General features: G+C 66.8%; 48 protein-coding genes, 4 tRNA genes and 1 riboswitch (1 of these 53 cut by a window edge). Of the genes, 37 read left to right on the top strand and 15 right to left on the bottom strand.

All coding sequences use genetic code 11. The features are described 5' to 3' along the window. The first annotated feature begins 100 nt into the window (after positions 1-100). Positions 101-208: riboswitch (TPP riboswitch) on the top strand. A gap of 111 nt (positions 209-319) precedes the next feature. Beyond that, complete coding sequence (thiC, locus tag L0966_RS11885) at positions 320-2,203, top strand: phosphomethylpyrimidine synthase ThiC (protein WP_234052109.1); 1,884 nt, start codon at positions 320-322, stop codon at positions 2,201-2,203. Positions 2,204-2,638: 435 nt separating this feature from the next. Continuing rightward, the gene (locus L0966_RS11880) at positions 2,639-3,769 is read left to right on the top strand and encodes a GSCFA domain-containing protein (RefSeq protein ID WP_234052108.1); all 1,131 of its coding nucleotides are present in this window, start codon (positions 2,639-2,641) and stop codon (positions 3,767-3,769) included. Positions 3,770-4,217: 448 nt separating this feature from the next. Here the strand turns inward: L0966_RS11880 and L0966_RS11875 are convergent, their stop codons facing one another. Both L0966_RS11875 and L0966_RS11870 read right to left on the bottom strand, forming a co-directional pair. Next, positions 4,218-5,216, bottom strand: coding sequence for an aldo/keto reductase (locus tag L0966_RS11875; protein ID WP_234052107.1), 999 nt, complete (start codon positions 5,214-5,216; stop codon positions 4,218-4,220). Between the two features lie 20 nt (positions 5,217-5,236). Continuing rightward, on the bottom strand, positions 5,237-6,115 hold the full coding sequence (locus L0966_RS11870) for an NAD(P)-dependent oxidoreductase (RefSeq protein ID WP_234052106.1): 879 nt from the start codon (positions 6,113-6,115) through the stop codon (positions 5,237-5,239). Between the two features lie 158 nt (positions 6,116-6,273). On the opposite strand from L0966_RS11870, the gene L0966_RS11865 reads away from it, so the two are divergent. Beyond that, positions 6,274-7,209, top strand: a complete 936-nt coding sequence (locus tag L0966_RS11865) for a LysR family transcriptional regulator (protein ID WP_234052105.1) — start codon at positions 6,274-6,276, stop codon at positions 7,207-7,209. Positions 7,210-7,227: 18 nt separating this feature from the next. Here L0966_RS11865 and L0966_RS11860 read toward each other — a convergent pair whose 3' ends face one another. Next, a complete protein-coding gene (locus tag L0966_RS11860; RefSeq protein ID WP_234052104.1) occupies positions 7,228-8,589 on the bottom strand; it encodes a (Fe-S)-binding protein in 1,362 nt (453 codons plus the stop codon). Between the two features lie 59 nt (positions 8,590-8,648). Next, complete coding sequence (locus tag L0966_RS11855) at positions 8,649-9,653, bottom strand: LLM class flavin-dependent oxidoreductase (RefSeq protein WP_234052103.1); 1,005 nt, start codon at positions 9,651-9,653, stop codon at positions 8,649-8,651. A gap of 372 nt (positions 9,654-10,025) precedes the next feature. On the opposite strand from L0966_RS11855, the gene L0966_RS11850 reads away from it, so the two are divergent. Then, positions 10,026-10,877 (top strand): NADPH-dependent oxidoreductase, encoded by an 852-nt coding sequence (locus tag L0966_RS11850; protein ID WP_234052102.1) that lies wholly within the window; start codon positions 10,026-10,028, stop codon positions 10,875-10,877. 98 nt (positions 10,878-10,975) lie between these two features. Here the strand turns inward: L0966_RS11850 and L0966_RS11845 are convergent. From L0966_RS11845 to rlmB, 3 genes are all read right to left on the bottom strand, one after another. Continuing rightward, a tRNA-Thr gene (locus L0966_RS11845) sits at positions 10,976-11,051 on the bottom strand. 289 nt (positions 11,052-11,340) lie between these two features. Next, positions 11,341-13,008, bottom strand: coding sequence for an MFS transporter (locus tag L0966_RS11840; protein ID WP_234052101.1), 1,668 nt, complete (start codon positions 13,006-13,008; stop codon positions 11,341-11,343). 344 nt (positions 13,009-13,352) lie between these two features. Further along, complete coding sequence (gene rlmB, locus L0966_RS11835; RefSeq protein ID WP_234052100.1) at positions 13,353-14,201, bottom strand: 23S rRNA (guanosine(2251)-2'-O)-methyltransferase RlmB; 849 nt, start codon at positions 14,199-14,201, stop codon at positions 13,353-13,355. A gap of 289 nt (positions 14,202-14,490) precedes the next feature. Here rlmB and L0966_RS11830 point away from each other — a divergent pair. The 19 genes from L0966_RS11830 (at position 14,491) to L0966_RS11735 (ending at position 37,646) form a co-directional block, all read left to right on the top strand. Next, positions 14,491-14,575: transfer RNA gene (locus tag L0966_RS11830), tRNA-Tyr, on the top strand. Between the two features lie 251 nt (positions 14,576-14,826). After that, positions 14,827-14,900 (top strand) — tRNA-Gly (locus L0966_RS11825). A 131-nt stretch (positions 14,901-15,031) separates the two neighbouring features. Then, positions 15,032-16,222, top strand: a complete 1,191-nt coding sequence (tuf, locus tag L0966_RS11820) for an elongation factor Tu (RefSeq protein ID WP_234052099.1) — start codon at positions 15,032-15,034, stop codon at positions 16,220-16,222. A 578-nt stretch (positions 16,223-16,800) separates the two neighbouring features. Beyond that, positions 16,801-16,877 (top strand) — tRNA-Trp (locus L0966_RS11815). Positions 16,878-17,132: 255 nt separating this feature from the next. Continuing rightward, positions 17,133-17,330: a preprotein translocase subunit SecE gene (gene secE / locus L0966_RS11810; RefSeq protein WP_234052098.1), complete on the top strand. Its 198-nt coding sequence runs from the start codon at positions 17,133-17,135 to the stop codon at positions 17,328-17,330. Positions 17,331-17,348: 18 nt separating this feature from the next. Then, positions 17,349-17,879, top strand: coding sequence for a transcription termination/antitermination protein NusG (nusG, locus tag L0966_RS11805; protein ID WP_234052097.1), 531 nt, complete (start codon positions 17,349-17,351; stop codon positions 17,877-17,879). Between the two features lie 168 nt (positions 17,880-18,047). Beyond that, entirely contained in the window at positions 18,048-18,266 is a 219-nt protein-coding gene (locus L0966_RS11800; protein WP_234052096.1) for a cysteine rich repeat-containing protein, read from the top strand. Between the two features lie 266 nt (positions 18,267-18,532). Then, complete coding sequence (rplK, locus tag L0966_RS11795) at positions 18,533-18,982, top strand: 50S ribosomal protein L11 (protein ID WP_234052095.1); 450 nt, start codon at positions 18,533-18,535, stop codon at positions 18,980-18,982. Between the two features lie 5 nt (positions 18,983-18,987). Beyond that, positions 18,988-19,686, top strand: coding sequence for a 50S ribosomal protein L1 (rplA, locus tag L0966_RS11790; RefSeq protein WP_234052094.1), 699 nt, complete (start codon positions 18,988-18,990; stop codon positions 19,684-19,686). 603 nt (positions 19,687-20,289) lie between these two features. Further along, positions 20,290-20,808 (top strand): 50S ribosomal protein L10, encoded by a 519-nt coding sequence (rplJ, locus tag L0966_RS11785; protein ID WP_234052093.1) that lies wholly within the window; start codon positions 20,290-20,292, stop codon positions 20,806-20,808. A 72-nt stretch (positions 20,809-20,880) separates the two neighbouring features. Beyond that, the gene (gene rplL, locus L0966_RS11780) at positions 20,881-21,261 is read left to right on the top strand and encodes a 50S ribosomal protein L7/L12 (protein ID WP_234052092.1); all 381 of its coding nucleotides are present in this window, start codon (positions 20,881-20,883) and stop codon (positions 21,259-21,261) included. 283 nt (positions 21,262-21,544) lie between these two features. Next, positions 21,545-25,621, top strand: coding sequence for a DNA-directed RNA polymerase subunit beta (gene rpoB / locus L0966_RS11775; protein ID WP_234052091.1), 4,077 nt, complete (start codon positions 21,545-21,547; stop codon positions 25,619-25,621). A 99-nt stretch (positions 25,622-25,720) separates the two neighbouring features. Further along, on the top strand, positions 25,721-29,917 hold the full coding sequence (rpoC, locus tag L0966_RS11770; RefSeq protein ID WP_234052090.1) for a DNA-directed RNA polymerase subunit beta': 4,197 nt from the start codon (positions 25,721-25,723) through the stop codon (positions 29,915-29,917). Positions 29,918-31,127: 1,210 nt separating this feature from the next. Then, entirely contained in the window at positions 31,128-32,144 is a 1,017-nt protein-coding gene (locus L0966_RS11760) for a L,D-transpeptidase (RefSeq protein ID WP_234052089.1), read from the top strand. Further along, positions 32,144-33,034 carry a penicillin-insensitive murein endopeptidase gene (mepA, locus tag L0966_RS11755; RefSeq protein WP_234052088.1) on the top strand — a complete coding sequence of 297 codons (891 nt, stop codon included), beginning with the start codon at positions 32,144-32,146 and terminating at the stop codon, positions 33,032-33,034. The genes L0966_RS11760 and mepA overlap by 1 nt, the downstream gene beginning before the upstream one ends. Positions 33,035-33,051: 17 nt before the next feature. After that, entirely contained in the window at positions 33,052-33,960 is a 909-nt protein-coding gene (locus L0966_RS11750; RefSeq protein ID WP_234052087.1) for an alpha/beta fold hydrolase, read from the top strand. A gap of 181 nt (positions 33,961-34,141) precedes the next feature. After that, on the top strand, positions 34,142-35,191 hold the full coding sequence (locus tag L0966_RS11745; RefSeq protein WP_234052086.1) for a hypothetical protein: 1,050 nt from the start codon (positions 34,142-34,144) through the stop codon (positions 35,189-35,191). A 15-nt stretch (positions 35,192-35,206) separates the two neighbouring features. Further along, complete coding sequence (locus L0966_RS11740; protein WP_234052085.1) at positions 35,207-36,472, top strand: HAD-IIIA family hydrolase; 1,266 nt, start codon at positions 35,207-35,209, stop codon at positions 36,470-36,472. A gap of 13 nt (positions 36,473-36,485) precedes the next feature. Further along, on the top strand, positions 36,486-37,646 hold the full coding sequence (locus L0966_RS11735; RefSeq protein ID WP_234052084.1) for an AGE family epimerase/isomerase: 1,161 nt from the start codon (positions 36,486-36,488) through the stop codon (positions 37,644-37,646). A 13-nt stretch (positions 37,647-37,659) separates the two neighbouring features. On the opposite strand, the gene L0966_RS11730 is transcribed toward L0966_RS11735, so the two are convergent. Continuing rightward, complete coding sequence (locus tag L0966_RS11730; protein WP_234052083.1) at positions 37,660-39,084, bottom strand: exopolysaccharide biosynthesis polyprenyl glycosylphosphotransferase; 1,425 nt, start codon at positions 39,082-39,084, stop codon at positions 37,660-37,662. 276 nt (positions 39,085-39,360) lie between these two features. Here L0966_RS11730 and L0966_RS11725 point away from each other — a divergent pair, with 276 nt between their 5' ends. Both L0966_RS11725 and L0966_RS11720 read left to right on the top strand, forming a co-directional pair. Further along, entirely contained in the window at positions 39,361-39,603 is a 243-nt protein-coding gene (locus L0966_RS11725) for a hypothetical protein (RefSeq protein WP_234052082.1), read from the top strand. After that, positions 39,600-39,812: a type II toxin-antitoxin system HicB family antitoxin gene (locus tag L0966_RS11720; protein ID WP_234052081.1), complete on the top strand. Its 213-nt coding sequence runs from the start codon at positions 39,600-39,602 to the stop codon at positions 39,810-39,812. The genes L0966_RS11725 and L0966_RS11720 overlap by 4 nt, the downstream gene beginning before the upstream one ends. A 7-nt stretch (positions 39,813-39,819) precedes the next feature. On the opposite strand, the gene L0966_RS11715 is transcribed toward L0966_RS11720, so the two are convergent. After that, complete coding sequence (locus L0966_RS11715; protein WP_234052080.1) at positions 39,820-40,164, bottom strand: hypothetical protein; 345 nt, start codon at positions 40,162-40,164, stop codon at positions 39,820-39,822. Between the two features lie 90 nt (positions 40,165-40,254). Here L0966_RS11715 and L0966_RS11710 point away from each other — a divergent pair, with 90 nt between their 5' ends. Genes L0966_RS11710 through L0966_RS11695 form a run of 4 tightly spaced genes read left to right on the top strand, consistent with a single transcriptional unit; the run spans position 40,255 to position 42,746 of the window. Further along, the gene (locus tag L0966_RS11710; RefSeq protein ID WP_234052079.1) at positions 40,255-41,274 is read left to right on the top strand and encodes a low specificity L-threonine aldolase; all 1,020 of its coding nucleotides are present in this window, start codon (positions 40,255-40,257) and stop codon (positions 41,272-41,274) included. After that, a complete protein-coding gene (locus tag L0966_RS11705; RefSeq protein ID WP_234052078.1) occupies positions 41,274-41,789 on the top strand; it encodes a hypothetical protein in 516 nt (171 codons plus the stop codon). The genes L0966_RS11710 and L0966_RS11705 overlap by 1 nt, the downstream gene beginning before the upstream one ends. After that, complete coding sequence (locus tag L0966_RS11700; protein WP_234052077.1) at positions 41,786-42,244, top strand: co-chaperone YbbN; 459 nt, start codon at positions 41,786-41,788, stop codon at positions 42,242-42,244. Before L0966_RS11705 ends, L0966_RS11700 begins: the two co-directional genes overlap by 4 nt. 34 nt (positions 42,245-42,278) lie before the next feature. After that, complete coding sequence (locus L0966_RS11695) at positions 42,279-42,746, top strand: SRPBCC domain-containing protein (protein WP_234052076.1); 468 nt, start codon at positions 42,279-42,281, stop codon at positions 42,744-42,746. Positions 42,747-42,809: 63 nt separating this feature from the next. Here the strand turns inward: L0966_RS11695 and L0966_RS11690 are convergent, their stop codons facing one another. From L0966_RS11690 to L0966_RS11680, 3 genes are all read right to left on the bottom strand, one after another. After that, entirely contained in the window at positions 42,810-44,021 is a 1,212-nt protein-coding gene (locus L0966_RS11690; RefSeq protein WP_234052075.1) for an ABC transporter substrate-binding protein, read from the bottom strand. 124 nt (positions 44,022-44,145) lie between these two features. Further along, positions 44,146-44,952, bottom strand: coding sequence for an SDR family NAD(P)-dependent oxidoreductase (locus L0966_RS11685; RefSeq protein ID WP_234052074.1), 807 nt, complete (start codon positions 44,950-44,952; stop codon positions 44,146-44,148). A gap of 64 nt (positions 44,953-45,016) precedes the next feature. Then, positions 45,017-46,564 carry a class I adenylate-forming enzyme family protein gene (locus L0966_RS11680; RefSeq protein ID WP_234052073.1) on the bottom strand — a complete coding sequence of 516 codons (1,548 nt, stop codon included), beginning with the start codon at positions 46,562-46,564 and terminating at the stop codon, positions 45,017-45,019. A gap of 211 nt (positions 46,565-46,775) precedes the next feature. Between L0966_RS11680 and L0966_RS11675 the strand changes: the two genes are divergently transcribed. Continuing rightward, positions 46,776-47,333, top strand: a complete 558-nt coding sequence (locus tag L0966_RS11675) for a LuxR C-terminal-related transcriptional regulator (protein WP_234052072.1) — start codon at positions 46,776-46,778, stop codon at positions 47,331-47,333. Positions 47,334-47,479: 146 nt separating this feature from the next. Then, the gene (locus L0966_RS11670; RefSeq protein WP_234052071.1) at positions 47,480-47,932 is read left to right on the top strand and encodes a hypothetical protein; all 453 of its coding nucleotides are present in this window, start codon (positions 47,480-47,482) and stop codon (positions 47,930-47,932) included. A gap of 3 nt (positions 47,933-47,935) precedes the next feature. Here the strand turns inward: L0966_RS11670 and L0966_RS11665 are convergent, their stop codons facing one another. Next, positions 47,936-48,430: a GNAT family N-acetyltransferase gene (locus tag L0966_RS11665; RefSeq protein WP_234052070.1), complete on the bottom strand. Its 495-nt coding sequence runs from the start codon at positions 48,428-48,430 to the stop codon at positions 47,936-47,938. Between the two features lie 351 nt (positions 48,431-48,781). Here L0966_RS11665 and L0966_RS11660 point away from each other — a divergent pair, with 351 nt between their 5' ends. Continuing rightward, positions 48,782-49,753: a glutathione S-transferase family protein gene (locus tag L0966_RS11660; protein WP_234052069.1), complete on the top strand. Its 972-nt coding sequence runs from the start codon at positions 48,782-48,784 to the stop codon at positions 49,751-49,753. Between the two features lie 153 nt (positions 49,754-49,906). Next, positions 49,907-50,605 carry a VIT family protein gene (locus L0966_RS11655; protein WP_234052068.1) on the top strand — a complete coding sequence of 233 codons (699 nt, stop codon included), beginning with the start codon at positions 49,907-49,909 and terminating at the stop codon, positions 50,603-50,605. A gap of 1,046 nt (positions 50,606-51,651) precedes the next feature. On the opposite strand, the gene L0966_RS11650 is transcribed toward L0966_RS11655, so the two are convergent. Beyond that, positions 51,652-52,839, bottom strand: a complete 1,188-nt coding sequence (locus tag L0966_RS11650) for an FAD-dependent monooxygenase (RefSeq protein ID WP_234052067.1) — start codon at positions 52,837-52,839, stop codon at positions 51,652-51,654. A gap of 38 nt (positions 52,840-52,877) precedes the next feature. Next, a complete protein-coding gene (locus tag L0966_RS11645) occupies positions 52,878-53,138 on the bottom strand; it encodes a zinc-finger domain-containing protein (protein WP_234052066.1) in 261 nt (86 codons plus the stop codon). 133 nt (positions 53,139-53,271) lie between these two features. Here L0966_RS11645 and L0966_RS11640 point away from each other — a divergent pair, with 133 nt between their 5' ends. The 4 genes from L0966_RS11640 to L0966_RS11625 form a co-directional block, all read left to right on the top strand. Continuing rightward, entirely contained in the window at positions 53,272-54,498 is a 1,227-nt protein-coding gene (locus L0966_RS11640) for a hypothetical protein (RefSeq protein ID WP_234052065.1), read from the top strand. A 48-nt stretch (positions 54,499-54,546) separates the two neighbouring features. Then, a complete protein-coding gene (locus tag L0966_RS11635) occupies positions 54,547-55,299 on the top strand; it encodes an alpha/beta fold hydrolase (protein ID WP_234052064.1) in 753 nt (250 codons plus the stop codon). Between the two features lie 105 nt (positions 55,300-55,404). Next, positions 55,405-56,307, top strand: coding sequence for a serine O-acetyltransferase (cysE, locus tag L0966_RS11630; protein ID WP_234052063.1), 903 nt, complete (start codon positions 55,405-55,407; stop codon positions 56,305-56,307). Positions 56,308-56,469: 162 nt separating this feature from the next. Then, positions 56,470-56,496, top strand: the beginning of a protein-coding gene (locus L0966_RS11625; RefSeq protein ID WP_234052062.1) for a DUF3126 family protein. Its footprint extends 186 nt past the window's final position; only the first 27 of its 213 coding nucleotides appear in the window; its start codon is at positions 56,470-56,472; its stop codon lies off the right edge, out of view.

The following is a 56,496-nucleotide window of genomic DNA, read 5'->3' as shown; positions in this document are numbered from 1 at the left end:
AACCGCCTTTGCCGGTCCCTATAGCGCAAAGCCGCCGGCCTGTGTCCGCCTCTTTCCGCAAGGCGCGGATTGACAAAGGCGCGCGCGGCGCGGACAGTCTCCCCGTTCCGAGGGGGGCCCCAGAGCGGGGGCTGAGAGTGGGCGCGCGGCCCTGACCCTTGAACCTGATCCGGCTCATACCGGCGGAGGGACGGGAACCTGCTGCGCGCACACCACGCGCCGGCAGTGGCGAAAGCCGCACCCAATCTGCCCCAGGCGAGTCCGGATCCCGCGTTTCGATCAGGAATTCTGATCGCTCGTGTGCCAGAGAGGATGCGCCATGAACACAGCAGCCGATCCCAGCCAGTTGAGCACGGGCGGTCCCAAGGACGGTCCAAAAAGCGTCACCACCGGTCCCATCGTGGGCTCGCGCAAGGTCTATCTCGATGTTCCCGGCACCCCCGGCATGCGTGTGCCGGTGCGGGAGATCGCGCTTTCCGATCCCGCCGAGCCGCCGGTGCATGTCTATGATTCCTCGGGCCTTTATACCGAGTGCGCCCCCTCCATCGATCTTGATGCCGGTATCCATGGTCAGCGCGAGGCGTGGATTGCCAAGCGTGGCTTTGAGGCCATCGCCCCGCGGGAGGTGAAGCCCGAGGACAACGGCTTTGCGGGCGACCGGCTGGTGGCGGCCTGCCCGGCCGAGCGTACCGTGCGCCGCGCCGCGCCGGGCCAGATGGCGACGCAGTATGAGTTCGCCCGCGCCGGCATCATCACCGAGGAGATGGTATTCGCTGCCGCCCGCGAGAATCTCGGCCGCGCCGAGAAGCTGGAGCGGGCCGAGCAGGCGCTCCGCGACGGCGAGAGCTTCGGCGCGGAGATCCCGCCCTTCATCACTCCGGAATTCGTGCGCTCGGAGATCGCGCGCGGGCGCGCCATCATCCCCGCCAACATCAACCACACCGAGTTGGAGCCGATGATTATCGGCCGCAACTTCCTGGTGAAGATCAACGCCAATATCGGCAATTCCGCCGTCACCTCCTCCGCCGCCGAGGAAGTGGAGAAGATGGTGTGGTCGATCCGCTGGGGCGCGGACACGGTGATGGACCTCTCCACCGGCCGCAACATCCACAACATCCGCTCCTGGATCGTGCGCAACTCGCCGGTTCCGATCGGCACGGTTCCGATCTATCAGGCGCTGGAGAAGGTGGGCGGCGACCCGCTGAAGCTGGATTGGGAGGTGTTCAAGGATACCCTCATCGAGCAGGCCGAGCAGGGCATCGACTATTTCACCATCCATGCGGGCGTGCGCCTGGCTTATGTGCCGCTCACCGCGCGCCGCACCACCGGCATCGTCAGCCGCGGCGGCTCCATCATGGCGCGCTGGTGCCTGGCGGAGCATCGCGAATCGTTCCTCTACGAGCGGTTCGACGAGATCTGCGACATCATGCGGGCCTATGATGTCTCCTTCTCCTTGGGCGACGGCCTGCGCCCCGGCTCCATCGCGGATGCCAATGACGCTGCCCAGTTCGCCGAGCTGGAGACCCTTGGCGAGCTCGCCAAGATCGCCTGGGACAAGGGTTGCCAGGTGATGATCGAGGGCCCGGGCCATGTGCCCATGCACAAGATCAAGGCCAATATGGACAAGCAGCTCAAGGCCTGCGGCGAAGCGCCGTTCTACACCTTGGGCCCGCTCACCACCGACATCGCGCCGGGCTATGACCACATCACCTCCGGCATCGGCGCGGCCATGATCGGCTGGTTCGGCTGTGCCATGCTCTGCTATGTCACGCCCAAGGAGCATCTGGGCCTGCCGGACCGGGACGACGTGAAGACCGGCGTCATCACCTACAAGATTGCCGCCCACGCCGCCGACCTCGCCAAGGGCCACCCCGCCGCGCAGATCCGCGACGACGCGGTGAGCCGGGCGCGGTTCGATTTCCGCTGGCAGGACCAGTTCCACCTGGGCCTCGATCCGGACACGGCGCAGAAATTCCACGACGAGACCCTGCCCAAGGACGCGCACAAGGTGGCGCATTTCTGCTCCATGTGCGGGCCGAAATTCTGCTCCATGAAGATCACCCAGGAGCTGCGCGCCGAGGCCAAGCTGATGGAAGGCGCCGACCCGGCGCTGACCGCCGAGGCCGCCGCCGAGGGCATGCGGCAGAAGTCGCAGGAGTTCATGGCCGAGGGCGGCAAGCTCTATGTGAGTGCCGCCGAATAGGCGGCCCGCACGCCCGATTCTTCGAAGCCCGGCCGGTGTCCGCTCCGGCCGGGCTTTGTTTTTGCGGCTTCCGTGCTAATTTTGCCGTGCATCGCCCGCTCGCGCCACACCCGAGGCCAGTCGAAAGGCGCTGCCACCAACAAGTCAAGGCGGCGATCCCGCCGGCTGGGCAGGATGTCGTCCGCGCGGAGCAAGAGAGGGGACGCCGATAGGATTTCCGCCCCAGAGAATGGGGTTGAATTCGAATTGGGCTTTCGGCTAAGCCCGAAGGGTGAGCTTGTTCCTGGCTTTCTCAAGGCCGTGGCGGATGCTGCCATTTGCTGATCGAACTTGAAAGCGCGAACCGGAACATCGCACGCGAGATTGTGCGAGTTAGCGTTCCGAAAGCGCTACCCTTGTACAACCTGTTGGCTGTCATGATGAGGGCGGGTTGTCATGCAATTTATTCGTGGTGAATTGGCTTGGAAATCTCTGGCCGCCGCTCGATACACTCGGTGGAGTGAGAATATTGAGCGCTTCAAGGAAGCGCCAATTAGTATATTCCACAAACCTAAATTCACGATCGATGCAAAGAGTTCATTTTTTTGCATCGGCTCGTGCTTCGCGCGCAATATTGAAGAGCATTTGATTTATAGAGAGCGCGCCGTTCTCTCCAAGAAAATTGTCGCTCCCAAGAGCGAGGCGCCGGCGCGCCCCAATGGGTTTGTGAACAAATTCACGACCATGTCGATGGTGAATGAGCTGAAATGGGCTGTGTCGAAGCCTGTTATCAATAAGACCTTGTTTGAAGAGGGGCCCAATGGTTGGTCCGATTTGCAGCTTGGGCCTGGAATTCCGCCAGTTAGTCTTGAGCGCGCAATCGAGCGTCGGACATATTTGATTGAAGATTATTTTTCGCGCGTCCGGAATGCGTCCGTCGTTGTTGTCACGCTCGGGTTGAATGAGGTGTGGTGGGATAATAAGGCAAATTGCTATCTCAATTGCGCGCCGTCATTCACCTCGGTTCGTCGCGAGCGTGATCGCTACCGCTTGGTGATTACCGATGTGGCGCAGAGTGTTGCCGACCTGGAGGAAATGCGCTGGCTGATCAAGAGCATGAATCGCCATGCCCGTCTCATCGTGACCGTTTCGCCGGTCCCGATGAGCGAGACGTTTTCCGGGCAGGATGTTGCTATCGCCAATATGCGGTCAAAAAGTACATTGCGCGTCGCCGCTGAACAATTTGCGGCGTTGCACCCCGATGTGGACTATTTCCCCAGCTACGATATCGTCTCGCTCGCGCCGCGAAATCTGGCGTATGGGGTCGACTGCCTTCATGTTTCCAACGCGGTTGTTGGCGAAATCATGAGGCTTTTTCTTTCCCTGTATGTTGGAATCGATACGGCTCCGCCCGCCTTTACCGAGCTGGGCTATCTGGCTGCAAATCCCGACGTCGACGAGGCGGTTCGGCGCGGCGAATACGAATCCGGCTTCGAGCATTGGCGGCGCTATGGGAAGGCTGAGGGGCGGCCATTGATGCCGGCTGAGGGGCCGACCGAGCTGATGATTGCTGCCGGTGCCGTATAGGGCGCGGCCCTCGTGCGCGATCAGCGGGGCGGAGCTTTCTGGAACCGCCATTCAGGACCGACGTAAGTTCCGCTGATCGCGAAAACCCGCTCCTGCCGATGTGGTGGGCGCGGCAAGGGGTGTCCTGCTGCGTTTTCTCGCGAAGTTCAGCGAAGCGTCGGGATATCAAGAGCCGGCACCGCGCAGAGGAGCTTGCGCAACCTCTTTTCCGGGCCTCTTGCTGAGGGCGGCCTGGAATGTTGCGGCCGGCGTTCGGCCGCCATGGGTGGGAAACATGGCCGTGGGGCAGGCCTTGGGTGTTTCTCCTCGTCCTGCCCCCCTCTTGAGCGCGGCAGCCCCGCCGCTGAGGCCCCCGACAAGCCTTAGAAGTTGCCTTTGTGCGTCGCCAAAGGCTCATAAGTCCTGTCGACGGGCGCGCTGCGAAGCCCGCTGGCTGTTGTCCTGGACGTCACGCCACCTCGGCCGGCCGCTTGCTGGGCGGGGCCATGAAGGCGGGGGAGACGGGGTCGATGACCGTGCGGGCCAGGATGGCGTCGATCTCCGCCTTGGTGTCGGCGTCGATGTGGAAGCCCGCCACCTCGCCCACCGGATCGAGCTGGCCGGGATGGCGCGCACCCCACAAGGCGATGGTCGGCCCCTGGTCCAGCACCCAGCGCACCGCCAGAGCCAGCACCGATTTGCCATAGCGCGTCTTGGCGAGCGCCTTCAGCTCCTCCACCGCCTGGAGATAGTGGGGGAAGCGGGGCGCGTTGAACTTGGGGTCTACCTTGCGCAGGTCGTCGCCCTCGAAGGTGGTGGTGGGGGTCATGCGGCCGGAGAGCAGGCCCCGGCACAGGGCGCCATAGCTCAGCACCGTGAGCCCCGTGCGCGCCGCATAGGGCAGCACGTCCGCCTCGATCTCCCGCTCGAACAGATTGTAGGGCGGCTGCACCGCGTCGAGGGGCGCGACGGCGCGGAAGGCGTCCATCTGTGCGGGCGAATAATTGGAGACGCCGACGGCGCGGATCTTCCCTTCGCGCTTCAGCTCCGCCAGCGTCCGCGCGGTCTCCTCGAACGGGGTTTCGAGGTCGGGCCAGTGGACCTGATAGAGGTCGATGGCATCGGTTTTCAGCCGGCGCAGAGAGTCCTCGATCTCCTGGCGCAGGCGGGCCGGGCGGCTGTCGCGGAACACCTTGCCGTCCTTCCAGGCGAGGCCCACCTTGGTGGCGATCTGCACCTTCTCGCGCAGCCCGCCCGCCAGGGCCTTGCCTACGATCTCCTCGGAATGGCCGAAGCCGTAGACGGGGGCGGTGTCGATCAGCGTGATGCCCCGCTCCACGGCGGTGCGGATGGTGGCGATGGCGTCCTTCTCGTCCGATCCGCCCCACATCCAGCCGCCAATGGCCCAGGTGCCGAGGCCGATGCGGGACGTCTTGATGCCGGACGTGCCGATTTCGATCTGTTCCATGGGATGTTCCTTATGGACGGTCAGGCCTGCCCGGAATCGCGGGCGGCGAGGTGGCCGATGGCGGACCAGTCCTGGTCCGCGCCGCCCTGGGCGAGGAGGGTGATGAAGCGGTCGCGCAACAGGCTGGCCAGCGGCAGGGGCACTTCCAGCGCCTCGGCGGCGGACAAAGCGAGCTTCACGTCCTTGAGGCCGAGCGGGGCGGCAAAACCCACCGGATGGTCGCCGGGCTCAGCCAGCATGCGGCCGTAATTCTTGTAAACCGGCGCGCCGAACAAAGTGGAGGTGAGCAGCTCCAGATATTGCGTCTTGTCGATGCCGGCCTTGCCCACCAGAGCAAAGGCTTCGCCCAAGGATTCGATGACGCAGGCGATGAGGAAATTGCCGGAAAGCTTCACCAGGTTGGCGCGGGAAGGCGTCTGCGACACCTCGAAGGTGCGCTGGCCCACCGCCTCGAACAGCGGCCGGGCATGGGCGATGGCCGCCGCTTCACCGGCCGCGACCACGAACAGATTGCCCGCCGCCGCCACATCCGGCCGCCCGAACACGGGGGCGGACACATAAAGCTGGCCAGCGTCCGCGTGGGCGGCGGCGAGGCGCTCCGACAGCTCGACGGAAATGGTGCTGGCGGACACGTGCAGCGCGCCCTTGGGCAGGCTGGCAATGATGCCGCCGGCGCCGAACGCCACCTCTTCCACCGCCGCGTCGTTCGACAGCATGGTGATGACGGCCTCGCCGCCGCAGGCCTGCGCCACGCTTTCCGCGCGCAGGGCGCCTTCCGCCACCAAAGCGTCTGCGCGGGCAGGGGTGCGGTTATAGACAGTGACGGCGTGTTCGGCCTTCAGCAGGTTCCGCGCCATGCCGGAACCCATATGGCCCAATCCGATGAACCCGACTTTCATGGAAATCTCCTCTTTGGGAGAAGAATCCGGCGGCGCCAGAGTCGCCCTCCGGATCGAATGCTTGCGCACCATGGGCCGGGGCTATTAATCTTTCAAATGGAATATCGAGATGGCATTTATCTCGATGTTGAATGAATGGCCGGGGCGGGTGGCGCATCATGGAATTGCGGCAGCTTCAGCATTTCATTGCCGTAGCGGAAGAGGGGCATTTCACCCGCGCGGCCCGGCGGGTGAACATCGTGCAATCGGCTTTGTCCAATTCGGTGCGGGCGCTGGAGGAGGAGCTGGGCGCGCAGCTCTTCGTGCGCACCACCCGCCAGGTGCGCCTGACCGCTGCCGGGCGGGTGCTTCTGGACAAGGCCCGGCCCGTGCTGGCGGCGGCGCGCGAGGCGCGCGAAGCGGTGGCCGCCGTGGCGGGGCTGGAGCGCGGGTCGCTCGCCATCGGCACGGTGCAGAGCCTGCCGGCCTTTCTCGACCTGCCGGCGCTCCTGGCGCGCTTCCACGCCTCCTTTCCCGCCATCGAGGTGCGGCTGTGCCAGGGCGGCACCGATCAGCTCCTGGAGAAGGTGCGGGCGGGAGAGCTCGACCTTGCCATGCTACCTTTGTGCCGCGCCCCGGTGGACATCGCGACCACCCTCATCGCCTGCGAGGCGCTGGTGCTGGTGTGCCCCAAGGGCCATCGCCTGACGCGCCGGCCCGAGGTGACACTGGCGGATCTGGCGGATGAGCCGTTCGTGGATTTCGAGCCGGGATGGGGCACGCGGGGGGTGGTGGATCGCGGCTTTGCGGACGCGGGCGTGGAGCGGCGGCTCGCGTTCGAGGTGAGCGATCTTGAAACCCTGCTGGCGTTGGTGGCGCGGGGGCTGGGGGTTGCTCTGGTGCCGGAGGCCATCGCGCGCACGCGGGCTCCGGCCCTGGCCGTGGTGGAGCTGGCTTCCCCGGAATTGTGCTGGGAGTTGGTGGTCGCCCATATGGGCGCCGGCCCGGCCTTCGAGAAGGACCGCCGCGCAGCCTTGGATGGCGCCGCGCGGGCCTTTCTCGATCTGCTGGTGACGCCGGATCTTGCCGAGCCGGCGGAGAGCCAGCCGGCTTGAGCGCGTCGCGTCCCGCCCTCAGCGCACCGGGGCGGCGAGGGCGTCGCGCAGCAGCAAAGCGATGTGGCGGGCCTTGCGACCGGTGCCATGCTCGATCTGGTGGCGGCAGGAAAAGCCGTTGGCGATCAAGGGCGTGTCCGCCGCCGCATCGCGCACGGAGGGCAGAAGCTTCAGCTCCGCCATCTTCATGGAGGCGTCATAGTGCTCGGCCTCCAGGCCGAAGCTGCCGGCCATGCCGCAGCAGCTCGTTTCCACGATGTCATAGGAGAAGCCGGGAAGCCAGGAGAGCACCTTGCGGGTCGCCTTCATCACCCCGAACGCCTTCTGGTGGCAGTGGCCATGCAACAGGGCCTTGGGCAGGTCGAGCTCCTTCAGCTCCAGCCGAAGACGCTTGTTCTGGTGCTCACGGGAGAGGAATTCTTCCAGCAAATAGAGCTGTTTGCCCAGATCCCCCACCTCCGGGCCGAGGCCCAGGCTGTAGAGTTCGTCTCGCAGCGAGAGCAGGCAGGAGGGTTCGAGGCCGATGATGGGCGTCTTGGCGGCGATCTCGTCCTTGAAGGCGGCGAGCACGCGCTGGGCCTCCCCGCGCGCTTTGTCCACCATGCCGGTGGTGAGATAGGTGCGCCCGCAGCACAAGGGCCGGTTCGGCTCCGGATCCGTCGGGGAGGGGCGGGCCATGCGCACCCGATAGCCGGCGGTTTCCAGCACCGTCTGGGCCGCTTCCGCGATGTCCGGATCGAAATGATGGCAGAAGGTGTCCACGAACAGGATCACCTCCCTGCGCGGCGCCGCCTCGGGCGCCAGGGTCGGGGCGGGGGAGAAGGGCTTGGCCGTGGGCTCGGGAATGGGCCGGCGGGCGGTGATGCCGAGCCACTTTTCGGCCACCCGCGCGGCGAGCCGCCAGCGATTGCGCAGGCGAATGGCGGCGCGCAGCAGGCGGCGATGGCGCCCGGTCCATTCCGGCACGCCGCCGAACAGGCGGGTGCGGGTGGGTACGCCTTTGATTTCATGACGCTGGGCGAGGTATTCCGTTTTGATGAGCGTCATGTCCACGGCGCTCGGGCATTCCTTCTTGCAGGCCTTGCATGACACGCACAGGTCCATGGCGGCGTCCAGCCGCGGGTCGGCAAAGGCCTCCGCATCGGAGCCGTCATTGAGCGCGGCCTTGAAGGCGGCCACCCGCGCCTCGGTGGAATGGGCCTTGTCGCCGGTGATGCGGTAGGAAGGGCACATCACCCCTTTGCCGGTATTCTGACAATCCCGGCTGTGCATGCACACGGCCACCGCCTTCGCATAATTCCCGCCGGTTGCGGGGATTCCGGAATAGGCGTCGCCGATGCCGTAGGTGTCGTAAGCCGACCAGTCGAGAAAGGTTTTCATGCGCAGGGCTCCTGCCCCGCGCACATGCAAGAGTTGCGCCTTCAGGTCCGGCGTGCGTCTCAGACCGGCGGCGGCGATCCCTCGTCCAGCCCCAGGCCGGCGATGATCTCGAAGGAGCGCAGGCGCAGGATGGGGTCGAAGATGTCAGAGACCACCATCACCTCGTCCACCCCGGTTTCCGCGATGAAGGTGGCGAGGCCCGAGCGCACCGTTTCGGGCGAGCCGACCACCGAGCAGGCGAGCATGCGCTGGGCCTGGGCCTTCTCCGCCGGGGTCCAATAGGTCTCGATGTCGTCGATGGGCGGCAGGCTCAGACCCCGCGCGCCGCGGAAGATATTGGCGAACGACATCTGCTGGGTGGTGGCGAGGCGGATGGCCTGTGCATCGGTTTCCGCCGCGATCACGTTGATGCCGGCCATGGCGTGGGGTTTGTCCAGCATCGCCGAGGGCTTGAAGCGGGTGCGGTAGACGTGGAGCGCCTCCATCAGCTGGGCCGGCGCGAAATGGGAGGCGAAGGCGTAAGGCAGCCCCAGTTCCGCCGCCAGATGCGCGCCGAAGGTGGAGGAGCCGAGAATCCACAAGGGCACGTCCACCCCGGCCGCCGGCACGGCCTGGAGCGTCTGGCCGGGCTGCACAGGCTGGAAATAGGCCTGGAGCTCCAGCACGTCCTGGGGGAAGCGGTCGGCGTCCGCGTGCGTGCGGCGCAGGGCACGGAAGGTGAGCTGGTCGGTGCCGGGCGCGCGCCCGAGCCCGAGATCAATGCGGCCGGGAAAGAGGCGGGCCAGGGTGCCGAACTGCTCGGCCACCACCATGGGGGAATGGTTGGGCAGCATGATGCCGCCGGCCCCGACCCGGATGCGGGAGGTGCCGGCCGCGATATGGCCGATGACCACCGCCGTGGCGGCGGAGGCGATGCCCGGCATGTTGTGATGCTCGGCCACCCAGAAGCGGCGATAGCCCCAGCGCTCGGCATGGGCGGCAAGGTCGCGGGCATTGTCGAGCGCCGCGCGGGCGTCCGCGTTTACGGTCACCCGGACGAGATCCAGGATCGAGAAAGCCGTCATGAGAAATCCCGAGTTTGGCCGTGTCCGGCCGCGCCGCCCCCTCGCGCTGGTCCTCATGTAGGGGCCGCGCGGCCATCGGCAAGGGCGGCGCAGCCATCGGCAAGGGCGGCGCAGCCATTCGCAACGGTGGCGCAGCCACGAGCAGGGGCGGCGCGGGCGCTCTTCGCCTGTATGCAGGGGCTGTACAAAGCTCCGGCGCAAGGGCACCTTGCCGGCGACGTTGCCGCTGGCAGAAGGCCTGCAACTGGTCCGCTCGGTATCGCGTCGCTCTTCCGGTGGCCGCTGCGATTCGGCCTGCATCTTGCCGCAGCGGGCCGGGTGCGGGTGGCGAGGGCCGGCCGCTCGAAGCCGCATCCGCTCAAGGAGTTCGAGATGTCCACCAGCCGATCCGAAACGCCTGCCGAGACCCTTTCGCCCGCGGACCTCCTGGCCGCCCGCTATGGCGCCGACGAGGCGCCGGCCAAGCTGATCCTGAATGACACCATCGCGGCCCTGATCTCGCACCGCACCGTGCGCGCCTATTCCGACCGGCCATTGCCGGATGGACTGGTGGAAACGCTGGTGGCGGCGGCCCAGTCGGCGCCCTCGTCCTCCAACCTCCAGACTTTCAGCGTGGTTTCCGTGCAAAATCCGGAGACCCGCGCGGCCTTGTCCGAGGTGACCGGCGGACAGAAGCATGTCATCGCGGCGCCCCTGATGCTGGTGTGGCTGGCGGACCTCTCGCGGCTGGAAACCCTCGGCCGCCGAAATGACACGCCCACCACCGGGCTCGATTTTCTTGAGAGCTATGTCGTCGCCGTCATCGATGCCGCGCTGGCGGCGCAGAATGCGGTGGTGGCGCTGGAATCCCTGGGGCTCGGCTGCGTCTATATCGGCGCGCTGCGCAACAAGCCGCAGGAGGTGGCGCGGCTGCTGGGCCTGCCGCCCAATGTGATGGGCGTATTCGGCATGTGCATCGGCTATCCCGACCCCGAGCGGCCAGCTGACGTGAAGCCGCGCCTCTCGCAGAAGCTGGTGCTCCACAAGGAGCGCTATGATGCGAGCCTGCCACAGGAGCCCATCGATCATTACGAGGCGACCATGAAGGGCTTCCAGCATGGCCAGGGCATGGCCGAGGTGGGCTGGGTGAGCACCGCGCTGGCCCGTGTGAAGGCGCCGGAATCCCTCACCGGACGCGATCAGCTGGGCACGGTGCTGAAGTCCTTGGGTTTCCCCCTGCTCTGATGGGGGTGCGGGCGGCGTCCTTCGGGCGCTGCTCGTCGCGCCCCCGCTCGTCGCGCCCCACTGGTCGCCGTCCTATGAGGGCGATGCAGGGCAGGGGATGGTGCCGCGTGTCCGAATCGAACGGACGACCTACCGCTTACAAGGCGGTTGCTCTACCTGCTGAGCTAACGCGGCCCATGGACCTTTCGTGCCGGCGCTTTGTGGCTTTGTGAGAGCCGTTGTCGCGCTGGCGGAAGGCGTTCGCCCGCAGCCCCGGTGCAGTCCGGAGGCTGTACGCCCTGGGCGAAGCTATCCCCTGAAGCGGGCCCGCGCGTCAAGCCGGCTTATACCGGCCCGTTCGCTCGCGCGCCGCGGCTGGGACCCCAAAAAAAGCGGCCCCGCGTCATGCGGGGCCGTCCCGGGAGGGGCGCGGCTGAAGAGGCCGCGCCAGAGGTTGGTGGCGAGCGCCCGTCGTAAAGGGCGCTCAATGCCAGTGATCGATGTTGCGGTCCTTCGTCTCCGGCACGAACAGAAGACCGATGACGAAGGTCATCAACGCAATCACGATCGGATACCAGAGACCAAAATAGATGTCTCCGGTGGCCGCGACCATGGCAAAAGACGTCGCAGGCAGAAGTCCGCCGAACCAGCCATTGCCGATGTGATAGGGCAGCGACATGGAGGTGTAGCGGATGCGCGCCGGGAACAATTCCACCAGCGCCGCCGCGATGGGCCCGTACACCATGGTGACGAACAGCACCAGGATGAACAAAAGCCCGATCACCGCCGCCACCTGCGGGCGGAAGATGTCGAACGGGTGGGACATCTTCACCACCTCATTGTTGGCGCCGGCCTTGGGGTAGCCGGCCTCCTGCAATGCGGCGCCGGCATTCTTGGCGAAGTCCGGCCCGAACGGCACGCTGAGCCCATCCACCTTGAGCTCGACCGGGGCACCGGGCGTGCCGGGGACGCTGCTGTATTTCACGCCCGCTTTGGCGAGGAAGTCGCGCGCCAGGTCGCAGGGCTGGTTGTAGACCCGCGTGCCCACCGGATTGAAGAGCGAGCCGCAGCCGGCCGGGTCCGCCACCACCGTCACCCGCACATTCTGCACCGCCTTCTCAAGGGGCGGGTTGGCATAGGTGGTGATGAGGTTGAACAGCGGGAAATAGCTCGCCGCCGCGATCAGGCAACCGGCCAGGATGATGGGCTTGCGCCCGATCTTGTCCGACAGCCAGCCGAAGAAGACGAAGAAGCCCGTGCCGAACACCAGCGACCAGGCGATCAGCAGGTTTGAGGTATAGCCGTCCACCTTCAGGATCGATTGCAGGAAGAACAGCGCGTAGAACTGGCCCGTGTACCAGACCACACCCTGGCCGGCGACGAGGCCGAACAGGGCGATCAGCACGACCTTCATGTTGCCCCAGTGCCCGAATGCCTCGGAAATGGGGGCCTTGGAGGTGGTGCCTTCTTCCTTCATCCGCTTGAAGGTGGGTGATTCGGAAAGCTGGAGGCGGATCCACACCGAGATACCCAACAGCAGCACCGACACCAGGAACGGCACGCGCCAGCCCCAGGTGCGGAACGCTTCCTCGCCCGTGAGCGTGCGCGTCACCAGGATGACGATCAGGGACAGGAACAGGCCAAGGGTCGCGGTGGTCTGGATCCAGGACGTGTAGAAGCCGCGCCGTCCGTGGGGTGCGTGCTCGGCCACATAAGTTGCCGCGCCGCCATATTCGCCACCGAGCGCCAGGCCCTGCAGCAGCCGCAGGCCGACCAGGATGATGGGCGCCAGAATGCCGATGGCCGCCGCATTGGGCAAAATACCCACCAGGAAGGTGGACAGGCCCATGATGAGAATGGTGATGAGGAAGGTGTATTTGCGCCCGACAAGGTCACCCAGCCGGCCGAAGACCAATGCCCCGAACGGGCGCACAAGAAAGCCCGCGGCGAAGGCCAGCAACGCGAAGATATCGCGGGTGGCTGGTGGATAGGCGGAAAAGAACTGGGCGCCGATGATGGCCGCAAGCGAGCCGTAAAGATAAAAATCGTACCATTCGAAGACTGTGCCGAGGGATGAGGCGAAGATGACCCGCTTCTCCTCCCGCGTCATGGGGCGAGGGGCTGCTGCCTCCCGCGCGGTTGTCACGCTCATGGACATGTCCTCCCACGTCGAGGCCCCTGCCGCCCTTGGGCGGTGGAGCTGAGCCAGGCTTGGTCCCTGCCATGGCGTGGGCCGCGGGGGAGGACTTGGGCGAGCCGCAGCGCGCGCGGCCATGCTCAGCGGCATGCGCCGACGTCAGGCGGTGGACAGGCGTTCCTCCTTCGGCTCGCGGGCCGCCTCTTGAAGCGGGCGGTAAGGCAGAGCTGGGCGCTCACGCGCCCGCCGGTATTGTGACGGGGATGGTGGGGTGCGACGATAGTCTATTAGTCTTAGGTGCAATGCCGCAAGGTGAGTTGCGGCGGTAGCGCAATGGCGCCTTGCACGAAAAACGCGGCTCAGCCCCGCTTCAGAGCGTGGCGGGCCACCCCCAGAGAGAGCGCGGCGGCGTTGGAGACGTTGAGGCTCTTGATGGCGCCCGGCAGGTCGATTCGCGCCAGCACATCACAGGTTTCGCGCGTGAGCTGTCGCAGCCCCTTGCCCTCGGCGCCGAGCACCAGTGCGAGCGGCGCGCGCAGGGGGGTATCCTCCAAATCGGCGGCGCCCTCGCTGTCGAGGCCCACCACCAGCATGCCGTTGTCCTTCAGCTCGTTGAGGGCGCGGGCGAGGTTCTGCACCAGGCAGATGGGCACATGCTCCAGCCCGCCGGAGGCGCTTTTGGCCAGAACGCCCGTGGCCGCCGGGCTGTGGCGCGCGGTGGTGACGATGGCGCTCACCGCGAAGGCGGCGGCGGACCGCACGATGGCGCCCACATTGTGCGGATCGGTGATCTGGTCGAGCACCAGCACGAGATCGGTCTTGGCAATGTCCTTGAGCGCGGGGGAGGGCAGGTGGTCCACCTCCGCCAGCAGGCCCTGGTGCACCGCGTCCGCGCCCACCAGCTTGTCGATGTCCGACGGGCGCACCAGCTCGGGCGTCACCGGCAGGGCGAGGCCGGCTTCCTCGATGCGGTGAACGGCATTTTCCGTCGCCAGGATCTTGCGGAAGCGACGCTGGGGATTCGCCAGCGCCTCCGCCACCGTGTGCCAGCCGTAAAGCAGCGCGACGTCATCCTCGCCCGCCCAGGCGGGAGCGCCGCCCTTGCCGGGATGGCGCGGGCGTCCGCCCGCTGCGCCGAAGCTCTTGCCGCCAAAGGGGCGCCGGGGACCGCCGGCGCGCGGCGGCTTATGGGGAGGACGATCGGACATGGTCGAGGCTTTGTCAGAGCCGACGCCCCGACGCAAGAGGGAGAAGGCCCCGCAACGTCCGCGAGACGGCCGCCAACAGCCGCGTCATCCACAGCTCGATTGTCCTGCTGCGCTTTTGCGGTTGACTTGAGCGAGGTCGCCTTACATAAACCCGGTCCTCAGCCGGCGCCCGACACGTTCGCGTCGCTGGCTGACGGTTCGGAACACCTGAGATTCGCTTGCGTATCGAATGGGGCCGGGCCGTGATGACCCGCCCGCATAGGGCGGTCACGACGACGGGCCGTCGTATGGAGGGGTGCCCGAGTGGTTAAAGGGGACGGACTGTAAATCCGTTGGCTCTGCCTACGTTGGTTCGAATCCAACCCCCTCCACCACCCGTCGTCGCGGCGGCCGGAAACGGCCGCCATCGCTCGCAAGAGCATTCAATTTCCCACACGCGCTGCTGAGTGCGCCGGGTGGGCCGACAGGCCTGCCGGGCTTGAGGCGATGTGTCGCGCGGCGCGCATCGGCCGGTGGGGCTGCGTGGTGTCCAAATGCGCTTCCTGACGGGCGCTGGGAAGTTACCCCCAGGCTTGTATGCTGTGTCTTCCGCCGCGGCGATGCGCGTGTTATGGCTCACCACGAGGCGGGTGTAGCTCAATGGTAGAGCAGCAGCCTTCCAAGCTGAATACGAGGGTTCGATTCCCTTCACCCGCTCCAATCTCCACGCGATTCGCACGCAGGGCGCCGGCCACCTGAAGCACGGGTCTTGCATCCGCGCGCGAAACCACCTATCCCACGGCGGCTTTTTTTGCGGCCCGTGCGGGCGCCCGACCGACTGAGAGAAAACGATGGCCAAAGAGAAGTTCAACCGTTCGAAGCCGCACTGCAACATCGGCACCATTGGTCACGTCGACCACGGCAAGACCTCGCTGACCGCGGCGATCACCAAGATCCTGGCCGAGACCGGCGGCGCCACCTTCACCGCCTACGACCAGATCGATAAGGCGCCGGAAGAGAAGGCGCGCGGCATCACCATCTCGACCGCTCACGTCGAGTACGAGACCCAGAACCGCCATTATGCGCACGTCGACTGCCCCGGGCACGCCGACTATGTGAAGAACATGATCACCGGCGCGGCGCAGATGGACGGCGCCATCCTGGTGGTGTCCGCTGCTGACGGCCCGATGCCCCAGACCCGTGAGCACATCCTGCTCGCCCGTCAGGTCGGCGTTCCGGCCCTGGTGGTGTTCCTCAACAAGTGCGACATGGTCGACGATCCGGAGCTGCTCGAGCTCGTCGAGATGGAAGTGCGTGAGCTTCTGTCCAAGTACGACTTCCCCGGCGACGATATCCCGATCGTCCGCGGCTCGGCCCTCGTGGCCCTTGAGAACGGCGACCCCGTGCTCGGCCGTGACGCCGTCCTGGAGCTCATGACCCAGGTCGACGCCTACATCCCGCAGCCGGAGCGTCCGGTTGACCTGCCGTTCCTGATGCCCATCGAGGACGTCTTCTCCATCTCCGGCCGCGGCACCGTGGTGACCGGTCGCGTGGAGCGCGGCATCATCAAGGTCGGCGAGGAAGTGGAAATCGTCGGCATCCGTCCGACCGTGAAGACCACGGTGACTGGCGTCGAAATGTTCCGCAAGCTGCTCGACCAGGGTCAGGCTGGTGACAACGTTGGCATCCTGCTGCGCGGCACCAAGCGTGAGGACGTGGAGCGCGGCCAGGTCGTGTGCAAGCCCGGCTCGGTGAAGCCCCACACCAAGTTCAAGGCCGAAGCCTACATCCTGACCAAGGAAGAGGGCGGCCGTCACACTCCGTTCTTCACCAATTATCGCCCGCAGTTCTACTTCCGCACCACGGACGTGACCGGCGTGTGCACGCTGCCGGAAGGCACCGAAATGGTGATGCCCGGTGACAACGTGTCGATGGACGTGGCGCTGATCGTTCCGATCGCCATGGAAGAGAAGCTGCGCTTCGCCATCCGCGAAGGCGGCCGCACCGTCGGCGCCGGCGTGGTTGCCTCCATCATCGAGTGATGATGGGGGATGGACCTTGTGTCCATCTCAAGAGTTCGGAAGGGGCGGTGCTTCGGCGCCGCCCTTTCTTTTGCGTGTGTCTTTGTGCTCCGGCTTTTGGTGCCATCCTGCTCCCCTCGTCGTCGGTGCAGGGGAAGGAGCCGTGCCCAGTCCGGCCGCCTTGCGAAGGGTGTGGCTGCAAAGGCGCGCCGGGCTATCGGGGCCCCGACGGTCGCTGCGTGCGTTTCAGGAAATTCGACCGGGTCGTGCGGGGGATCCGCGGACGACCCGTTGTGTCTTCGAGAATGCCCTGGGGACCAGCGCGAATCAGGACTGTGCGGGTCCAGGCAAGCCGTATGGTTCGCACACGGAGCCCAAGGACGGCGGCAAGCCGGAACCGTGAGCCATTCAACTTTCAACGCCGATGGGCTGGGGACGACACCATTGCAGGTGCGCGATCCCCTTTACAGATGCCCCGCATGCCTCTACACACACGCCACCGATGCGCTGGGTCGCTTCCCGGCGCGGCGGGCTTTACCCTCGGATGCCGCGCGCCCAATGCTTCAAGCAGGTCGGCTGCGCCATGCGGGGCGAGGCCTAGGAGTGTAGCTCAACTGGTTAGAGCACCGGTCTCCAAAACCGGGGGTTGGGGGTTCGAGTCCCTCCACTCCTGCCAGCTTCCGCCACCGGGCGGGGCGGCAGGGTCAAAAGCGGCGGTTCGGGATGGGGTCGGCGCGAGGGGCGCTTCAGCCCGCGCTTTGAGCATCCCATATCAACCCGGCTCGGTTCAGCGCTCGCACCCTTCCGGAAAGGGCTAAGGCGGGCTATTTGAGTTTCCGGCGGCGGCGCGCGCAATCGGGCGCGGGGCGTCCTCGAACAAGGAGAGGTGGCGGTCACCGGGAGCTTTTCCCAAAGGGCCGCCGTGTCACGCATGGCGAAGAACAGTCCTGTCGAGTTCTTTCAACAGGTCCGCGCCGAAACGGCGAAGGTCACCTGGCCGACCCGGCGCGAGACTCTGATCACCACGGCCATGGTGTTCGTGATGGTGTTCCTCGCCGCCATCTTCTTCTTCGTCGCCGATCAGGTCATCCGGTTCGGCGTGTCCACCCTGCTCACCATCGGGCACTGAGGCGGCGGGAAGGGTTCCATGGCAAAACGTTGGTACATCGTCCACGCCTATTCCAACTTCGAGAAGAAGGTGGCCGATTCGATTCGCGAGCAGGCGGAGCAGCGCGGCCTGACCGATCTGTTCGATGAGATTCTGGTGCCGACCGAGAAGGTCGTCGAAGTGCGTCGCGGCCGGAAGGTCGATGCCGAACGCAAGTTCTTCCCCGGCTACGTGCTGGTGAAGATGGACCTGACGGACGAGGCATTCCACCTCATCAAGAACACCCCGAAGGTGACCGGCTTCCTGGGCGCCGACAACAAGCCGATGCCGATTTCCGAATCGGAGGCCATGCGCATCCTGCAGCAGGTCCAGGAAGGCATCGAGCGTCCCAAACCCTCCGTGTCGTTCGAAGTGGGCGAGACGGTGAAGGTGTCCGACGGGCCGTTTGCCTCCTTCAATGGCATTGTCGAGGAAGTGGACGACACTCGCTCCCGCCTCAAGGTTGCCGTGTCGATCTTCGGCCGCGCGACCCCGGTGGAGCTGGAGTTCAATCAGGTCGAGAAGGTCTGACGGCTTTCTTCGATCCCTTTCCGACGTGGAGGAGGCGCGGGCGACCGCGCCTTTTCTTTTGCCCGCACGGTTGGGTCCATTTTCTGCATGGTGCGCGTCTCGGGCGCCCCCTAGCGTGCCTTCGGGCGGCCAGCTCCTCCGCACATGGTCGCTTCCGGAGGCTTGGATATGAAGAGGGTTGTTTTGGCGCTGGCCATCGCCGGCGGCACCATGTTCGCGTCGTCGAGCTTCGCGCAGGAACAGGTCATCCAGTACTGCAAGCCGGATATCGAGCGCCTGTGCCCCACCGTTCCGCCCGGTGAGGGGCGCCTGCTGAAATGTTTGAAAGCCCATGGCGAGCAGATTTCCGTGGGCTGCGCGAAGGCGCTGCAGAAGCTGAAGGGCTGAGGCACCCGCGCCCCGCTTTCTTGCCAGCGGCGGCGCGAAAATGCACGGGTGGGGGGCCGCAGGGCCTTCCCCCGCGGCGGCGTATCATGTAGATGACCTCAGCACTCGGCTGCCGAGTGCATCCATACGCGGGAGGCGTGCCCGGTTCGCCAGCCGGAATTCGCCCGCCGAACCGCGGTCCTCAGTCCGCACGCCCGTGATCTACCGATCGCGTCGGCGTGCATTGGCATCTTCGGCCGGCTGCCGAAATGCCGGGGAGTTTTTTGATGGCGAAGAAAATCGCAGGTTACATCAAGCTGCAGGTGCCCGCCGGCAGCGCCAATCCGGCGCCGCCCATCGGCCCCGCGCTCGGTCAGCGCGGCTTGAACATCATGGAGTTCTGCAAGGCGTTCAACGCCCAGACCGGCCAGCTCGAAAAGGGCATGCCGATCCCGGTGGTGATCACCGCCTACCAGGACCGCTCCTTCACCTTCGAGCTGAAGACCCCCCCGGTCTCCTACTTCCTGAAGAAGGCCGCCGGCCTCGACACGAAGAAGAAGCCCGGCACCGGCTCCAAGACGCCCGGCAAGGGCGGCTTCGTCGGCAAGGTCACGCGCGCCCAGATGGCCGAGATCGCCGAGAAGAAGATGAAGGATCTGAACTGCGACACCGTTGAGGCGGCCGTTCAGATGATCGAAGGCTCGGCCCGTTCCATGGGCCTTGAGGTTCAGGGGTGAGCGTCATGGCGAAGGAAGGTAAGCGCATCCGCGCCGCCCACGAGGGCATCGACCCCACCAAGCTCTACGCCCTGGATGAGGCCCTGGCCCTCCTGAAGGAGCGTGCCACCGCCAAGTTCGACGAGACCATCGAGGTCGCGATGAACCTGGGTGTGGATCCCCGCCATGCGGACCAGATGGTTCGCGGCGTCTGCAACCTGCCCAACGGCTCCGGCCGCACGGTGCGCGTTGCCGTGTTCGCCCGCGGCGCCAAGGCTGACGAAGCCAAGGCTGCCGGCGCGGACATCGTGGGCGCCGAGGATCTCCTGGAGACCATCCAGGGCGGCAAGATCGACTTCGATCGCTGCATCGCGACCCCCGATCTGATGCCGCTGGTCGGTCGTCTCGGTAAGGTGCTGGGCCCGCGCGGCCTGATGCCGAACCCGAAGGTCGGTACCGTCACCATGGACGTGAAGGGCGCCGTGGCCGCCGCCAAGGGCGGCGCCGTGGAGTTCCGCGTTGAGAAGGCGGGCATCATCCACGCCGGCGTCGGCAAGGCGTCGTTCTCGGCCGAAAAGCTCGCCGAGAACATCCGCGCCTTCGCGGACGCCGTAGTGAAGGCGAAGCCCGCGGGCGCAAAGGGCACCTATGTCCAGCGCATCGCGGTCTCCTCCACCATGGGGCCGGGCCTCAAGGTGGAGCCGGGCTCCGTCGTCAGCGCCTGATCCCAGGCTCATGCAGCTCTGCAGGACCGCGGCGGGATCCCTCGCCGCGGTCTTGTCGTTTTAAATGCACGAAGGGCGTGACAAGTCGTCCTTAACGCATTATATGAGCTCCTTCCCGATGGGTCGTTCCGCGGGGAAAGTGAGTTTCAAGCTTTCGCCCGTGACTGGGTGAAAGGGCTGGGAGGGTTCGCCCGCCCGGCCTCGTCGTCTATCCTGGTGCCAGTTCTTAGCGGAATTCGGCGGTGGGGTTGGCGGCAGTCCTGTCCGAGACTGCAGGCGCCTGAACTCCGAAAGGTGGTTTCAGGCTTAATTCTTGCGCCGCTCCAAGGGGTGGCATGGCAGAGCCCGCATAGACGGGGAAGACCGGAATTTCGGATTGGCCATCCCGTGGGGTGGCCGGTGGAGATCGGTTCGAACCAGCGCCTTGTGTGTCGTTCCCGGTGATCGTGCCGGTGAGGCTCCGAGGGGACAGGGCATGAGCGCCGCGCGCTGCGGCCGGCATGCCGTTTTTGACGGGTCCGGCCGCGACGGGCGGCAAGGCGCAACCGGCGGAGTTCTTCCCGTAAGGGGAGTGTTCCGTCACAGGCTTAAAGAGAGCCAGACGTGGATCGAGCGGAAAAACAAGAGCTCGTCACGGCGCTTTCGGAAGTGTTCAAGACCACTTCCGTCGTCGTGGTCGCCCACTATTCCGGCCTCACCGTGGCCCAGATGTCGAACCTGCGTCGACAGATGAAGGCTCAGGGTGCGACCGTGAAGGTGGCAAAGAACCGCCTCGCCAAGATCGCTCTGGAAGGCTCCGACGTCGCCCATGTGGCGCCCCTGCTGAAGGGGCCCACGCTGATCGCTTATTCGAGCGATCCGGTGGCGGCGCCGAAGGTGGCTGTCGACTTCGCCAAGGCCAACGACAAGTTCGTGATCCTTGGTGGCGCGATGGGCACCACGGCCCTCAATGCGGATGGTGTGAAGGCGCTTGCCACCATGCCGTCCCTGGATGAACTGCGCGCAAAGCTCGTCGGCCTTATCCAGGCTCCGGCGACCAAGATTGCGCAGCTCAGCACCGCGCCGGCTGCAAAGCTGGCCCGCGTGTTCGGGGCCTATGCCAAGAAAGACGAAGCTGCGTGAGGACCTGGCCGCCGACATTGGCGGCCTGATCTCGCAAATCTCGAATTCGAACCTATCTCAAGGAAGACACCCATGGCTGATCTGACCAAGCTCGTCGACGAGCTCTCCGCCCTCACCGTGCTCGAGGCTGCCGAGCTGGCCAAGCTTCTCGAGGAGAAGTGGGGCGTGTCCGCGGCTGCCGCCGTGGCCGTGGCCGCCGCTCCCGGCGCCGCCGGCGGCGCTGCCCCGGCTGCCGAGGAGCAGACCGAGTTCACTGTTGTCCTGGCTTCCGCCGGCGACAAGAAGATCGAGGTCATCAAGGAAGTGCGCGCCATCACCGGTCTGGGCCTGAAGGAGGCCAAGGACCTGGTGGAGGGCGCTCCCAAGCCCGTCAAGGAAGGCGTGGCGAAGGACGAGGCCGAGAAGCTCAAGGCCCAGCTCGAGAAGGCTGGCGCCAAGGTCGAGCTCAAGTGAGCCTTTGATGGCTGCGCTCCGCTTTGCGGCGGGGTGCAGCTCAGGGATCGCCCGGGGCTTCCGCCCCGGGTGGTGCCGATGAGGTTGGAGTGTAGGACGGTTCCCCCGGCTGCGGTCAGGCTTAAGGCTTGCCGCGGCCGGGAGAGCCGTCATGGTGCTGAAAGGGTAGGGCGCTTGCGCCTGTTCTCTTGCGGCGGACGGCGAAGTGGTTCCGGTGCCGGCATGGCGAGCCTTCCTTGGGAGGGTGCCGGCCCGAAGGGGACCTGGACGGACGAGGATCGAGATGGCGCAAACGTTCACCGGTCGTAAGCGGATCCGCAAGTTCTTCGGCAAAATCAAGGAAGTGGCCGAGATGCCGAACCTCATCGAGGTTCAGAAGGCGTCTTATGACCAGTTCCTGCAGATCGAGGAACCTAAGGGCGGGCGCGACGACGATGGCCTGCAGGCGGTCTTCAAGTCGGTGTTTCCGATTTCCGACTTCGCCGGCGCGGCCATGCTGGAGTTCGTCCGCTACGAGTTTGAGCCGCCGAAGTATGACGTCGACGAGTGCCGTCAGCGTGGCATGACCTTTGCGGCGCCGCTGAAGGTGACTCTGCGCCTCATCGTGTTCGATGTGGATCCGGATACCGGCGCTAAGTCGGTGAAGGACATCAAGGAGCAGGACGTCTACACCGGCGATATTCCGCTGATGACCATGAACGGCACGTTCATCGTCAACGGCACTGAGCGCGTTATCGTCTCGCAGATGCACCGCTCGCCCGGCGTGTTCTTCGACCACGACAAGGGCAAGACCCATTCCTCGGGCAAGCTGCTCTTCGCCGCGCGTATTATTCCCTATCGCGGTTCCTGGCTCGACATCGAGTTCGATGCCAAGGACATCGTGTATGCGCGCATCGATCGGCGTCGCAAGATCCCGGTGACGAGCCTGCTCTATGCGCTGGGCCTCGACGCCGAGGAAATTCTCGATACCTTCTACGAGAAGATCATGTTCTCGCGGGACAAGGACGGCTGGCGCATGCCGTTCGATCCCAAGCGCATGAAGGGCTACAAGGCGGTTTCCGACCTCATCGACGCCGATACGGGCGAAGTGGTGCTGGAGGCCGGCAAGAAGCTGACCGTGCGCGCGGCGCGCCAGCTGGCCGAGAAGGGTCTCAAGGCCCTCAAGATTTCCGACGAGGAGATGGTCGGCCAGTATGTGGCCGAGGATCTGGTGGATGCGCAGACCGGCGAGATCCACGCGGAGGCCGGCGACGAGCTCACCGAAAAGAGCCTCAAGCAGCTGGACGAGCTGGGCTATGGCGAGATCCCGGTGCTGGACATCGATCACGTCAATACCGGCGCCTATATTCGCAACACCCTGGCTGCCGATAAGAACGTGGCCCGGGAGGACGCGCTCTTCGACATCTACCGTGTGATGCGTCCGGGTGAGCCGCCGACCCTCGATTCGGCGCAGGCGATGTTCCATTCGCTGTTCTTCGATGCGGAGCGCTACGACCTCTCTGCCGTGGGCCGCGTGAAGATGAACATGCGCCTGGATCTCGACTGCCCGGACACGGTGCGCGTGTTGCGCCGCGAGGATATCCTCGCCGTCATCAAGACGCTGGTGGAGCTGCGCGACGGCAAGGGCGAGATCGACGACATCGACCATCTGGGCAATCGTCGCGTGCGTTCGGTCGGCGAACTGATGGAGAATCAGTATCGCGTCGGCCTGCTGCGCATGGAGCGCGCCATCAAGGAGCGGATGTCGTCCGTCGACATCGATACCGTGATGCCGCAGGACCTTATCAATGCGAAGCCGGTGGCTGCTGCGGTGCGCGAGTTCTTCGGGTCGTCGCAGCTGTCGCAGTTCATGGACCAGACCAACCCGCTCTCCGAGATCACGCACAAGCGTCGTCTCTCGGCCCTGGGCCCGGGTGGTCTGACCCGCGAGCGCGCGGGCTTCGAGGTGCGCGACGTGCACCCGACTCACTATGGCCGCATCTGCCCCATCGAGACGCCGGAAGGCCCGAATATCGGCCTCATCAACTCGCTGGCGACATTCGCCCGCGTGAATAAGTACGGCTTCATTGAGGCGCCCTACCGCCGGGTGGTTGACAGCAAGGTCACCGATGAGGTGGTCTATCTGTCCGCCATGGAGGAGGGGAAGTACTACGTCGCCCAGGCGAACATTCCGCTGAATAAGGATGGCGGGTTCGTTGAGGACCTCATCATCTGCCGCCATGCCGGTGATGTGCTGATGGTCTCGCCTGATCGCGTGGACTTCATGGACGTGTCGCCGAAGCAGCTGGTGTCGGTTGCCGCAGCGCTCATCCCGTTCCTCGAGAACGACGACGCGAACCGCGCGCTCATGGGCTCGAACATGCAGCGCCAGGCGGTGCCGCTGGTGCGTTCGCAGGCTCCGCTTGTGGGCACGGGCATGGAAGCCGTGGTGGCCCGCGACTCCGGTGCCGCCATCGCGGCGCGCCGTACGGGCATCATCGACCAGGTGGACGCGACCCGTATCGTGATCCGGGCGACGGAAGAGCCGGATCCGTCGAAGTCGGGTGTGGACATCTATCGACTGATGAAGTTCCAGCGCTCCAACCAGTCCACCTGCATCAACCAGCGTCCGCTGGTGCGTGTGGGCGATCAGGTGCGCAAGGGCGACATCATCGCTGATGGCCCGTCGACGGAACTGGGTGATCTGGCCCTCGGCCGTAACGTGCTCGTCGCGTTCATGCCGTGGAACGGCTACAACTACGAAGACTCCATTCTGCTCTCGGAGAACATCGTCAAGGACGACGTGTTCACCTCGATCCACCTCGAGGAATTCGAGTGCATGGCCCGCGACACCAAGCTGGGTCCGGAGGAAATCACCCGCGACATTCCCAACGTCTCTGAAGAGGCGCTGAAGAATCTCGACGAGGCGGGCATCGTCTATATCGGCGCCGAGGTGAATGCCGGCGACATCCTGGTGGGCAAGATCACCCCCAAGGGTGAGAGCCCGATGACGCCGGAAGAGAAGCTTCTGCGCGCCATCTTCGGTGAGAAGGCCGCGGACGTGCGCGACACGTCCCTGCGCCTGCCGCCGGGCACCAAGGGGACCATCGTCGAAGTGCGCGTGTTCAACCGTCACGGTGTGGACAAGGACGAGCGCGCTCTGGCCATCGAGCGCGAGGAGATCGAGCGGCTCGCCAAGGACCGCGATGACGAGCAGGCGATCCTCGACCGTAACGTCTACGGCCGACTGACCGAGATCCTCGACGGCAAGACTGCCATTGCGGGCCCGAAGGGCTTCAAGAAGGACAGCGTGGTCACGCGCGAGATCCTGACGGAGTTCCCGCGTTCGCAGTGGTGGCTGTTCGCGGTGGCGGATGACGCCATCATGAGCGAGCTAGAGGCGATCCGCGCTCAGTACGACGAGTCGAAGAAGCGGCTTGAGCAGCGGTTCCTCGACAAGGTCGAGAAGCTGCAGCGTGGCGACGAGCTGCCTCCCGGCGTGATGAAGATGGTAAAGGTCTTCGTCGCCGTGAAGCGCAAGATTCAGCCGGGCGACAAGATGGCCGGCCGTCACGGCAACAAGGGTGTCGTGTCGCGCATCGTGCCGATCGAGGACATGCCCTTCCTGGCGGACGGCACGAACGTCGATATCGTGCTGAACCCGCTGGGCGTGCCCTCGCGCATGAATGTGGGCCAGATCCTGGAAACCCATCTGGGCTGGGCCTGCGCGGGCCTCGGCAAGCAGGTGGCGGCAGCGGTCGACGCCTATTATGCCCAGAATGACCTCAAGCCTCTACGCGAGCGGCTCGAGACCATTTACGGCAAGCCGGAGATCGAGCAGCTCAAGGACGATGAGCTTCCTGAGCTGGGCGAGAACCTGCGCAAGGGTGTGCCGATCGCGACTCCGGTCTTCGACGGCGCCCACGAGGATGACATCGAGCACCAGCTGGAGATGGCGGGTCTCGACCCGTCGGGCCAGTCGACGCTGTTCGATGGCCGCACCGGTGAGCCCTTCGACCGTAAGGTCACTGTTGGCTACATCTACATGCTGAAGCTGCACCATCTCGTGGACGACAAGATCCACGCGCGCTCCATCGGCCCGTACTCGCTGGTCACCCAGCAGCCGCTGGGCGGCAAGGCGCAGTTCGGTGGCCAGCGCTTCGGCGAAATGGAGGTGTGGGCGCTCGAAGCCTATGGCGCCGCCTACACGCTGCAGGAAATGCTGACCGTGAAGTCGGACGACGTGGCCGGCCGCACCAAGGTTTACGAGGCCATCGTGCGCGGCGAGGACACGTTCGAGAGCGGCATTCCGGAGAGCTTCAACGTGCTCGTGAAGGAAATGCGCTCGCTCGGCCTCAATGTGGACCTCGAGAACAGCTAAGGGGCTCGCGACCCTTTCCGCTTGAAGCGGACTGCCGCCCCGGCGTGAGCGCCGGAGCGGCCTAACGGAATAGCCGCCCACCCCGTTTGGGAGCAGCACATGAACCAGGAAGTCCTGAACGTCTTCAATCCGACCGTTCCGGCCCCGAGCTTCAATCAGATCCGCATTTCGATCGCGAGCCCGGAGAAGATTAAGTCCTGGTCCTACGGCGAGATCAAGAAGCCGGAGACCATCAATTACCGCACGTTCAAGCCCGAGCGTGACGGCTTGTTCTGCGCGCGCATCTTCGGTCCCATCAAGGACTATGAGTGCTTGTGCGGCAAGTACAAGCGCATGAAGTACAAGGGCATCATCTGCGAGAAGTGCGGCGTGGAAGTCACGCTCTCGCGGGTGCGGCGCGAGCGCATGGGCCACATCGAGCTCGCCGCGCCCGTGGCCCACATCTGGTTCCTGAAGTCCCTGCCGAGCCGCATCGGTCTGCTGCTCGACATGACGCTGAAGGACCTGGAGCGCATCCTGTACTTCGAATATTTCGTGGTGATCGAGCCGGGCACGACGAAGCTGAAGTATCGCCAGCTGCTCTCCGAGGAAGAGTATCTGCGCGCCCAGGACGAGTACGGCGAGACCAACTTCACGGCCCTGATCGGCGCCGAGGCCATCCGTGAGCTTCTGCGCTCCATGGACCTGGAGAAGATCGCGGCAGACCTGCGCGTGGAGATCGCGCAGGCGACCACCGAGCTGAAGCCCAAGAAGCTCGCCAAGCGCCTGAAGATCGTCGAGGCCTTCCAGCTGTCGGGCAACAAGCCCGAGTGGATGATCCTGACGCACGTTCCCGTGATTCCGCCGGACCTGCGCCCGCTGGTTCCGCTGGATGGCGGCCGCTTTGCGACCTCCGACCTGAACGACCTCTACCGCCGCGTCATCAACCGTAACAACCGCCTGAAGCGGCTGATCGAGTTGCGCGCGCCGGACATCATCATCCGCAACGAGAAGCGCATGCTTCAGGAAGCGGTTGACGCCCTGTTCGACAACGGCCGTCGCGGCCGCGTCATCACTGGCGCCAACAAGCGTCCGCTGAAGTCGCTCGCCGACATGCTGAAGGGCAAGCAGGGCCGGTTCCGTCAGAACCTGCTTGGCAAGCGCGTCGACTATTCCGGCCGTTCGGTGATCGTGGTGGGTCCCGAGCTGAAGCTGCACCAGTGCGGCCTGCCGAAGAAGATGGCGCTGGAGCTGTTCAAGCCCTTCATCTATTCGCGTCTGGACGCGAAGGGCCATTCGGCGACGGTGAAGCAGGCCAAGAAGCTGGTGGAGAAGGAGCGTCCCGAGGTTTGGGATATCCTCGACGAGGTGATCCGCGAGCATCCGGTAATGCTGAATCGCGCGCCGACGCTCCATCGCCTGGGCATCCAGGCGTTCGAGCCGGTGTTGATCGAAGGCAAGGCGATCCAGCTCCATCCGCTGGTCTGCTCCGCCTTCAATGCGGACTTTGACGGCGACCAGATGGCCGTGCACGTTCCGCTTTCGCTGGAAGCCCAGCTGGAAGCGCGCGTGCTCATGATGTCCACCAACAACATCCTGCACCCGGCGAACGGCCAGCCCATCATCGTGCCGTCGCAGGATATCGTGCTCGGGCTCTATTACCTCTCGCTGATGCGGGAGAATGAGCCTGGCGAGGGCATGCTGTTCGCCAACATGAACGAGATCGACCATGCGCTGAATGCGAAGGCGATCACGCTTCATACCAAGATCAAGGGCCGCTACACTGGCATCAATGCCGATGGCGAGGAATATACAAAGATCTATGAGACCACCCCCGGTCGCATGAAGATCGGTGAGCTCCTGCCGCGGCACAAGAAGATCTCCTTCGACGTCGTCAACAAGGCGATGACGAAGAAGGAAATCTCGAACATGATCGACACCGTCTACCGCCACTGCGGCCAGAAGGAGTCGGTGATCTTCTGCGACCGCATCATGTCGCTCGGCTTCTACAACGCGTTCCGCGCCGGCATCTCGTTCGGCAAGGACGACATGGTGGTGCCGAAGAAGAAGTGGGAGCTGGTGGAAGAAGCGCGTGCTCTGACGAAGGAGTACGAGCAGCAGTACAATGACGGCCTGATCACCCAGGGTGAGAAGTACAACAAGGTCGTTGACTGCTGGGGCAAGTGCACGGACCGCATCGCCGAAGAGATGATGAAGGAAATCTCGTCGGTGAAGAAGGATCCGGAGACCGGCCGCGAGAAGCCGATCAACTCCATCTACATGATGAGCCACTCCGGTGCGCGTGGGTCGCCCACCCAGATGCGCCAGCTGGCCGCCATGCGCGGCCTGATGGCCAAGCCCTCCGGCGAGATCATCGAGACACCGATCATCTCGAACTTTAAGGAAGGCCTGACCGTGATGGAGTACTTCAACTCCACCCACGGCGCCCGTAAGGGCTTGGCCGACACCGCCTTGAAGACGGCGAACTCGGGTTACCTCACCCGCCGTCTGGTGGACGTGGCGCAGGATTCCATCATCACCGAGCGCGATTGCGGCTCGGATAAGGGAATCCACATGCGCGCCATCCTCGATGCCGGCCAGGTGGTGGCCTCGCTGGCCTCGCGCGTGCTCGGCCGCACGGCGGTGGAGGATGTGGTGGAACCCGGCACCGGCAACATCATCGTGCCCAAGGGCGCGATGATCGAGGAGCCGCACATCGACCGCATCAACAAGGCGGGCATCCAGGAGATCAAGATCCGCTCCGTGCTCACCTGCGAGACGCGGAACGGCGTGTGCGGGACCTGCTATGGCCGCGATCTTGCCCGCGGCACGCCCGTGAACATGGGCGAGGCGGTGGGTGTCATCGCCGCCCAGTCCATCGGCGAGCCGGGCACGCAGCTCACCATGCGTACGTTCCACATCGGTGGCGCGGCAACGCTGGCGGACTCCTCCTTCGTGGAGTCGAACTTCGAGGGCTCGGTCAAGATCCGTAACCGCAACGTGGCGCGGAACTCCGACGGTGACCTCGTGGTGATGAGCCGCAACCTCGCCGTTGTGATCGTCGACCACGATGGCACCGAGCGCGCGGTCAACCGTATCCAGTACGGTGCCCGTCTGAAGGTGGACGAGGGCGATACCATCAAGCGCGGCCAGCGCATTGCCGAGTGGGACCCCTACACCCGTCCGGTTCTCACCGAAGTGGACGGCACGGTGGCCTTCGAGGACCTGGTGGAAGGCGCGTCCATGAACGAGACGGTCGACGAGTCGACCGGTATCGCCAAGCGCGTCGTGACCGACAGCCGTTCCGGCCGCGGGCCGGAGCTGCGCCCGGCCATCCTCATCAAGGGGCCGGACGGCAAGGTGTCGAAGCTGGCGCGTGGCGGTGACGCTCGCTATGCGCTTCCGGTGGAGGCCATCATCTCGGTGGACCCGAACCAGAAGATCAAGGCGGGTGACGCCGTGGCCCGTGTGCCCATGGAGAGCGCCAAGACGCGTGACATCACCGGCGGTCTGCCGCGGGTGGCGGAGCTGTTCGAGGCGCGGCGCCCGAAGGATGCGGCGATCATCGCCGAGATTTCGGGCACCATCCGCTTTGGCCGCGACTACAAGAACAAGCGCCGGCTCTCCATTGAGCCGTCGGACGGTGGGGATCCGGTGGAGTACCTGATCCCGAAGGGCAAGCACATCCATCTCCAGGACGGCGACGTGGTGGAGAAGGGCGATTTCATCGTCGACGGCAATCCGGCGCCGCACGACATCCTGGCGATCAAGGGCGTGGAAGAGCTTGCGGCCTTCCTCGTGAACGAAATCCAGGAGGTCTACCGGCTGCAGGGCGTGAACATCAATGACAAGCACATTGAGGTGATCGTCCGGAACATGCTGCAGAAGATGGAGATCGACGACGCCGGGGAGACCGACTTCCTGGACGGCGAGCAGGTCGACCGCATCGAGTTCATCGAGGCCAACGAAAAGGCGGCCGAAGAGGGCAAGAAGGGCGCGACCGGCCATCCGGTGCTGCTCGGCATCACCAAGGCTTCGCTTCAGACGCGTTCCTTCTTCTCGGCTGCCTCCTTCCAGGAGACCACCCGCGTCCTCACCGAGGCGGCGGTCAATGGCAAGGTGGATCCGCTGGAAGGTCTCAAGGAGAACGTCATCGTCGGCCGCCTGATCCCGGCCGGTACTGGCGCGCAGATGAACAAGCTGCGGGCCGTGGCGAACTCCCGCGACGACTTGATCGTCGCCACCCGCGACGAGCAGACCGAGGCCCCCGCTGCATTGGTGGAAGGCCCGTCCGAAGCTCCGCCCCCGGCGGAGTGAGGCGAAAGCGTAGACGTTTGAGAAAGGGCCGCCTTGTGCGGCCCTTTTTCGTTCCTGGCGCGAGTATTGGCAGATGGGGCGCGGTTGCCATGCGCCTCGGGCGGGCTCGCGGCTGGTCCGGCGGCGGGGGCAAGATCGACGGATGTCACGCGGTCGGATGGCCCGGCGGGAGCGGGGCGCTGGCGCCACCGAGAGGTGTGAATGCGCGCTGGCGATTGGGTGCGCGGGAGCGCCGCGCGAAGGTTCTGGGGGACTTGAGCGGTGGGTTGCCGGGAATACGGTGTAGATCATGGCGGACTGTGTGATGCGAGACCGGAGGCGCTGACGCAGTCAGAGCCGATGTTTTGGCCGCGTTTCCTCCAGAGGAGACGGTGCCCGCGCGGCTCGGAAAACCCTGAGGCGCTGGTGGGGCTGAGGGTGCGGCCCATCCGGGCGCCGACCGGGGCATTGACCCTGTCGCTTTTGGCTGGGGCACAGGTGGTTCTGGCGAAGTCTCGCGCTGGCGGGGATTGACGCGGGAAAAGGGTTGGCGGCGTTCGGCAAGGGCAGCAATGCTGTCACCGTCGCAGCCGCTGGTGGCCTCGAACGCGACGACGATGTCGCGTGCCAGTTCGGCGGTTCAGGCGACGACCGCCTCCGGAGTGTTGGAGTTTCTCCGCGTCTGTCGGGATGGCAGGGGCCAAAGGTCGGGGACGGCGCGCGACGCATCTCAGCCGGCAACAGGCTGAGGCGCGGTGATGGCTCATTTCCAGGTCGTGCGGGATCGGCATTCCCAAGCAACTGTTCAGGGTTCCGCGACAGCGGAGGGGGCGCCTTGCTCTCATGCGGACTCCATGCCCTCAGGGGGAGGGCTCCCTTGCGCTCCATCACTCTCTCACAGACCAAACCGACAGGGGGGCCGCGGGCGGATGCCTGTCCTGGCGGGGAGCGTCCTCGCCCAGCTGCGGGCGGGTGCGCGTTCGGCCCGGCTGCGGCGGCGCATGGGGTTACGCATCGGGGGGCGGTATGCAGGAGCCGGGCCGGCGTCGGCTCCGGCGGGTTCCGGCGCGCGGATGCGCGCGCGCTGGCGTGCCGGAGCGAGGGCCCGCGGCTGCGGTCTCCGCCGGGAGATGTGCGGTGGGAGGGGCCAAGGGCGGATCGGAGCGTGGATATCAGAGGTTAAGCTCTGGCGCCCATAATCGCGCCGATGATTCGTCCGCGGAGTGCCGCCATGACCGACACGATCCGCCGCATGCCGCGCCTCGTCGCCCGGCGCGGCTTCCTCAAGATGGGGGCGGGGCTGGCCTGCGGGCTCGGGCTCGCGGCGCTGGCGCCGGCCACGGCGGCGGATGACCCGGACCTTGCCGCCATCGCCGCGCTCAAGCCGGGGGAATATGTCTGGTATCCGGACCGCGCGCCTGCGGGCTTTGTGGCCGTGGTGGTGAATATCTCCGATCAGCGGGCCTATGTGTATCGCAATGGCCTGCGCATTGGCGTGTCAACCGTGTCCACGGGACGCGACGGACATGAAACGCCCACCGGGGTTTTCACCATTCTGGGCAAGGACGTGGACCACCATTCCAACGTCTATAACGAGGCGCCCATGCCCTATATGGAGCGGCTCACCTGGTCGGGGGTGGCGCTGCATGCGGGCGGCTTGCCGGGATACCCTTCGTCCCACGGCTGCGTGCATCTGCCCTTGGCCTTCGCCAAGCTTCTGTTTGCGATCACCCATGTGGGCACGCCGGTCATCATCGCGGATCGCCACACCGCGCCGCAGGATGTGCTGCATCCGGGGCTGGTGATGAGCGAGGGGCTGGAGCAACAGCTCGCCGTGGACGCCACCGGCGCCGGTGCGCCGGAGGATATGGTGAGCGCGGGCGAGGCGGTCTCCATGGTCGCGAGCGCGGCCGACCGCTCTTTGACCGTGCTGCAAGGCGCGCAGATGGTGCTGCAGGGCGGCATCAGCATCGCCAATCCCACGGCCCCGCTGGGCAATGTCGTTTATGTGCTGGCGAACCGTCAGGGCATGCCCCGGTGGACCGCCATTTCCTATGAGGGCGCCGGTGGTCCGGGCGGGGAAGCGCAGCAGGCGCTCGCGCGCATCACGGTGGATCCCTCCATCAATCGGCAGGTGGCCGCGCTGGCGAGGCCGGGCACCACGCTGTTCGTCACTGACCTTCCAGCCCATCCGGGCACCCGCAGCGACGACGGTTTCGTGATCCTCACGCACAAGATGGTGAGCTGATGGGCGCGCGCGCCGGTCTTGGGGCGGCGCTGTTGGCGTTGCTGGTTTCGGGCGCGGCGCTTGCGCAGCAGGCGGCGCCCGCCAAGGAGCTGTTCGGCCGCGTGCGGGCCCCGGCGGAGCAGTTTCTGCCCGAGGCCATCGGCTTTTATTCCAAGGGCTGCCTGGCCGGGGGCGAGGCGCTGCCCATCACCGGCCCGGAGGCGCGCGGCCCGCTGTGGCAGGTGATGCGCCTGTCGCGCAACCGCAATTACGGCCACCCGGTGCTGGTTGCCTTCCTTGAGCGGTTCGCCCAGAAGGTGACGGAGGTGTCATCCTGGCGTGGCATCCTGGTCGGCGACATGTCGCAGCCGCGGGGCGGACCCATGCTGACCGGCCATGCTTCCCACCAGGTGGGGCTCGATGCGGACATCTGGCTCACCCCCAGCCCCGGCCGGGTGCTCTCCCGGGAGGAGCGCGAGAATATTTCCGCCACCATGATGGTGCGCAAGGACCGGCGCGACATCGACCCCGCTAGCTGGCGGCCCGACCACTGGAAGGTCATTCGCGCCGCTGCGAGCGATCCGGAGGTCGAGCGCATTTTCGTCAATGCGGCTATCAAGAAGGCCCTGTGCCGGGACGCGACGGGCGATCGCTCGTGGCTCGCCAAGGTTCGCCCCTATTGGGGACACGACTATCACATGCATGTCCGCCTCGGCTGCCCCAAGGGCAGTGCGGAGTGCAAGCCCCAGGAGCCTCCGCCGGGCGGCGACGGCTGCGGCGCGGAGCTCGACTGGTGGTTCTCCGACGAGGTGCTTCACCCCAAGCCCGACGAGAAGCCGGCCAAGCCGAAACCGCCCCTGACTCTTGCGGACCTGCCGGGTGCCTGTGCGACAGTGCTCAGCGGAAAATAAGCGAAGCCGAGGACATCATGACCGATCTTGACGACCTCTTTCCGGGCTTTTCCTCCCACCATGTGGATACCGCGGCCGGCCATATCTTTCTGCGCCAGGGCGGCAAGGGGCCGCCGCTGCTGCTGCTCCATGGCTTTCCCGAAAGCCATGTGATGTGGCACGAGGTGGCGCCCAAGCTGGCGGAGAGCTTCACCGTCATTGCGCCGGACCTGCCCGGCTATGGCTGGAGCGCGGCGCCCGAGCCCGGCGACGATCTGTTTCCCTACACCAAGCGCGCCATGGCGGCGGCCATGGTGGAGGTGATGGAGCATCTGGGCTTCTCCCATTTCAACCTGATGGGCCATGACCGCGGCGCGCGGGTGGGTTACCGGATGGGCCTTGATAATCCCGGCCGCCTCGACCGGCTGGTGCTGCTCGACATCATCCCCACCTACGCCATGTGGCACCAGATGGACCGGGCGCGGGCGCTGCAGGTCTACCACTGGTCGTTCCTGGCGCAGCCGCACCCCCTGCCTGAAAAGCTGATCGCCGGGCATCCGGCCTTCTATCTGGACTGGACCATGGCGAGCTGGACCGGCACGAAGGATCTCACCCCCTTCGACGTGCGGGCGCTGGCCTATTATCGGGCCGCCATCTCCTCGCCGGACCGCATCGCCGCCATGTGCGCGGACTATCGGGCCGGCGCCACCTTCGATCTGGCCCTTGACGAGGCGGACCTCGCCGCCGGCCGCACCCTCAGCTGCCCCACCTTCGTCGCCTGGGGCGAGGCGGGCATTCCCAGCCGGGGGGCGAGCCCGCTGGACGCATGGCGCGCCTTCGCGCCCGACGTCACCGGCGCTCCCGTTCCCGGCGGCCACTTCGTGTGCGAGGAGGCGCCGCGCCCCGTTCTTGATGCGGTGCTGCCGTTCCTGCTCGGGGATGCGTGACGCGGGGGCACGCGGGGCGAAAAGTTGCTCGCCGTCAATGCGCCCGGCGTGCTTCCATACCAGCGTGTTCCAGGCTAGGCCTGTTTCGCCAGCGATGATTTGAAGCGACCAAACCGGCTCGGCCGGCCCCTCCACGTGACCCATCCCGCCTTTATGAGACCCCCAGGAAGGACGACATTCCATGGCCATCGGCGATGCGCTGAACGTTCGCGCCCGTGCACCCCTGCGCCTCGGGCTCGCGGGCGGCGGCACTGATCTCTCGCCCTATTGCGACGAGTTCGGCGGCAATGTGCTGAACGCCACCATCGACCGCTATGCCTATGCCCACATCCGCACCAACCGCATCGGCGCGCTGGTGCTGCGCGCCCGCGACGTGGACACGGAAGAGGTGTTGGAACCGAGCCTGGAGCATTCCATCCACGAGGGGCTGGTGCTGCATCGCGCGGTCTATGCCCACATGATGCGGACCTATTGCGACGGGGTGGCGCTGCCGCTCACCATCTCCACCACCATCGACGTGCCGGCGGGCTCGGGCCTTGGCGCGTCGTCGGCGCTGGTGGTGGCGCTGATCGAGGCATTCCGCTCGGCCCTGCAGCTGCCCCTGGGCCCCTATGACGTGGCGCGCCTCGCCTTCGAGATCGAGCGCGTGCATATCGGCCTCGCGGGCGGGCGGCAGGACCAGTATTCGGCGGCTTTCGGCGGGCTCAACTTCATCGAGTTCCTTCCTGGCGACCGCGCCATCGTCAATCCTCTGCGCATCCGGCGGGAACATTTGAACGAGTTCGAGGCCTCCCTTGTCATCTGCTTTTCCGGGCAGTCGCGGCACTCCGAGAACATCATCAAGGAGCAGGTGGCGGGCTTGAAGCAGCTCGATGGCAAGACCATCGAGAACATGCACAAGCTGAAGCAGGACGCCATTGAGATGAAGGTGGCGCTGCTGAAGGGCGATATTCGCGGCACGGCGGAAATCCTGGGGCGTTCCTGGGCGGCCAAGAAGGCCACCGCGGCCGGCGTCGCCACCGAGCAGGTGGATCGGCTCTTCAACGAGGCGATGGCGGCCGATGCCTGGGCGGGCAAGGTTTCCGGCGCGGGCGGCGGCGGCTTCCTGATGTTCCTCACCGATCCGGAGAACGTCTATCGCCTGAAGAAGGTGCTGAACGCCGCCGGCGGGCAGGCCAGCTCGGTGAAGTTCAATTTCGACGGCGCCGAGGGTTGGCCCATCTGCACCTGAGCGGCGGAGCGGGTGATGCGCGCGGACATGGAAGGCCAGAGGGGGAATGGGCCGGTGGTGAAGCAATGTGTGATTCTGCTCGGGGGCCTCGGCACGCGTCTGGGGGCGCTCACGGCTGACACGCCCAAGCCGCTGCTGCCGGTGGGCGATGTGCCGTTCGTGGAAGTGCTCGTCGCCGAGGCCCGCCGCCGTGGCTTCACCCGCTTCCTGTTGTTGGCCGGCCATCGCGCCGAGGTGGTGAGCGACTATATCGACCGAACCGACGTGCGTGGGCGGTTCGACGCCAGCGTGGAGATCGCGGTTGAGCCGACCCCGCTCGGCACCGGCGGCGCACTGGTGAATGCCCTGCCGCTGCTGGACGAGACCTTCCTGCTCATCAATGGCGATACCTGGTTCGACTTCAACTGGCTGGATCTGGTCGCCGAGACGCTGGCCCATGGCAGTGATGTGGGCATGGCCCTGCGTCTGGTGGAAAAGCCGGACCGCTACGAGACCATCATGCTCGAAGGCCGCCGCATCGCCGCCTTCCGCCCGCGCGGGGCAGGGCTGGACCGGGCGCTCATCAATGGCGGCGTCTATGTGATGCGCCGACGCGCGGTGGAAACCCTGGGCTGCCCCTCCTCGGTGGAGAGCGACCTGCTGCCCCGCCTGGTGGCCGAGGGCAAGGTGACGGGCATCGCCTATGACGGCTTCTTCATCGATATCGGCATTCCCGAGACCTATGCCGACGCGCAGGTCTCGGTGCCCGCCCGCCGGCGGCGCCCGGCGGTGTTTTTCGACCGGGACGGCGTGCTGAATGTGGATACCGCCTATCCGCACCTGCCGGCCGACATCACCTGGATCGAGGGTGCCAAGGAGGCGGTGAAGCGCTTCAACGATCTTGGCTTCTACACCTTCGTGGTCACCAATCAGGCCGGCGTCGCGCGGGGCTATTATCCGGAGAGCGACATTCCTGCTCTCCATGCCTGGATGGGGGAGGAGCTGCGGGCCGTCGGCGCCTCCATCGATGATTGGCGCTATTGCCCGTTTCATCCCGAGGGCACGGTGGAGCGCTTCAAGGGCGTCCACCCCTGGCGCAAGCCGGCGCCGGGCATGCTTCTGGACCTGTTGGCCCACTGGCCCGTGGACGTGAAGGCGAGCCTGCTGATCGGCGACAAGGAATCCGATCTCCAGGCGGCGACCGGCGCGGGCGTGACCGGCCACCTGTTCACTGGCGGCGACCTGCTCGCCTTCGTGGAGGGGCTGCACCCCTCGGCCTTTCGTCTTTCCGCCCGTCGCTGAAGGTCATGTCGTGATGCCCGCCGCGCCCGTTTCGCCCGCCGTTCAGAGCCTTGAGGACATTGCCGCCGACGCGCGCCGGTGGCTGCTGGAGGTGGCCGCGCCCCTGTGGTCGACAAAGGGGCGGCTGGAAAAGGGCCTGTTCGCCGAGCGCCTCACCCGCGCGGGGCTGGCCGATGATGCGCCCCGCCGCCTGTTCGTGCAGGCCCGCCACACCTATTCCTTCTGCGAGATGGGCCGGCTTGGCTGGGCGGGGGATTGGCGGGGCCTTGCCAATGCCACGGTGGACTATCTGCTGCAGCACGGCCGGCGGGACGATGGCCTCTTCATCCACGCCTTCACCACCGATGGCGCGGTGCTGGACGCGCGCGCGGATCTTTACGATCAGGCCTTCATGCTGTTCTGCCTGGGCCATGCCTCCCGGGCGCTGGGGCGGCCGGAGCTGCTGGAGGCGGCGGAGGTCCATTATCGCGTGCTGGAGGCCGATCACGGCCATCCGGCCGGCGGCTTCGTGGAGAAGGATATTCCCCGCCCGTTCCGCCACCAGAACCCGCACATGCATTTCTTCGAGGCCTTTTCCGCCCTCTATGCGGTGAGCGGGCGGGCGGAGTGGAAGGCGCGGGCGGAGGCGATGGCGCAGCTCTGCCGGGATCATTTCATCGACGCGGCCACCGGCGCCCTGCTCGAATACTTCACGGACGACCTGAAGCCCGCGCCGGGCCTCGATGGCACCATCGTGGAGCCGGGCCACTGCTTCGAATGGGCGTGGCTATTCGAGGGGCTGGTGCCGTGGGGCTGGCCCGGCGCCGCGCTTTCGGACCGGCTGACCGCCTTCGGCCGCGGCCATGGCATCGATGCCGTGCGGGGCGTGGCCATCAATGAGGTGACGACGGCGGGCACGGTGCACAAGGCCACCGCCCGCCTGTGGCCGCAGACGGAGCGGCTGAAGGTGGCATTGGCCCGGCTGCGCCGCCTCGGCACGCCGCAGGAGGCGGACGAGGCCCGGCGCGCCTATGCGGGGCTGAAGCTCTATCTGGACATGCCGGTGCCGGGCACCTGGCAGGATGTGTCGAACCCGGACGGAAGCTGGGTGGAGATGCCCGCGCCCGGGTCCTCGCTCTACCACATCACCTGTGCCATGGCGGAGCTGATCGATACCGTCGGCGGCGAAGGCTGAGGGCGAGAGCCTTTCAAAACACCGACGGACCGGCCATGCCCTTGGTGATGGTGAGCACCATGATGCGGATGTCGAGCCAGATCGACCAGTTCTCGATGTAATAGAGGTCGAGGGCCAGGCGCCGCTCGGCCTTCTCCACCGAGAGCACGGGCCCGCGCGAGCCGTTGATCTGGGCCCAGCCGGTGATGCCCGGCTTCACCCGGTAGCGCGACACATAGTGCTGGATCGCCTCATACACCACGTTGGTGGACACCAGCATGTTGGGCACGTGGGGGCGCGGGCCCACCACCGACATGTCGCCGTTCAGCACATTCAGCAGCTGCGGCAGCTCGTCGATGGAGGTGGCGCGCAGGAAGCGGCCGACGCGGGTGATGCGCGGGCTGTCGCGCCGCGTGCCGGCGGAACCGTCGTCATTGGGATCGACCGTCATGGTGCGCAGCTTGAAGACGTCGAACACCTTGTTGTTGCGGCCCACGCGCGGCTGCTTGAACAGCACCGGCCCGGGCGATTCCAGCTTGATGGCGATGGCCGCCGCCAGCAGGATCGGCGAGGTGAGGATAAGGCCGATGGTGGCGACCACATAATCCTCAAGTGCCTTCAACAGGCCCAGGGAGCCCTTGAAGGGCTGCTGCTGCACCTGCAGGGCGGGCTCGCCGGCCAGCATGGTGAGGTGGGCATAATTGAGGGAGAAGGAGTGGGGGTCTAGCTCCACGACCACGTCGGTGGCGATCTGGTGCAGCTCGCTCACCATCTTGGAGATGGCGGCCGGATCGGCCCAGGTCTTGGTGATGACCACCATGTCCACCTGGGTGTTGCGGGCATATTCGAGCAGGGCCTCGATGCCGCGCTGTTCGCGCGGGTAGGGCTTGCCGGTGGTGGGCGAAATGGCGTTGTCGGCGGCGGGCTCGGCATCGTCGGTGAAGATGCCCACGAAGGAGAGGAGGCCGCTGGTGCCTTCCTCCTCCTCGTAGCGGTCCACCAGGTCACGGGCCCGCGCCCGCTCGCCGAGCACGACCACATTCCGGCGCAGCACGGCGTGGCGCTTCACCAGCACCATGCCCAGGCGCACCAGCACCAGGCGGCCGAACAGCAGGGCGATGGCCGTGGTGACGCCCCAGCCCACCAGGGCCTTCAGGCTCGTGGCCTCGTGCGGGATCATGGCATAGTAGCAGATGGCCACCACCGCCCCGGCGGGGATGCCGCCGACCAGGATGTGCCCCATCTGGCGGCGCACCCGCGAATAGTGCTCGACCCGATAGGCCCGGCCGAACAGCAGGATCTGCACGAAGCTGAAGATCCCGATCATCCAGAGAATGCCAACCTGACTCCAGGACAGGAAGTCCCAGTGCACGTGTGCCACCGCTGCCGCCAGCAGCGACATGGCAATATCGCACGCGATGACGAGGCGATTGATCAGGCCGTGGGTCCAACGAGTCATGGTGCCGCATTCCCGCAAGCCCAATCCTTGGAGACGAGAGGGCTTTGTCCCAACTTCTCCTGAATTGAAGCGGTAGCGTCAAGGGTACCCGGCCACTGACTTTAAGGTTTGATTAACGCCGTCGCCCTCACGAATTGTGTCTGTTTCCAACACTTTGCGTGGAGGCGGCCAAAGCGGGGGTAAAACCGCGCGGATTTCGTCTTGCCGTCGCGACGGGCGCGCCTAAACTGAAGGCTTTCCAGCGTTGCTTTTCATTCTTCCGACGGATTTTTTGCCATGTACAACAAGCGCCTTGAGGCCTTGCGCAGCAATCCGGGTGGCGATTGGCGCCCGGCGGATCTTGAGATCACGGCCTCTCAATATGCGGTGAAATTTCGCAAGGTCACCGGCACCCATGTGGTGTTCACCCATCCCTCGGTGCCCGACTGCGTCGCGGTGCCCATGAAGGCGAAGATCCGTGCGCCTCATGTGCGGGCCTTCGTCGCCATGATCGATCGCATGGATGGGCTCGACCAATGACCGACCTTGCAGCCTATCCCCATGAGGTGCGGCCAGTGTCACCGGAGGATGGTGGCGGCTTCGTTGCGAGCTTTCCCGACATTCCGGGCTGCCTGGGTGTCGGTGATACGCCAGAAGCGGCGCTTGCCGACGGGCGGCAGGCCCTGTTCGCCTGCATCGACGCCTTGAAGGCCGCCGACCGCGAGCCGCCCGCGCCTTCCCTTCGGTGAAGCGCCGTCAGCGCCCGTTCTGAGGGTGGCGCTGCGCCTGCTCCTCCAGCCAGGTGGAGACGGTGTCGAGCAGCCGGATGGCGGCGGGAAGCTGGGCGTGGGCCTCCACCTGCGCCGGCGTTTCCGGCTCGAGGGTGCGCCACCACGCGATGAAGCGGGAGATCAGCGCCCGCGCCGGGATCTGGTCGAAGGCCAGGCCCGGAAAGGCGGTGAAGCCGAAAGCCTCCTCCACATCCCGCAGGCGGCCGGAGACATAGGCCCGGTCATCGTCGCCGAAGGGGAAGGGATGTTCCGGCGCCCGGCGCACCATGCGCACTTCGCTGAGCTCGGGAATGTAGTCGGTCTTGGTCACGGATGCCTCTTTGGTGCCTCGCCGCGCCGAAAGAGGCCGGGTCCGCGCGGCGCCCTTCGGGTTCGGCCGCATTCTTGCAGGTTTGGTGCCATGGAGTTCGCGAGCGACAATACCGGGGGCATCGCGCCGCCCATTCTGGACGCCATCGCCCGCGCCGGGGAGGGACACGCGCCCTCCTATGGCGCCGATGAGGCATCCGCGCGGCTGGACGCGGCCTTCGGCGAGCTGTTTGAGACCGAGGTGCGGGTGTTTCCGGTGCTCACGGGAACCGCAGCCAATGCGCTGGCGCTCGCCCATCTCCTGCCGCCGTGGGGCGCGGTGCTTTGTCACCAGGACGCCCATGTCCACACCGACGAATGCGGCGCGCCGGAAGCCTTCAGCGCCGGGGCCAAGCTGCTGCCCCTGGCGGGCGTGCGCGGCCGCATCGATCCGCAGGCTTTGGCGGCGCGCCTCGCCACCCCCGGCAGCGTGCACCAGGTGCGCCCGTCCGTGCTTTCCCTGAGCCAGGCGAGCGAGGCGGGGACCTGCTACCGGGCGGCCGATGTCGCCCGCCTCGCCAGCCCGGCCCGCGCCCACGGCCTTCGGGTGCACATGGATGGGGCGCGGTTCGCCAATGCGGTCGCCGGCCTCGGCGCGGCACCGGCCGATCTCACCTGGCGGGCGGGGGTGGATGTGCTGTCCTTCGGGGCCTCCAAGAACGGGGCGATGATGGCGGAGGCGGTGGTCTTCTTCGATCCCGCCTTGGCGGAAGGCTTCGGCTATCGCCGCAAGCGCGCCGGCCAGCTTCTGGCCAAGGGGCGGTTCCTGGCGGCTCAGCTCCTTGCCTCCATCGCCGATGGCCTGTGGCTGCGCCTCGCCGCCCACGCCAATGGGCGTGCCCGGCAACTGGCGGAGGGCTTTGCGGCGGCGGGCCTCGCGCCGGTCCATCCGGTGGAGGCGAATTCCGTGTTCGTGCACATGCCGGAGGCGCTGGCGGCGGCCTTGCGCCGGCAGGGCGCGCATTTCTACGACTGGCCGGCCCTGGGGCCGCAGGGCCGGCGCTTCGTCACCTCCTTCGCCACCGGCGAGGAGGAGGTGGGGCGCCTGATCGCGCTGGTGGAGGCCGGCTGATGGATGCGCGGTCCGCGGCATCGCACCGGGAGCCCACGGCCATTCATGCCGTGCCGGCGGAGCTGCGACCGGCGGGTTTCCGCGTGCTGCTGCTGCGCGAGTTCCGCATCGACGGGCCGCCGGGCTTTGCCCTGGTGGAACAGCATCTGCTGCGCCTGCCGCACCGGCTCAATCGCCATGGCGTGTCCTTCGCGCTCACCTTCCGCCCGGAGGTGATGGCGGGCCTGAGCGCGGATATCGGCCGGCCTTCGGCGCGCGATGGCGCGGGGCGGGTGGCGCGCAACCCGCGCTGGCCCACCTTCGGTTGGTGCTCGCGGCCGCGCAGCTGGACCGATGGCACCACCACGGTGGAATGGCTGGCCGAGGTGGCTTTTCCGCGCGCCGAAGACTGGGCGGCCTTCCGCGCCCGGTTTGCCGAACGCCTCGCCGGCCGGCTGGAGAGGCAGGGCTCCGGCGCGCCTTCCGTCTCAGGAGATCCGCTATCAGGAGACCTGCCATCAGGAGACCTGCCATGAGCGTGCTCACCATCGCCTGTCCCCATTGCGACGCGCGCATTCCCCAGGCCACGGGGGTGGAGCTGAAGGCGGCCCGCTGCGGCGCCTGCGGTGGAGCGCTCTTCACCGGCCAGCCGCTGCATCTCACCGCCGCGCGCTTCGAGGCCCACACGGCGGAAGGCGGGCTGCCGCTGCTCATCGACTTCTGGGCCGACTGGTGCGGTCCCTGCCGCACCATGGCGCCCGTGTTCGAGGCGCTGGCCGCCGAGTTCGAGCCCCATGTGCGCTTCGCCAAGGTGGATACGGAGGCCGAAGGCGCGCTCGCCAATTATTTTCGCATCCAGACCATCCCCACCGTGAGCCTCATCCACCACCACAAGGAAGTGGCGCGGGTGTCCGGCGCCATGACGGCCACCGAGCTCAGTCGCTGGATCTGGAGCGGCCTTTCCGAGGCGGAGGCCGAGCCGACGCCCTGAACCCCTTTTTCATCGCCAGACTGGGAGCTGCCCCGTGACCACCCTCGCCGAGACCCGCGCCATTCTCAAGGAAGCAGAGTTCGCCTTTCCCGTGGAGACGGTGTGGCGCGCCATGACCGACTCCGAATGGCTCGCCGTGTGGTTCTTCCCGAATGACATCCAGCCCGTGCTGGACCACAAGTTCACCATCTGGAGCCGCCCCATCGAGCGGTGGGACGGCGAGTTCCAGTGCCAGGTGGTGGAGGTGCAGCCGGAAAAGCGGCTCAAGTTTACCTGGCGCGGCGGGCATGAGGAGCTGAAGGGCTTCGGCCGCTATATCGACACCACCGTGACCTGGACCCTTACCCCGACCGAGACCGGCACCAGGCTCACCTTCCTGCACGAGGGCTTTCCCACCGACGAAGCCTCCAACGGCGTCTTCGAGATCATGGCCAAGGGCTCGGAGAGCGTGCTGCGCTCCCTCGCCAAGCGCCTGCCGGACCTGGTGGAGCACGGCGCCTGAAACGAGAAAGGGCCGCGTGCGGAACGCGGCCCTTTCCCCTTTTTCGCGCTCAGAGGCGGGCGATCACTTCGCCTGCGCCACCAGCGGGCAGCCGCCATCGGCCAGCGGGCGGAAGGCCTCGTTGGCGGGAATGGTGGCCACCAGCTCGTAAAGGTCCCACGGACCCTTGGAATCCGCCGGCTTCTTCACCCGGAACAGATACATGGGATGGGTGGCGCGGCCATCGATGCGGACCTCGCCCTTGCCGAACAGCGGATCGTCGATGGGGGTGGCGCGCATCTGCGCCATCACCTTCTGGGCGTCCTTGGTCTTGGCGTCCTTCACCGCGTTCAGATAGTGCATGGCGCTGGAATAGACGCCGGCCTGGGCGCTGGTGGGCATGCGGCCGTTGAATTTCTCCGCGAAGCGCTTGGAGAAGGCGCGGGTGTCGTCGTTCAGGTCCCAGTAGAAGGCCTCGGTGAGCAGCAGGCCCTGCGCCGCCTGGAGCCCCATCGCCTTCACGTCGCTGGAGAAGATCAGCAGCCCCGCCAGCGACTGGCCGCCCTGGGTGATGCCGAACTCGGAGGCCTGCTTGATGGCGTTGATGAGATCGGAACCCGCATTGGCAAGGCCGATCACCTTGGCGCCGGAGGCCTGGGCCTGCAGCAGGAAGGAGGAGAAGTCGGTGGCGCTGAGCGGGTGTTTCACGCTGCCCGCCACCTTGCCGCCGGCCTTCTTCACGGCGGCGGAGGCATCGCGCTCCAGCGCCGCGCCGAAGGCATAGTCGGCGGTGATGAAGAACCAGGGCGTGCCGCCCTGCTTGGTGAGGGCGGAGCCGGTGCCGTTGGCCAGCGCCCAGGTATCGTAGGTCCAATGCACCGTGTTGGGCGAGCACTTGGCGCCGGTGAGGTCGGAGGTGCCGCCGCCGGAAACCAGGAAGATCTTGTCCTTCTCACGCGTCACGTCATTCACGGCCAGCGCCACCGAGGAGGTGGTGGTGTCCATGATGACGTCCACGCCCTCCTGGTCATACCATTTGCGGGCGATGGCGGAGCCGACGTCGGGCTTGTTCTGGTGATCGGCGCCGATCACCTGCACCTTGACGCCCTTGTTCTTGGCCATGAAGTCGTCGGCCGCCATCTGCGCGGCGACCACGGAGCCGGGGCCGGAAATATCGGCATAAAGGCCGGACATGTCATTGAGCACGCCCAGCTTCACGTCGATGTCTTCGGCGTGGGCACCCCCGGCCGCAAGGCCAAGCAGTGCCGCCGCCAGCAACAGGCTGCGTCTTTTCATCGGGTTTCCTCCCTCGTTTTTCGTCCGTTCATAGCGTTTTCAAGCGAAGTGGAGACCGCTTCACGTGAAGAAAACGCGTCACATCAATAGAGCAGAACGGGGCCCGACCCGGGCCCTTTTCTGCTCAGGCGATCTTGGCGGTGATGCCGCCGTCCACCACCAGGTCCAGCCCGGTCACGTACCTGGATTCATCGCTGGCGAGGAACAGCGCGGCATGGGCCACGTCCCAGGCGGTGCCCATGTGGCCCATGGGCACCTGGGCGTCGCGGGCGCGCCACATGGCTTCCACGTCGCCGCCGCCATAGCTGCCGGCAAGGCCAGCGGATTTCTCCACCATGGGCGTCTTCATCAGGCCCGGCAGCACGCAGTTCACACGGATGTTCTTCGGCGCGTACTCCACCGCGGTGGTGCGCGAGAGGTGGTTCATGGCCGCCTTGGTCGCGTAATAGGTCGCGTAGGGCACGCCCGTATAGCGGATGGAGGCGATGGACGAGATATTGATGATGGAGCCGCCGCCCTGCCGCTCCATCACCGGGATGGTGTGCTTCATGGCCAGAAAGCAGCTCTTGAGATTGACCTGGAACACCCGGTCCCAGTCCTCTTCCGGCAGCTCCACCACGCCACCCACCTCGGCGAGGCCCACATTGTTGTCGAGCACGTCGATGCGGCCATAGCGCTCCAGGCAGGCCGCGACGAAGCCGGCAATCTCGGCGGGCTTGGACACGTCCGCCCGGAAGGCCTCCGCCTCGCCGCCCTCGGAGCGGATGATGTTCACCGTCTCCTCGGCGGCGGCGGCGTTCACGTCCACGCAGAACACCTTCGCCCCCTCGCGGGCGAACAGCACCGCGGTGGCCTTGCCATTGCCCCAGCCCGGCCCCGCCGAGCCCGCGCCCACCACCAGCGCGGTCTTTCCTGAAAGGCGCTCTCCCATGCGCAATCTCCTTCCCCGGGTGATTGGTCCCGCCCTGTTGGCCGGGCGGTGATCCTTGGATTTGTCAGCTTTCGCCGCGCGCGGCCCGTTCGGCGATCTCGGCGCGCAGCACCGTCTTGAGGATCTTCCCGTAATTGCTCTTGGGCAGTTCCTCGCGCCGCTCGTAGCGCTTGGGCCGCTTGAAGCGGGCGATGGTGGCGAGGCAGTGGGCGTCGAGCTCGGCGTCCGACACCTGCGCCCCCGGCAGGGTCACCACATAGGCCACCACGTTTTCCCCCCATTCCGGGTCGGGCTCGCCCACCACGCACACCTCGGCGATGGCCGGGTGGGTGAGCAGCGCTTCTTCCACCTCGCGCGGATAGATGTTGGTGCCGCCGGAAATGATGACGTCCTTCGAGCGGTCGGTGAGGGTGAGGAAGCCGTCCGCGTCCATACGCCCGAGATCGCCGGTGAAGAGCCAGCCCCCTTTGAGGGCGTCGGCCGTGGCCTTGGGGTTGCGCCAGTAGCCCAGCATCACCGTGGTGCCCTTCACCACGATCTCGCCCGTTTCCCCCGGTGGCAAGGTGTGGCCGGAAACATCCGCCACCCGCACCTCCACCACGCTCTGCGCCACCCCCACCGAGGCGAGGCGCGCGCGGCCCCGCTCCGTGGCGGTGTCGGCATGATAGGGGCGGGCGAGGGCGGTGATGGCCATGGGGCTCTCGCCCTGGCCATAGATCTGCACGAAGCGCTGGCCCATCACCGCGATCGCCTCTTCGAGGTCGGCCAGGTACATGGGCGCGCCGCCATAAATGATGGTCTTGATGCCGGTCCCGTTCTCGCCCCGCCGCCGCGCGGCCTCGGTGAGGCGGCGCACGATGGTGGGGGCGGCGAAGAAGGTGAGATTGCCCACCTGGTGGCCGAGATCCAGCACCTCATCGGCATCGAAACCGCCGGAGGCGGGCACCACATGGCGCGCCGCCACGCGCACATGGATGAAATTGTAGAGCCCCGCCCCGTGGGACATGGGCGCGGCATAGACAATGGCGTCCTGCGCCTGCGCCGTATCCACGTCCGCGAGATAGGACAGGGACATGGCGACCAGGTTGCCGTGGCTCAGCATCACCCCCTTGGGGCGGCCGGTGGTGCCGGAGGTGTAGAACAGCCACGCCAGGTCATCCGCCTCGCGCGGCTCGGGCTCCGGTGCGGCGGGCCCCGAGCGCAGGGTCTCGAATGCCGCGCTGTCCACATCCAGGAGGGGCGGCAGCGCCACGCTGTCGGCGACCTCGTTCAGCGCCTCCAGGGTGTGGTCGGCCGCGAAGGCGAGGCTGGCCTGGGCGTCGTCCAGGATCCAGGCGGCCTCGCGGCCATGCAGCTTGGCATTGATGGGAACCGCCACCGCGCCGGCCCACCAGATGCCGTACAGCGCTTCCAGGTAGCGGGTGCGATTGCCCATGAACACGCCGATTCGGTCGCCGGGCGAGATGGCGTGGCGTTCACGCAGGCCATGGGCGATGGCGCCGGCGCGGCGGGCGAAGGTGGCGTAGTCGGCCTCCACCCGCGCACCTTCCAGGAGCGCCGGGGCATGGGGCTGGAGCTGGGAGCTCGACAGGAGCCAGCGGGCGACGTTCATGGCCGGTGCCCGAGGCGCCGGACGCAATGGGGGCGTTTGCCGGCGCGGCGGCCAGCCAGAATTGGCGTCATGTTTCCTTCCCTTTGGGGAGGTTCCCTCCCCATCGCGCCAGTGGACCGGCGTCGCTTCAGGTCTGCACCCAGGTAAGCCCTGGTGACAGGTCGGCGGCAATGCGTAGAATTACGTGATTTGTCGTGCCCGGAGCGCAGCCATGCCGAGCGAGGATCCCGATCTGGCGGCGGGCTTTCTGAATGCCCCAGTGGCGCTGGTCCTGTCCCGCCATCGCATGGTCGAGGCCTGCAACACCGCTTTCGCGGCCCTGTTCCGCGCGGAGCCGGAGGCCTTGGCGGGCCGCTCCCTGGCGCAGCTTTATCCCTCGGTCGATGCATTCGCGCAGGTGGTCGAGCGCTGGCTTGTGCCCCTGCGTGAGGGGGCGGCGTTCGCGGACGAGCGCTTCATGAAGCGCGGTGACGGCGACCTTTTCTGGTGCCGCGTGGCCGGGCGCTCGCTCACGCCGTGCGATCCGCTGGCGCGGGCGGTGTGGAGCTTCTCCGAGCTGCCGACGCCGCTGTACCTGGACGCCACCTTGTCGCGGCGGGAACGGGACGTGGCCTGCCATGTGGCGCGCGGGCGCACCAGCAAGGAGATCGCCAAGCTCATGGGCCTGTCCCCCCGCACGGTGGAGGGGCACCGCCTGCGCCTCATGCGCAAGTTGAAGGTGGGCAACGCCGCCGAGCTGAACGCGCGCATGGGCGCCGGGCCGGCATAGATGTGCCGAGAATGTCCCGGGGGCACGCTTTCCAGGGCATCGATGGCTGTGCGGAAGGCGCCGGCGACGCGCTTTCAGTCTCCCCTCGGAGCCTTATCCGTCATAGCTTGGCGGTGCCGGCCGCGGAGCGCGGCGAGGGGGAAGCCATGTATCTCGGCGTCGTCATTGCCACCATGCTTGTGCTGCCCCTCGTTTCCCTGGGCATCGACCTGGTGATGCACGGCGGTTGGGTGGTGGCCCTGGCGGGCAAGTGGTTCACCTTCTGGGGCGTGGGCGTGCGCATCATGCTGGCGGCGGTGAAGCAGATGACGCAGCCCGAATTCACCCGGCGCATTCTGAAGATCGAGGATCCGCGCGCCAATATCGTGGTGCGGGAGCTAGGCTTCGCCAATGCCTCCATCGCCAGCCTGGCGCTGCTGTCGCTGGCCTGGCCGCCTTTCGTGGCGCCGGCGGCGCTGGCCGGGGCGCTGTTCCTGGGCCTGGCCGGCATCCAGCATGCCGTGCAGGCCGAGCGCAATGCCAAGGAGACCATCGCCATGGTCTCCGATCTCGGCATGGCCGGCCTGCTGGCGCTGTTCCTGGTGGGGCTGTTCTTTTGAGCCTCAGGCGCTGACGGCGCCGCCGACACCCTCGAAGGCGCCGTCCTCCAGCTCCGCCACCAGAAGCCGCGCGGGGTCCACCGGGCCGGGCAGGGTGACGCGGCCGGTGGGCACCCGCTTGAAACCGAACTTGGCGTAATAGGGCTCGTCGCCCACCAGGATCACCAGCCGGTGGCCGGCCGCCTTGGCGGCCTCCAGGGCCACGTCCATCAGGCGCGCGCCGATGCCCACGGACTGGAACGGCGGTTCCACCGAGAGGGGGCCCAGCAGCAGAGCCGGCGTCGCGCCGATCCGCACCCGCGTGAGCCGCACCGAGCCCACCAGCATGGTGCCCACCCGCGCGGTGAAGGAGAGGGCGCGCTCGTGGCTGGTCTGCTCGCGAATGCGGAAGGCCGTGCGCGCATAGCGGCCGGGGCCGAAGGTGCGCTCGTGCAGCCGGTCCACGGCCACGTCATCGTGCTGGGTTTCGAGGGCGATGGTGAGGGGAAGTTCGGTCATGGTCGTCTTCGGCGCTATCAGGCAGGGGCAGGCATCCCGCCCGGGCCCCGGCGCGGGGGCGCCGAAGTGCGTCAGGCAGGCAAGGCGAAGCGTGCGCGCAGGCGCACCGCGTTCATTCGTCGTCGCTGCTGGCCGCGGGCCATGGCGCTCATCTCGACGGTTCCTTCATCCGAAGGCGCGGGCGATAGCATGCTCTCCCGCGCGGGTCCAGGGGGCATCTCAAAGCTTCTCAAAAGGCGCCGGGGGGAAGGATGCCCGCGTGCAAACGGCGTTTGCCGCCGCGCCCATGGCCATGGCCCCCGCGAGCGGCCATTTGAAAGGCTGTTCCCTCGCAACACAGGAGTGCCACCCATGGGCCTTCTCATCCACGGTGTCTGGCACGACCAGTGGTACGACACCGCCAAGACCGGCGGGCGCTTCGAGCGGCAGGCCTCGCGCTTCCGCAACTTCATCACGCCCGACGGCGCGCCGGGGCCGAGCGGGGAGGGCGGCTTTCCCGCCGCCTCCGGCCGCTACCATCTTTATGTCTCGCTGGCGTGCCCCTGGGCGCACCGCACCCTCATCATGCGCGCCTTGAAGGGGCTGGAAAACGCGATCTCGGTGAGCGTGGTGGACCCCTTCATGGGCACGGAAGGCTGGACCTTTGCCGCGCCCGAGCCGGTGCTGGGCAAGACCCGCCTACACGAGATCTACACCGCCGCCGACCCCACTTATACCGGCCGCGTGACGGTGCCTGTGCTGTGGGACAAGCAGCGCGGCACCATCGTGAGCAACGAATCGGCCGAGATCATCCGCATGTTCAATTCGGCCTTCGCCGCCGTGACGGACGTGGCCACCGATTATTGCCCCGCGCCGTTGCGGGCCGAGATCGACGAGATCAACCAGCGGATCTATGACGACGTGAACAACGGCGTCTACAAGGCCGGCTTCGCCACCACCCAGGCCGCCTATGAGGAGGCGGTGACGACGCTGTTCCGCCGCCTCGACGCGCTCGAAGCGCGCTTGGCCGAGCACCCCTATCTGGTGGGAGATGTGCTCACCGAGGCCGACATCCGCCTGTTCACGACGCTGGTGCGTTTCGATGCGGTCTATGTGGGGCACTTCAAGTGCAACATCCGCCGCATCGCCGACTATCCCAACCTGTTCGGCTACCTGAAGGCGCTCTATCAGCACACGAAGGTGCGGCCCACGGTGGATTTCATCCACATCAAGCGGCACTATTACGAGAGCCACAAGACCATCAACCCCACCGGCATCGTGCCCCTCGGGCCGCTCCAGGACCTTGATGCGCCCCATGATCGCGATCGGTTCGCAAGAGTTTGACATCACAGCGAATTCCGGCTGTCGTGAAGGTGTCATCCCGGTTGCGCAGGAAGGGGCGAGTGGGTGGCGCTGCCCTGGCGTACCGCTCTGGCGCGCCGTGGGGTGCCGGCGTCGCGTGGTGGTTCGTCTCGCATCCCTCAGTGAGGACTGATCTTGAACCCACCCCTGCACTCCGAGCGCCATGTCGTCGATCGTATTGGCTGGCTCCGGGCCGCCGTGCTCGGCGCCAATGACGGCATCATCTCCACCTCGTCCCTCATGGTGGGCGTGGCCTCGGCGGCCACTTCCTCCTCGGACGTGCTGGTGGCGGGCATCGCCGGCATCGTGGCCGGCGCGCTCTCCATGGCGGCGGGTGAGTATGTCTCGGTCAGCTCCCAGGCCGACACGGAGGATGCGGAGCTGGCGCAGGAACGGCGCGAGCTCGCCACCATGCCGGATCACGAGCGCAAGGAGCTCGCCGCCATCTATGTGAGCCGCGGTGTGGAGCCAGAGCTGGCCGACAAGGTGGCCGAGCAGCTCATGGCCAAGGATGCCCTCGGCGCCCATGCCCGCGACGAGCTGGGCATTTCGGAAGTGGTGGTGGCCCGGCCCATCGAGGCCGCGCTCACCTCCGCCGGAACCTTCTCCGCGGGCGCCATCGTGCCCATTATCGTCGCCGCTCTGGCGCCGGAGAACGTGCTGGCGATCTCCATTTCCGTCGTGTCGCTGCTGCTGCTGCTGGTGCTCGGCGCCATGGGCGCGAAGGCGGGCGGCGCGCCCATGCTCAAGCCCACTTTGCGCGTCGGCTTCTGGGGCGCGATCGCCATGGCCGTCACGGCCGGCGTCGGCCATCTGGTGGGCGCGGCGGTCTGATCCCTCTCGCTACGCGCGCGGCAGTTTCGCCGCGGGCTTGGCCCTGTGGCCGATGAAGGCCCCGGACGCATCTGGCGGCCGGGGACCTGTTCGAGGCTCGATGCTAAGGCGGGCGAGCCGCGCGCCTGGCCGATCCCGACATCCTCGAAGGGCCGGCGGGTCGCGAGACCTGCCGCTGGGCGGCCATGTTCGGCGCGGCCGCCGGGCGCGGACCATGCGTGGGCGCCACGCTCGCTCGTGGGTTCGCCGGGGTCATGGATAAGTGCGCACCCTTGGCGAAGCCGGGCGCTTCCCTTGGTCCGGAATGGCCGTGTCCCCGCGCTGCACGCGGCATGATGCGCTCTGGGCAATGGCCTCGGTCGCCTCTGCCCTCCAACCCCGCAGCGGGGCTCCGTGCGAGCGCCAAGTCCGCGCCGCGTGTTGCCTGGCGAATGGACCGGGCAGCGGCGCCGGTGAGCCGGGCGCTTCCTTTCGTCCGGAATTGCCAAGTCCGGTTGCGCCACGGGTATGAGGCCGCCGGGCAGGAGTTTTGACCCGAGCCGCTCTCTGGCTGCGTCGCGGAACCATGCGCGAGTGCCACGCTCGCGCTACGCGTGTTGCCGATGCGACGGATCGGAATTGCGAAGTTCCGTTGCGCCACTGGCCAGGAGCCCCAGGAGGGCGGCAGCTCCGATCCCTGCGGCCCCCCGGCCCTGGACGTGGGGCGATCTGTGAGCGTCAAGCGCGCCAGAGCAGGCTGGCCGGCGAACGGATCGGCCGACGCCTCGGGCGGAGGAGGGGCTTCTTTCGGTCCGGAGTTGCCAAGTCCGGCCGTGTCACAGGCCCAGAGCCAACCGGGGGGGCACTAACTCCGGTCGGCGCGGCTCCCTCGCCCCGGATGCGGGACCATCCGTCAGCTCAAGCTCGCAAGAGAAGAATGGCCGGGGCTGCGGACCGGCCGGCGTCGCCGCCGGGAAGGGCGCTCCTTCGGCCCGGAATTGCCCATCTGGGGAAGCTCCGCGCCGATGCGAGCGCTCGTCGTCGTGATGCGCGTGGCTGATTCGCCCTCAGGCGCCGTAGATCCAGCCGTAGCGTTCCAGCAGGGCCGGGCCCTGGCGGCGCAGGACGAGATCACGGGCGAAGCGCGGTGGTCCGGAGAGGTGGTAGATGATGCCGTTGCGCCGCGCCTCGCGCTGGATGCGGGCGGTGCGGGCCATGCGCTCGCTTTCATAGGCCTTCAGGGCGCTGGGCGCGTCGCGGTGGCTGGTGATGGCGCGGGCGAGGGCCGCCGCATCCTCAATCGCCTGGGCCGCGCCCTGGGCGAGGAAGGGCAGCATGGCGTGGGCGGCATCGCCCAGCAGGGTCACCCGGCCCGAGCTCCAGCGGGGCAGGGGATCAATGTCGTAAAGGCCCCAGCACAGGAAATGGGGCGCGCTTTCCAAAAGCTTGCGCACCTCCGCGTTCCAGCCGGCGAAGGCCTGGTGCACCGCCGCGCTCTCGCCGGGGGCATTCCAGCGGGCGACCGGCTTAGTCTCCTTCACGATGGCGACGAGGTTCAAGGTGGCCCCGCCTTTCACCGGATAGGCTACCAGATGCGCGTCGCGGCCGAGATACAGGCGCACTTCCAGCGGATAGTCGTCGGGCACGTTGACGGTGGCGCGATAGGCGACCCGGCGGGCGAATACCGGCGCCCCGGCGGGCCCCAGATGCGCGCGCACGGCGGAGCGCACGCCGTCCGCCCCCACCAGGATATCGGCGCCATGGGCGATGAGCTCGCCACCCTGATTCACCACCGCGCGCACGCTGCCGAAGGCGGGTTCCACGCTGGTGAGATCGGCCCCGAGCGCCATGGTGGCGCCGGCCTCCATGGCCGCTTCCGCCAGCAAGTTCTGCAGGTCGGCCCGGTGCACCACCAGGAAGGGCGCGCCGAAGCGGCTGGCGGCGGCGGCATATTCGGTGCGGGTGAGGGTGGCGCCGGTGCGCCCGTCGCGCACATCGAGGGCATTGGGCGCCACGGCGACGGCTTCGAGCCGCTCCAGCAGGCCGAAATCCCGGATGATGCGGGTGGCGTTGGGGGTGAGCTGAAGGCCCGCGCCCACTTCGCGCAAGCGCTTCGCCCGCTCCACCACCTGGACGGCGAGGCCTGCGCGGCGCAGGGCAATGGCACAGGCCAGCCCACCGATGCCGCCGCCCACGATGACGGCGCTGCGCGCCGCGAGCTGCGGTTTCGGTCGGAAGGGAATCGGGTCGGGCATGTCGGTTCCAGCCGCGGCGCGGCCGGCAAAAGGCGGTGTCAGGCGGCGGCGGAAGTCTCGCCGTCGTCGTGCCACACGCAGGCTTCGGGCTTGGCCGCTCCCGGAGCGAGCTCCGGATTGTAGCGGTAAAGGGTGGAGCAGTACGGGCAGACCTTCTCCGTATCCTCACCGAGGTCGAGGAAGATGTGCGGATGGTCGAACGGCGGTTTCGCGCCGATGCACATGAACTCCTTGCTGCCCACCTCGATCGTCGTGAGGCCGAGGTCGTTGCAGAAGTGAGGAATGCCGGTGTCCGCCATGGCTCTGCCTGTAGAGGGTCCAAAAAAGCGTCGCGACCTTAGCCCCTGGCGGCGCCGGATGAAAGGGGGCCTGGCGCGTCACATCCGCCGGGCGCCTCTCGCGCGGGGAGCCGGCGGGGCCATATAAGGCGTGATGGCACGCCTTTTTGCTTCCCTCGCCCTTCTGGCCACGCTTTTTGGCGTCGCGCCCTGGCTGGTGCCGGTGGCGAAGGAGAGCGTGCGCCTCATCGCCGCGCGGGACGATCCGGCGGCGCTCGCGGACCTCGGCCTTTCCGCCTTCACCCCGGCCGACGCACAGGCCGCCATAACCGAGGCGCTGAAAGCGGATGATGCGGCCCTGGCGGCATCCTACCTGGAGCTGGCGGACGCGCGCGGCCTTGCCCTGCCCGCCGATTTGCGGGCGCGCGTAGAGGCCGCCACCGCACCCACGGCGGAGGCGCTGCGCGCGGCGCGGAGTTTCGGCGCCGGCTTTTTGAGTGGCCAGCCGGAGGATCTGGCCGGCCTCACCGGGGCGCTGACGGGCGATCTGATGGTGTGGGGCGACATCCGCGATGCCTCCCGCGAGGGCTGGAAACTGGCGCGGGGCGAGGAGGTGGACGAGCTCATTCTCGGCCTTTCGGCGGTCGGTATCGCCCTCACCGCAGGCACTTATGCCACCGGCGGCGCGAGCCTGCCGCTGCGGGCGGGAATCACGCTGGTGAAGGTGGGGGAGCGCACCGGCAAGCTCTCCGCCGCCCTGGCGCGCACCCTTGCCCGCGCGGTGCGCGAAAGTGTGGATTTCGCCGCCTTGCGCCGGCTCGCCGCCCATCCCGGCGCGGTGGATGGGGCGGCGCTGAAGGGGGTGGTGCGCTCGAATCACGTGGCGGGGCTGGTCCGGATGCTGGATGACGTGGCCGTGGTGCAGGCCAAGGCCGGCACCCGCGCCGCTTTGGAGGGGCTGAGGGTGGCCGATGACGGGCGCGACCTTGCCCGCGTGGCGCGCCTGGCCGAGGCCAAGGGCGGGCAGACGCTGGCCATTCTCAAAACCCTGGGCCGCGGCGCCATCGTCATCACCCGCGCGCTGCTGAAGCTGGTGTGGTGGACGCTGGCGATGGTGGCCTATGCCTATCTCGTGGTGTCTTCCACCAATGCCTTCTGCGTCGCCTGCGCCCGCCGCCTGTGGCGCCGCCGAGGGCAGGCGCGCGGCCGTCACGGGCCGGTGGGCGGGGCGATGGCATCGGAACCCGGCGGGATTGGCAGCGGCGGCGTGCGGAACTCAACGTCTTGGCGCGACATGTGCCGCGGTGCGCATGAGGAAAACGCGTCGACCTCAGGGACGCGGAGCAACTCCCGGATTCCACGGCGCGGGGAGTTGCTCTAGGTTCTCGCACCCTTTTCCCCGCCTCGCGTGCCACGCGAAGGATTTTCCATGCCCCATTTCAATTCCGACGGCATCGACATCGCCTATCTTGACGAGGGTGCCGGCGATCCTGTGCTCCTCATCCACGGCTTCGCGTCGAACAAGGAGATCAACTGGGTCGGCCCGTCCTGGGTGAAGACCCTGACCGAGGCGGGCTATCGCGCCATCGCCTTCGATCACCGGGGCCACGGCGCTTCCGGCAAGGTCTATGAGCCCGCGCTGTACCACACCGCCCGCATGGCGGAGGACGCCCAGCGCCTGCTGGCGCATCTGGGCATCGAGCGGGCGGATGTGATCGGCTATTCCATGGGGGCGCGGGTGGGCGCGTTCAGCGCGCTGCTGTTTCCCCACATGGTGCGCTCGCTGGTGCTGGGCGGGCTCGGCATCCATCTGGTGGACGGGGTGGGGCTGCCCCAGTCCATCGCCGACGCCATGGAGGCGCCGAGCCTGGAGGCGGTTTCCGATCCCATGGGCCGGATGTTCCGCTCGTTCGCCGATGCCAACAAGCAGGACCTGCGGGCGCTGGCCGCCTGCATCCGCGGCTCGCGCCAGGTGCTGACGCGGGAGGAGGTGGCCCGCATCTTCCAGCCGGTGCTGGTGGCCGTGGGCACCCGCGACAAGGTGGCCGGCGATGCGCGCCCCCTGGTGGAGCTGCTGCCGGACGGCGAGGTGCTCGACATTCCCAACCGCGATCACAATCCGGCGGTGGGCGACAAGGTGTTCAAGCAGGGCGTGCTGGAATTTCTGCGCCGCCGGCCGTGAGCCGCTCGCATTTGTGAATGGCGGCGCTACGCGGCGCGAACTCTCGCGCCGCCGCCGTATGTGCTAAGAATGGAAGCAAGTTCCCCTCATCTCAAGGAGGCACGCATGGGTCAGATTCCGGTGCCGGTTCAGCCCGCGAACGTGGTGCAGGGCGAGACGCCGGCGGTGCGCCTCACCAAGGCGCCCGTGGATCGCTGGCACGACGTGGTGGATCCGGTGTGGGCGCGGGTGCGCGCGGAGGCGGAGGAAGCCGTCATACGCGAGCCGCTCATGGCCGCCTTCCTCACCGGCACCGTGCTCGGCCAGCCCAGCCTTGAGGCCGCGGTGGGCCAGCGCATCGCCATGCGCCTCGACCATGCCGACGTGCCGGCGGCGGTCATCCAGACCGCGTATCTTGAGGCGGTGGCCGATGACAAGGCCATCGGCCATGCCCTGCGCGCCGATATCATGGCGGTGGTCGATCGTGATCCGGCGGCGACGCGCGCGCTGGAGCCGATTTTGTATTTCAAGGGCTTCCACGCCATCCAGACCCATCGGCTCGCCCACTGGCTATGGATGAGGGGCCAGTTCGATCTTGCCCTCTACCTGCAGAGCCGCACGTCGAGCGTGTTCGGCGTGGATATCCACCCCCAGGTGCCCATGGGCCGGGGCATCTTCCTCGACCATGCCACGGGCGTCGTCATCGGCATGACGGCGGTGATCGAGGACGACGTGTCCATCCTCCAGGGCGTTACCCTGGGCGGCACCGGCAAGGAGACGGGGGATCGCCATCCCAAGATCCGCCGCGGCGTGCTCATTGGCGCCGGCGCCAAGGTGCTGGGCAATATCGAGGTGGGGCGCTGCGCCCGCGTGGCGGCGGGCTCGGTGGTGCTGAAGCCGGTGCCGCGCAACACCACGGTGGCCGGCATTCCGGCCAAGGTGGTGGGCGAGGCCGGCTGCGCTGAACCCTCCCGCTCCATGGATCAGGTGTTCGAGGATATCGCCATTTTCGCCGGGGCGGATATCTGACGCAACGGCGGGTCGCCCGTGGTGGAAGGCCGGGGCGGGCGTTCCCCACGCGGCGTCGCGGTGCCTGGCCACCGTGGCGATATCTGGGATTTGCGCGCGATCGTGCCTTGAATGCGCCCGCGTCGGCGGCCATAACGCGCCCTCGGACCTCAGGAGGCCTCCTTGGAAAAGAAAGATCTCGAAAGCATT

It is taken from the genome of Xanthobacter sp. NM-59 (genome assembly GCF_021401125.1).
Lineage (GTDB): Bacteria > Pseudomonadota > Alphaproteobacteria > Rhizobiales > Xanthobacteraceae > Xanthobacter.
The sequence above is the reverse complement of the archived record's forward strand: the minus strand, read 5'-3'. Positions and strand labels throughout refer to the sequence as shown.

Coding starts and splice junctions, on each gene's coding strand:
- L0966_RS11645 (WP_234052066.1), bottom strand. CDS start 53,138: ATGGCGGACACCGGCATTCCTCACTTCTGCAACGACCTCGGCCTCACG.
- L0966_RS11840 (WP_234052101.1), bottom strand. CDS start 13,008: ATGAGCGTGACAACCGCGCGGGAGGCAGCAGCCCCTCGCCCCATGACG.
- thiC (WP_234052109.1), top strand. CDS start 320: ATGAACACAGCAGCCGATCCCAGCCAGTTGAGCACGGGCGGTCCCAAG.
- L0966_RS11650 (WP_234052067.1), bottom strand. CDS start 52,839: ATGCCCGACCCGATTCCCTTCCGACCGAAACCGCAGCTCGCGGCGCGC.
- L0966_RS11720 (WP_234052081.1), top strand. CDS start 39,600: ATGACCGACCTTGCAGCCTATCCCCATGAGGTGCGGCCAGTGTCACCG.
- L0966_RS11700 (WP_234052077.1), top strand. CDS start 41,786: ATGAGCGTGCTCACCATCGCCTGTCCCCATTGCGACGCGCGCATTCCC.
- L0966_RS11640 (WP_234052065.1), top strand. CDS start 53,272: ATGGCACGCCTTTTTGCTTCCCTCGCCCTTCTGGCCACGCTTTTTGGC.
- rlmB (WP_234052100.1), bottom strand. CDS start 14,201: ATGTCCGATCGTCCTCCCCATAAGCCGCCGCGCGCCGGCGGTCCCCGG.
- L0966_RS11680 (WP_234052073.1), bottom strand. CDS start 46,564: ATGAACGTCGCCCGCTGGCTCCTGTCGAGCTCCCAGCTCCAGCCCCAT.
- rplA (WP_234052094.1), top strand. CDS start 18,988: ATGGCGAAGGAAGGTAAGCGCATCCGCGCCGCCCACGAGGGCATCGAC.
- L0966_RS11740 (WP_234052085.1), top strand. CDS start 35,207: ATGCGCGCGGACATGGAAGGCCAGAGGGGGAATGGGCCGGTGGTGAAG.
- L0966_RS11685 (WP_234052074.1), bottom strand. CDS start 44,952: ATGGGAGAGCGCCTTTCAGGAAAGACCGCGCTGGTGGTGGGCGCGGGC.
- L0966_RS11705 (WP_234052078.1), top strand. CDS start 41,274: ATGGATGCGCGGTCCGCGGCATCGCACCGGGAGCCCACGGCCATTCAT.
- cysE (WP_234052063.1), top strand. CDS start 55,405: ATGGGTCAGATTCCGGTGCCGGTTCAGCCCGCGAACGTGGTGCAGGGC.
- L0966_RS11870 (WP_234052106.1), bottom strand. CDS start 6,115: ATGAAAGTCGGGTTCATCGGATTGGGCCATATGGGTTCCGGCATGGCG.
- L0966_RS11670 (WP_234052071.1), top strand. CDS start 47,480: ATGTATCTCGGCGTCGTCATTGCCACCATGCTTGTGCTGCCCCTCGTT.
- L0966_RS11800 (WP_234052096.1), top strand. CDS start 18,048: ATGAAGAGGGTTGTTTTGGCGCTGGCCATCGCCGGCGGCACCATGTTC.
- rpoB (WP_234052091.1), top strand. CDS start 21,545: ATGGCGCAAACGTTCACCGGTCGTAAGCGGATCCGCAAGTTCTTCGGC.
- L0966_RS11855 (WP_234052103.1), bottom strand. CDS start 9,653: ATGACGGCTTTCTCGATCCTGGATCTCGTCCGGGTGACCGTAAACGCG.
- L0966_RS11735 (WP_234052084.1), top strand. CDS start 36,486: ATGCCCGCCGCGCCCGTTTCGCCCGCCGTTCAGAGCCTTGAGGACATT.
- mepA (WP_234052088.1), top strand. CDS start 32,144: ATGGGCGCGCGCGCCGGTCTTGGGGCGGCGCTGTTGGCGTTGCTGGTT.
- L0966_RS11760 (WP_234052089.1), top strand. CDS start 31,128: ATGACCGACACGATCCGCCGCATGCCGCGCCTCGTCGCCCGGCGCGGC.
- rpoC (WP_234052090.1), top strand. CDS start 25,721: ATGAACCAGGAAGTCCTGAACGTCTTCAATCCGACCGTTCCGGCCCCG.
- L0966_RS11660 (WP_234052069.1), top strand. CDS start 48,782: ATGGGCCTTCTCATCCACGGTGTCTGGCACGACCAGTGGTACGACACC.
- L0966_RS11875 (WP_234052107.1), bottom strand. CDS start 5,216: ATGGAACAGATCGAAATCGGCACGTCCGGCATCAAGACGTCCCGCATC.
- tuf (WP_234052099.1), top strand. CDS start 15,032: ATGGCCAAAGAGAAGTTCAACCGTTCGAAGCCGCACTGCAACATCGGC.
- L0966_RS11745 (WP_234052086.1), top strand. CDS start 34,142: ATGGCCATCGGCGATGCGCTGAACGTTCGCGCCCGTGCACCCCTGCGC.
- L0966_RS11690 (WP_234052075.1), bottom strand. CDS start 44,021: ATGAAAAGACGCAGCCTGTTGCTGGCGGCGGCACTGCTTGGCCTTGCG.
- L0966_RS11880 (WP_234052108.1), top strand. CDS start 2,639: ATGCAATTTATTCGTGGTGAATTGGCTTGGAAATCTCTGGCCGCCGCT.
- L0966_RS11860 (WP_234052104.1), bottom strand. CDS start 8,589: ATGAAAACCTTTCTCGACTGGTCGGCTTACGACACCTACGGCATCGGC.
- L0966_RS11750 (WP_234052087.1), top strand. CDS start 33,052: ATGACCGATCTTGACGACCTCTTTCCGGGCTTTTCCTCCCACCATGTG.
- nusG (WP_234052097.1), top strand. CDS start 17,349: ATGGCAAAACGTTGGTACATCGTCCACGCCTATTCCAACTTCGAGAAG.
- L0966_RS11730 (WP_234052083.1), bottom strand. CDS start 39,084: ATGACTCGTTGGACCCACGGCCTGATCAATCGCCTCGTCATCGCGTGC.
- L0966_RS11865 (WP_234052105.1), top strand. CDS start 6,274: ATGGAATTGCGGCAGCTTCAGCATTTCATTGCCGTAGCGGAAGAGGGG.
- L0966_RS11675 (WP_234052072.1), top strand. CDS start 46,776: ATGCCGAGCGAGGATCCCGATCTGGCGGCGGGCTTTCTGAATGCCCCA.
- secE (WP_234052098.1), top strand. CDS start 17,133: ATGGCGAAGAACAGTCCTGTCGAGTTCTTTCAACAGGTCCGCGCCGAA.
- L0966_RS11725 (WP_234052082.1), top strand. CDS start 39,361: ATGTACAACAAGCGCCTTGAGGCCTTGCGCAGCAATCCGGGTGGCGAT.
- L0966_RS11710 (WP_234052079.1), top strand. CDS start 40,255: ATGGAGTTCGCGAGCGACAATACCGGGGGCATCGCGCCGCCCATTCTG.
- rplL (WP_234052092.1), top strand. CDS start 20,881: ATGGCTGATCTGACCAAGCTCGTCGACGAGCTCTCCGCCCTCACCGTG.
- L0966_RS11665 (WP_234052070.1), bottom strand. CDS start 48,430: ATGACCGAACTTCCCCTCACCATCGCCCTCGAAACCCAGCACGATGAC.
- rplK (WP_234052095.1), top strand. CDS start 18,533: ATGGCGAAGAAAATCGCAGGTTACATCAAGCTGCAGGTGCCCGCCGGC.
- L0966_RS11635 (WP_234052064.1), top strand. CDS start 54,547: ATGCCCCATTTCAATTCCGACGGCATCGACATCGCCTATCTTGACGAG.
- L0966_RS11850 (WP_234052102.1), top strand. CDS start 10,026: ATGTCCACCAGCCGATCCGAAACGCCTGCCGAGACCCTTTCGCCCGCG.